This is a genomic window from Kitasatospora sp. NPDC057015, from assembly GCF_042673745.1.
In the GTDB taxonomy this organism is placed as follows: domain Bacteria; phylum Actinomycetota; class Actinomycetes; order Streptomycetales; family Streptomycetaceae; genus Kitasatospora.
Map to the genome: position 1 here is coordinate 1 of NZ_JBHUSG010000038.1, position 53,889 is coordinate 53,889.

Consider the following 53,889-nt stretch of genomic DNA (forward strand, 5'->3'; position numbering starts at 1 on the left):
GGGTGCCCTTGAGCGGTCCCCACTCGTTCGGGTCGGGCACGCCGGCGGGCTGCATCTTGCGACGCGCCGGGCCGTCGCCCTCGGACTCGCCGGGCTCCTTGGCGCCGGGCCAGGCCTTCGCCACCCGGGCCGCGAGCACGAACTCCTTGCGCAGCGGGTGGCCCTCGAAGCCCTCCGGCAGCAGCAGGGTGACCAGGTGCGGGTGACCGGTGAAGTCGACGCCGAACATCTCGTTGGTCTCGCGCTCGTGCCAGCCGGCGCCGGCGTAGACGCCCACGGCGGTCGGCAGGGCGGCCCGCTCGCGCGGCACCCGGGTGCGGACCAGCAGGTGCCGGACGCCGTCGGTGCCGACGGCGGCCAGGTGGGCGGCCACCGAGAAGCCGTCGGCCAGCTCGTCGACGGCGCTCAGCCAGTCGAAGTAGCTCAGGCCCAGGGTGTCCCGGGCGGCCGTCAGCGCCTCGATCCAGTGCTCGGCGGGTACGTCGACGGTGATCAGCTCGTACGCCTCGGTGGCCGTGGCCCAGGTGCCGAGGGACGCCGCGAGCTCCTCGGGGGTCTGCTCGAAACTCACGTCCGCCCGCTCTCCGGCCCGGCGACCAGCGGCCGGCGCAGCGCGGACACGGGGGCCGCGTAGCGCTCCGGCAGCGACTCGGCCGCGATCTTCTCCTGCAGTTTGAGGATGCCCTGGAGCAGTGCCTCGGGCCGCGGCGGGCAGCCCGGCACGTAGACGTCGACCGGGATGATCTGGTCCACGCCCTTGGTGACCGAGTAGGAGTCCCAGTACGGGCCGCCGGAGTTGGAGCAGGCACCGAAGGAGATGACGTACTTCGGCTCGGGCATCTGCTCGTACAGGCGCTTGACGGCGGGTGCCATCTTGTCGGTCACCGTGCCCGAGACGATCATCAGGTCGGCCTGGCGCGGGCCGGGCGCGAACGGGATGACACCCATCCGGATGAAGTCGTGCTTGGCCATCGACGCGGCGATGAACTCGATCGCGCAGCAGGCGAGGCCGAAGTTGAAGCACCAGAGGCTGTAGCGACGCCCCCAGTTGAGCACCACCTTGACCGGGTCCGGCGCCAGCCTGGCGAGCGGGCCCAGCCGCGGCTGCTCGGCCCGGGCGCCGGGGCGGGCGGGGTCGGGCATGCCGAGCGGGACGGCGCCCGGGGCGTCGGCGCCACCGTGGGAGTGGCCGTGCGGGTGGCTGTGGGTCACGTCCATTCCAGAACGCCCTTCTTCCAGGCGTAGAGCAGGCCGACCGCGAGGAAGCCGATGAAGACGAACATCTCGACCAGCGTGCCCGCGCCGTACCCTGCGGCGGCGAAGACCGTCGCCCAGGGGAACAGGTAGACGGCGTCGACCGCGAAGATCACGTACAGGAACGCGTACACGTAGTAGCGGATCTGGGTGTGCGCCCAGTCCTCACCGACCGGATCGACGCCGCACTCGTAGGCGAGCAGCTTCTCCGGCGAGTACACCGCCGGCCGCAGCAGCCGGTTGGCGGAGAACGCCACGGCCACGAAGAGCACGCCGACGACGGCGAGCAGGCCCACCGCCGCGTACGCGTCGAAGTAGCCGCTGCCCACCGCAGGGTCGGCCGCGACGGCAGCTACCGGCTGCCCCTTCATGCGTTCGCCTCCACATCGGCCGTGCTCCCGGCCCCTGAGGGTTCCCGGGAGACCGTACTACCGCGTTCTTTGCACACCCATAACCATCGTTACGGCGTGAGTCTAAGTGCAGGGCCGCCGAGTCCCGTACCCTGCCCGGCACGCAAGACGCCGGGGGTGGGGATAACCCCCGGGCGGGAACACGGATCACCCCCATGGCCCGGCGCGCGGGCCACCCGGGATGCTGGGGTCACGAGCTTGACCGAGAGGGACGGTAGATTCCAGATGAAGCCTCTGCTCCACCGCGCCGTGGACACCGTACGGCTGCGCGACGCCCGGGGTGAGCGCGTGCCCGCGTACGGCGGGCAGATGTGGCGGCAGGTCCTGCAGCTCCTGCTGAACCTGCCGCTGGGGATCGCCGGCTTCGTCTTCACGGTGGTGCTGCTCTGCCTCGGACTGGCCCTGTCGGTCACCGTGGTCGGGCTGCCGCTGCTGGCCCTCGGACTGGCCGGCTGCCGCTGGCTGGGCTCCGTGGCGCGCTCCCGGGGCCGCTCGGCCGGCGCCGAGGTGGGCGAGCCGGACCCGCTGCGGCCCGCCCGGCCGGGCGTCACCGGCTGGGCCATCGCCTCGCTCACCGACGGCCTGGGCTGGCGCTCGGCGCTCTACCACGTGCTGCTGCTGCCCTGGGGGATCCTGAGCTTCACCGCCACGCTGGTCTTCCTCCTGGTCGGCTGGCCGGTGCTGCCGTGGATGGTGGGCCTGCAGACGGCCGTCGACCGGATCCTGCTGGAGAGCCTGCTCGCCCCGAACGCGCTGTCCCGACGGGTGCGCGAGCTGGAGGACGACCGCGGCACGGTGGTCGACACCGCCGCCGCCGACCTGCGCCGGATCGAGCGCGACCTGCACGACGGCGCGCAGGCCCGGCTGGTGGCCCTGTCGATGGACCTCGGCCTGGCCAAGGAGAAGCTGACCGAGGAGCCCACGCCGGCCGCCGTGGAGGCCGCCGCGAAGATGGTCGGCGCCGCCCACGGCGAGGTGAAGCTCGCCCTCCAGGAGCTGCGCGATCTCGCCCGGGGCATCCACCCGGCCGTGCTGACCGACCGCGGCCTGGACGCCGCGCTCTCCGCGGTCGCCGCCCGCTGCACCGTCCCCGGCGGGGTCAAGGTGCACGTGGACCTGCGCGAGGGCGCCGCCGACCCCGAGCGCCCGGACTCCGCGGTCGAGGGCATCGCGTACTTCACCGTCAGCGAGCTGCTCACCAACGTCTCCAAGCACGCCGGGGCGCGCACCGCGACGGTCGACGTCTGGCGGGCCTCGGACCGGCTGATGCTGCTCGTCCAGGACGACGGCAAGGGCGGCGCGGCGCCCTACCCCGGCAGCGGCCTGGCCGGGCTGGCCGAGCGGATCCGGGCGGTGGACGGGGTGTTCCTGGTGGAGAGTCCGGTGGGCGGCCCGAGCACGGTGACGATCGAACTGCCGTGGCGGACCAGGACGGCCCGCCGGGTCTGACGGCCGGTGCCGAGCGCTCGCGGCGCCGGTCCACCGGTGGTGACCCAGGGGCATCGGAACGGCCGGGACTTCGCCGAGGCAGTGGCGAAGTCCCGGCCGACCCCGCGTCCGCACCGGCGTACGGGGCGGGGGCGGTCCCGGCGGGGTCCGCGACCCTTGCGCGGTGCGCGGACGGCCCGCCGGGGCCGGGCTGGTGCTGCCGGCCGGCCCGGGGGTGCCCGGTCCGGCCGGCAGGGTCAGGAGGTGGGGAGGGTGCCGAGGGTGACGTCGGCGGTCTTCGACTGCCCGTCCCGGACGTAGGTGACGGTGACCTTGGTGTCCGGGGTCAGCGAGGCCAGCGCCGTGGTGAGCGAGTTCAGGGTGGTGATGTCGGTGTCGCCGAGCTTCGTGATGACGTCCCCGACCTGGAGCCCGGCCGAGGCGGCGGGCCCGCCGGCGACCACGCTGACGATCACCGCGCCGGCCGGCTTGAAGTCGGCGTCGAAGAAGGTCCGAGCGGTGATGCCGAGGGCGGCCCGCCCGGAGTTGGTGACCTTGCCGTTCTTGATCAGCTGGTCGGCGATGCTGGTGATGGTGGACGACGGGATGGCGAAGCCGATGCCCGGGGCGACGCCGCCGGTGCCCTCGGGTTCGGTGGCGGCGAGGGTGTTGATGCCGATCACCTTGCTGTCCAGGTTGACCAGGGCGCCGCCGCTGTTGCCGGGGTTGATGGCAGCCGAGGTCTGCACCATGTTGCCGATGGTCGCCCCCGCGGAGCCGTCCGTCCCGGGCTCGGAGACGGTGCGGCCGGTCGCCGAGACGATGCCGTCGGTGACGCTGCCGGCGAGGCCGAGCGGGCTGCCCATGGCGAGGGTGATCTGGCCGAGCTCGACCGTCTTGCTGTCCGCGAAGACGGCCGGCCTGAGGCCGCCGGGCGGGCTGCTCAGCTTGATCACGGCGAGGTCGGAGTCCGGGTAGCTGGCGACCAGGGTGGCGTCCAGCGTCTTGGTGCTGTTGGCCAGCGTGACGGTCATCGCGGTGGCCGTGCCCACCACGTGGGCGTTGGTGACGATGTTGCCCTTGTCGTCGTAGACGATGCCCGAGCCCAGGCCGTTGGCGGTGGTGATCTGGACCACCGAGGGCAGGACGTCGCCGATCACCCGCTCGTAGTCCGACTGCAGCTGGTGGCCGCCCGCGGCGGCCGAGGCGGAGCCGCTGGAGGAGGCGCCGGGCGAGGAGGTGTTCGAGGTGGAGGAGGAGCCGCTGCTGCATCCCGCCAGCACCAGGGCGGCCAGGGCGACGGCCGCGACGGCGGCGACCGGCCGGCGCTCGGGGGCGCGCGGACCGGTGGGCCGGGGGCCCGCCGGGTTGGGGCGGGTGGGTTCCTTCTTGGGGTGCACCTGGCTGCCTCCGGTTCCGTACGCACGCGGCCCGGCCCGGGGAGGAACGCTCCTCAGGTCGAGGACGGGGGCCGATTTTTGTCAGCATTTCACCTCTTTGTCCGAATCGGCGCGCCGACTCGCCCGGCGTGTCGGCCCGGTCGCCACCCGCGCGAGCCGATCACCCGCACCGCCCCCCTCGGACGGACCGCCTAGGATTCGGGTATGACCTGGTTGATCACCGGTGGGGCCGGATACATCGGCGGGCACGTCCTGCGACAGCTGATCGACGCCGGCGAGCGGGTGGCCGTCCTCGACGACTTCAGCACCGGCGACCGCACCCGGCTGCCGGCGGGGGTCGCCGCGGTGGAGGGCTCGATCCTCGACCGGGGCGCGCTGGACCGCGCCATCCGCGCGCACGGGGTCGAGGGCATCCTGCACTTCGCCGCGAAGAAGCAGGTCGGCGAGTCCGTCGAGAAGCCGTTCGTCTACTACCGGGAGAACGTCACCGGCCTGCAGACCGTCCTGGAGGCGGCGGCCGAGGGCGGCGTCGAGCGCTTCCTGTTCTCCTCCTCGGCCGCCGTCTACGGCATGCCGGACGTCGACCTCGTCACCGAGCGGACGCCCTGCGAACCGATGAACCCGTACGGCGAGACCAAGCTGGCCGGCGAGTGGCTGGTCGCGGCGGCCGGCCGGGCCTACGGCATGTCGACGGTGTCGCTGCGCTACTTCAACGTGGCCGGCGCGGCCTCGCCGGAGCTCTCCGACGCCGGGGCGTTCAACCTGATCCCGATGGTCTTCGAGCGGCTCACCGCCGGCCGGGCCCCGCGGATCTTCGGCGCCGACTACCCCACCGCGGACGGCACCTGCGTCCGCGACTACATCCACGTCTCGGACACCGCCTCGGCCCACGTCGCCGCGGCCCGCCGGCTGAGCACCGACCCGGCCGGAGCGACCTCGCTGGTCCTGAACATCGGCCGCGGCGAGGGCGTCTCGGTCAGGGAGATGCTCGACGTGATCGGCCGGGTGACCGGGTACGACACCACCGCCGAGATCGCCCCGCGCCGCCCCGGCGACCCGGCCCGGGTGGTCGCCTCCGCCGACCTGATCCACAAGGAGTTCGGCTGGAGCGCCCGGTACGGGGTCGAGGAGATGGTGTCCTCCGCGTGGGACGGCTGGTGCAGCCGCCACCCCGGGGCCCGCAGGTAGCCGACGCGACGCGCAGGGGGCGGGCACCCGGTCACGGACCCGCCCCCTGCGCCGTGGGCCGCCGCGCGGCGGCCTACGGCACCGCGGTGCCGTAGTAGGCGTCCAGGGCGTAGACGCAGCGGTCCTTGCTGCCCACGAAGACCCGGCCGCCGACCGCCACCGGGGAGCCGGTCAGCTCGCCCTTGGTGCCGAGCTCCCAGCGCAGCTGACCGGTCGACAGGTCCAGGGTGTGCAGCGAGTGGTCCCGGCTGCCCAGGTGGACCAGGCCGTCGGCGACCGCCGGCGAGCCGACGATCTCGCCCCGGGCGGTGTAGCGCCAGCGCTCCTGCCCGGTGGTGGTGTCGAAGGCGTGCAGGCGGTCCCCGCTGCCGATCAGCACGGTGCCGTCGGCCACGATCACCGGCTCGGCGCCCTGGCGGCTGCCGGTGCGCCCGCGCCAGCGGTCCCGGCCGGTGGCGGCGTCCAGCGCGTAGACGGTGCCGAGGTAGTCGGCCACGTACACCGCCGTGGCGTCCATCGCGGGCGGGGTGAAGAGCACCACCGGAGCCTCGAAGCGCCACCGCTCGGCGCCGGACGCGGTGTCCAGCGCGTAGACCCGGGTGCCGGCCGTCACGTACAGCACCCCGGCCCGCTCGACCGGCCGCGACGGGACGTCCTCGCCCACCGGGAAGGACCAGCGCAGGCCGGCGCCGCGCGGGTCCACGCAGCGCAGCCGGCCGGCGCCGTAGTAGTACGCGGCGCCGCCGACCAGCGCCGGGCCGGACTGCGGGTTCTCGTAGTCCTGCTGGGCGTCGTCGGCCCGCCAGAGCTCGGCGCCGTTGGCGGCCGAGCGCAGCTGCACGCCGCCGCCCCGGATGCCGCAGCAGAGCACCCCGTCGGCGGCGTCCAGCGAGAAGACCCAGCCGTCGAGGGAGTTGCGCCAGCGCTCGGTCCCGTCGGCGACGTCCACGGTGTACAGGTGCGGGCCGTCGGCGGCGTGCACCCGGCCGGAGTCCACCGCCATCGCCCACGCGACGTCGCGGGTCTTGTAGCGGCGCTCGCCGGTGCCGATGTCGAGGGCGTGCACCTCGAAGCTGGAGACGAACAGGGTGCCGTCGGCGACCACCGGGGTGCCCCAGACGTCGTTGGACATCCGGAACCGCCAGGGGCGCCAGCGGGTGGCCCTGGCCGGCGGCGGGACGGCCGCCCGGCGGACCCAGTCCGTCTCGGCGGGGGCGGCCCCGTCCGCGCCCTGCTCGGCCCGGGGGCCCGGGCCTATCCGCACCGAGGCGCCGGGCAGCCGCACCTCGACCGCGCTCTCGCCGGCCGGGGCCCGGTGGCGGCGGGCGGCGATCTTCTCGGTGGCGGCCTCGGTGCCGGGCAGGGGGGCGGGCGCCGGGGCGCGCACCGGTCCGGTCCGCCCGGGCTGCTGCGCGGGGCGCCCGTGCTGCGCGGTGCGCGGGTCAGCGGGCCCGGGCGGCTGCGGGGCGGCCACCGGCTGGGGCTGCGGCGGCGCGGGGGCCGGCTGGGCGGGCACGACGGGGGCCTGCGCGACGGGCCGGCGGCTGCTGCGCTTGCGCTCGATCAGGTCCAGCGCGTTGGCCGGCAGCCAGTCCCCCGCCTCACCGGAGGCGTCGTCCCGGGAGAAGAGGTGCGGAGCCAGCTCGGCCTGGATCTGGGCGGGGGTCGGCCGGTGCTCGGGCGCGGGCCGCATGCAGGCCCGGACGAGGTCCACCAGCTCCACCGGCAGGCCGGAGAGGTCCGGCTGCTCGCGCAGCAGCTGGAAGACCGTCTCCACCGGGTTGGCGCCCCGGTAGGGGGCGTGCCCGGTGGCGCAGAAGACCAGCAGGGAGCCGAGCGAGAAGATGTCGCTGGCGCCGGTGACGCTGCGGCTGTCCCGGGCCTGCTCGGGCGACATGTAGGCGGGGGTGCCGACCGCGACGTTGGTCATGGTGAGCCTGGTGTGGGAGACCCCGGCGGCGATGCCGAAGTCGATCACCCGCGGGCCGTCCTCCACCACCAGGACGTTGGAGGGCTTGAGGTCGCGGTGGACCAGCCCCGCCGCGTGGATGGACTGCAGCGCCTCGGCGATGCCGGCGATCAGCCAGCGCACCGCGCCCACCGGCAGCGGCCCGCACTCGCCCACCAGGTCCTCCAGGGAGGGCGCGGGGACGTACGCGGTGGCGAGCCAGGGCACCCGGGCGTCGGCGTCCGCGTCGACCACGGCGGCCGTGTAGAAGCCGCCGACCGTCTTGGCGGCCGCGATCTCGCGGGCGAAGCGGACCCGGAACAGCTCGTCCTCGGCCAGTTCCCCCCGCACGGTCTTGATGGCCACCCGCCGGCCGGAGGCGGAGCGTGCCAGGTACACCAGGCCCATTCCGCCCGCGCCGAGCCGCGCCAGCACCTCGAAGGGCCCGATCCGCCTCGGATCGTGCGCCGTCAGCTGGTCCACTCCGCTGCCACCTCCCCGTCTCCCGGCACCCGCAGAGGGGTGCCGGTCCTGATTCTCCAATGCCGCCCGGGTCAGATCCAACCTCCCCCGCCCAGTGCGCCCGGCCGGTGTCCCGTGCGCCCTCGACCGTCCACTGCAAAAGATCTGGCCGGATTCTGACGGGCCCTCCGGCGATCACCGCCGGGGCCGGGACTGCCGCCGGGGTTACGGAGCGCCACCCGACCGTCCCTCAGCGGACCCGTCGTCACGCTGTGAGGTCATCAGCTCACGGGGGGGCTCCGAAACGGCCCCTTCACGGCCCGGTGAATATCCGGGCGGGCCGGTATCGCGCCCGTATACCACCCCCCGGGCGGAGTAATAGTCGCATCACCGAATCGCGCCAAGATCGTGCCACGGTAAGCTGACGGCATGACAGGACAAGTTCGCACCGTCGACGGTCGCGTCGCCGGGCGACGCGGGCAGGAGACGCGGCAGAAGCTGCTCGACTGCCTCCGCGAGATGCTCAGCACGTCGCCGTATCGGGACGTCAAGGTCATCGACGTCGCCCGTATGGCGGGTACCTCCCCCGCGACCTTCTACCAGTACTTCCCGGATGTCGAGGGCGCTGTCCTCGAGATCGCCGAGGAAATGGCCAAGGACAGCGACGGGCTCAAAGAGCTCGTCGCGGGAAAGTCCTGGGCAGGGAAATCCGGTGTCACCACTTCGGAAGAACTGGTGGACGGATTCCTCGCCTTCTGGCGCAAGAACGACGCCATTCTGCGAGTGGTCACTCTCGGTGCAGCCGAGGGGGACAAGCGGTTCTTCAAGATCCGCATGACCGTCCTCAACTCGGTCGCCAAGCCGCTCACGGAAGCCGTCAAGGACCTCCAGGGCAAGGGTCAGGCCGACAAGACGCTGGATCCGGCCGCCGTGGCGGGCTCGCTGGTCTCGCTGCTCGCCTCCGCGGCGGAGCACGGGAAGGCCTTCACGGCCTGGGGCGTCAAGGTCAAGGACCTCAAGCCCAACCTCGCTCCCCTGGTGTACCTGGGCGTCACCGGTAAGAAGCCGCCCAAGTAGCTCCTCCCTCCTATTCCACCCATCCGTTCCGCGCACGTCCCCGGCCTCCTGTCCGGGGAACGACGGACGGCGGCCGTTGCCTCGGGGGAGGTTCGCCGACGTACCGCAGTGCGCCAGACATGCCGGTGGGCGGGACCCGAAAAGCGCCCGCCCCCGGCCGCCTGGCGGGGCACCGCCGGCCGGGGGCGGGGGCCGGGGGGGGGGGGCCCCGCCGCCCCCCCGGGCGCCACCCAGGCGGGGGGGGGGCCCCCCAACGGGGCCCCCCCCACCGGCATTCCGCGCTTTCCAGGGGCAGCACGCGGCCCGGGGCGGCGGACGCCGCCTCCGGGCTCCGCGGGCGCGCCACGCCCGCCGCACGGGGCCGTGCAGCCCCGGGGCCGCGGCGCCGGGCCGCGGGGTCGGGCCGCGGCGCCGGGCCGCCGGGTCGGCGACCCGGGACCAGCGGCCTAGGGGCAGCGCACGACCTGGCCGGCGTACGCCAGGCCGCCGCCGAAGCCGAACAGCAGCACCGGGTCGCCGGAGGACAGCTCGCCGCGCTCCACCAGCTTGGAGAAGGCCAGCGGGATGGACGCCGCCGAGGTGTTGCCGGAGTCCACCACGTCGCGGGCGACCACCGCGTCGGGGGCGCCGAGCTTGTTGGCGATGGCGTCGATGATCCGCAGGTTCGCCTGGTGCGGGACGAAGCCCTTCAGCTCGGACGGGTCGATCCCCGCCTTCTCGCAGGCCTGCCGGGCCAGCGGGGCGATCTTCGTGGTGGCCCAGCGGAACACCGACTGGCCCTGCTGGCTGATCACCGGGTCCCAGCCCGTGATGACGACCGCGTCGCCGCGCTCCGGCTCCGAGCCCCAGACCACCGGGCCGATGCCCGGCTCGGCGCCCTCCTCCTGCGCCTCCACCACGGCGGCGCCGGCGCCGTCGCCGAAGATCACACAGGTGGTGCGGTCGGTCCAGTCGATGGTGTCGGACATCCGCTCGGCCCCGACCACCAGCGCCAGCCGGGCCGCGCCGGCCCGGATCGCGTGGTCGGCGGTCGCCAGCGCGTACGAGAAGCCGGAGCAGACGGTGTTGATGTCGTACGCGGCGGGGGTGGGCACGCCGAGGCGGGCCGCGACGGCCGCCGCCGTGTTGGGGCTGCGCTCGACGGCGGTGCAGGTGGCGACGACCACGAGGTCGACGTCGGCGGCCGACCGGCCGCTGTTGGCCAGCGCCTTCTGCGCCGCCTCGGCGGCGAGGTCCACAAGGGTCTCGGCCTCCGCAATGTGCCGGGTGCGGATTCCCACGCGGCTGCGGATCCACTCGTCGTCGGTGTCCACCAGCGTCGCCAGTTCGGCGTTGGTGAGGACCTTGGGAGGCTGGTAGTGGCCCAGGGCAACAATGCGGGATCCGCTCATACAGCCACTCAACCCCGTTACCCGCTGGTCATCCGGTCGCGACCGGCTACAGGATCCACCCCCGGATGCTGTAGGGGCCGGACAACACCCCTTGCTGCGCCCGGTCCGCCAGGAGGGTCGCCGGGTACCGATATCCGGTGGTCAGGCCGCCAGCGAGGCGGCGTCGCCCATCACGATCACCGGATTGGCCGCCGGGTCCAGCAGGCGCAGCAACTGCGCCATCTTGTCCTCCGGCACGGAGATGCAGCCGTGGGTGGGGCCGCCGTGGTCGACGTGGATCCAGATGCCGCCGCCCTTGCCGCCGCCGTCGGGCCGGCGCGGGTCCAGCGGGGTGACTCCCGGCACGCGGTTGTAGTTGATGGCGACGACGTAGTCGAAGGAGCCGGCCAGCGACTCCCCCGCGAATCCCTTGCCGCTGACGACGAAGTTGGCGTCCTTGTCGTACGGGAGCTTGCTGCCCGGGTCCGCCTTGCGGCCACCGGCGTCGGTGAGCGCGAAGACGCCGATCGGGCTGCGCAGGTCGCCCTCGTTGTGGTCGGTGGTCCAGCCCTTGTAGGCGTTGTGGCCGGCCCAGGCCTCGCCGGCCAGCCAGCGGCCCTCGGGGGTGCGGCTCCAGACCGTGACGGTGGTCTCGTTGGTGTCCTTGCCCTTGCCGCTGGCCAGCACCACCTGGTTGGTGGTGGCGGGTATCCGGGCGGTGAAGGCGGCGCCGAGGCCGGGTATCGCGGCGAGCGAGCCGTCGGCGCGGCTCTCGCTGCGGTCGGCCGCCGGGGCGCCGGTGTGGGCGGCGGCGGGTGCCGCGGCGCTCTGCGGCTGGGCGGCGTCCGGCGCGGGGGCGGCGGCGTCCGGGCCGTCGGGGCCGGGGCCGTCGGCGGAGGTGGCGGCGGGGGCGGCGGTGCCCGGGCCGACGGTGTACCAGCCGGCCGCCGCGGCGGCGAGCAGGAGCGCCGTACCGGCCGTCAGGGCGCCGCCGTGGGACTTCTTCTTGGCCTTGCGCCGGCGGCCCTGGGAGCGCGGCTCACCGGGGGCCGTCGCGCCGGGCACGGCGCGCGCGACGACGGCGGGCCCGGGCTCGTCGGCCGGCTCGTGGACGCCCCGGGACCGGTGCGGCACGTCCGGCGTGACCGGCTCGAACCAGCCACCGGAGCCGTAGGACTCGTCGTCGCCGTCCTCGGCACCGCTCCGCAGGTACACCTCGTCGCCCGGCTCGTACGGCTCGGAGACCTCGTACACACCGGCGTCCCCGTACGTCCCGTACTCCTGGTACGGCTCCTGGTACGGCGCGGGGGCCCCGTACGACGCCGACGCCTCGTAGGACCGGTCGGCCGGGTACCCCGGGTACTGCTGCCCGTACGGCTCGGCGGGGTACTGCTGCCGGTACCCGTCGGCGTAGGGCTGCTGGTACGAGGACGGGTAGGCCTCGTGCGCCGGATACGCCTGCTGCTGATAGGCCTGCTGCTGGTACGACGACTGCTGGTAGGCCTGCTGCTGGTAGCCCTGGTCGTAGGCGCCGTGGGGCTGTCCCTGGGCCGGCTGCTGCGACTGCCCGTACGACGGGTACGCCCCGGCGGGCTGGTACGGGTCCGGCTCCCGGCGGGCCCCGGGGACCGCGGCCGTGACACCGGGGTGGGGCAGCGGTTGGGCGCGGTGGGATCCGGACATGCGGCCGATCCTGCCAAATCCGAGGGCGGTTGGGAAACCCACCGGGAAAGGTCGGACTGTCACAAAATGCGGCCCCCGGCCCCGCGAGGGGGCCGGGGGCCGCGAAGTGCGCTGGTCAGAGGCGCATCGCCTGCGGCGTCTCACGCCGCTGGAAGTCCGGGCCCTCGTACTCGCGGATGATCTCGTACCGCGTGTTGCGCTCCACCGGGCGGAAGCCGGCGTCCCGGATCAGGCCGAGCAGGTCGTCGCGGCCGAGCTTGTTCGGGGTGCCGAAGTTGTCCGCGTCGTGGGTGATCTTGTACTCGACGACCGAGCCGTCCATGTCGTCGGCGCCGTGGCTGAGCGCCAGCTGCGCGGTGGTGACGCCGTGCATCACCCAGAACACCTTCACGTGCGGGACGTTGTCGAACAGCAGCCGGGAGACCGCGAAGGTCTTCAGCGCCTCGGCGCCGGTCGCCATCTCCGTACGGGCCATCAGCTTGTTGCGCACGACGCCGTCCTTGGAGTCGTGGAAGTCGTGCTGGTAGCGCAGCGGGATGAAGACCTGGAAGCCGCCGGTCTCGTCCTGCAGCTCGCGCAGCCGCAGCACGTGGTCGACCCGGTGGCGGGGCTCCTCGATGTGGCCGTAGAGCATGGTCGAGGGGGTCTTGAGGCCCTTGCTGTGCGCCAGGCGGTGGATCCGCGACCAGTCCTCCCAGTGGGTGGCGTGGTCGACGATGTGCTGGCGGACCTCCCAGTCGAAGATCTCCGCGCCGCCGCCGGTCAGCGACTCCAGGCCGGCGTCGATCAGCTCGTCCAGGATCTCGTCGGCGGACAGGCCGCTGATCTTCTCGAACCAGTGGATCTCGGTCGCGGTGAAGGCCTTCAGCGAGACGTTCGGCAGCGCCGCCTTCAGCTCGCGCAGGCTGCGCGGGTAGTAGCGCCACGGCAGCGTCGGGTGCAGGCCGTTGACGATGTGCAGCTCGGTGAGGGAGTCGACCTCCATCGCCTTGGCGAGGCGCACGGCCTCCTCGATGCGCATCGTGTACGCGTCCTTCTCGCCCGGCTTGCGCTGGAACGAGCAGTACGCGCAGGAGGCGGAGCAGACGTTGGTCATGTTGAGGTGGCGGTTGACGTTGAAGTGGACGACGTCGCCGTTCTTCTGCGTCCGGACGTGGTGGGCGAGACCGCCCAGCCAGGCCAGGTCGTCGCTCGCGTAGAGCGCGATCCCGTCCTCGCGGGTCAGCCGCTCGCCCGCGTAGACCTTCGCCTCCAGCTCGCGCTTCAGCCCTGCGTCCATGCGGTGGACCGCCTCCCTGCACATTCGTTTCGATGACCGGAACGAGCCTACGCCCCGGTTGCCAGCAGATCCGCAAGCAGCCCGGGGTCGATGTTGCCGCCGCTGACCACGGCGGCGAACACCCGGCCCCCGAGTTCGGCCGCCCGGTGGAAGTAGGCCGCCGGGGCCACCGCGCCGGACGGCTCCGCGACCAGCCGGCCGCGGCGGGCCAGCAGGGCGACGGTGTCGCGGATCTCCGCCTCGGAGACGGTCACGATGTCGTCCACGTAGGCCTGCAGGTGCAGGAAGGGCAGCTCCCCCACCGAGGGGGTGCGCAGCCCGTCCGCGAGGGTGCGGTAGGTGTCCGCCACCGGCCAGGCGGTGCGCCGGCCGCTGCGCAGGCTCTCCTGCGCGTCCGCGGCGAGCTCCGGCTCCACGCCGATCACCCGCACGCCCGGGCAGCTCAGCTTGAGGGCCGCCGCGGTGCCGGAGATCAGGCCGCCGCCGCTGACCGGCACCAGCACGGTGTCCAGCTCGTCCGGGGCGTCCTCGCCGATCTCCAGGCCGACGGTGCCCTGGCCGGCGATGATCCACGGGTCGTCGTAGGGCGGCACCCAGACGTAGCCGTGCCGCTCGGCGAGCTCCGCGGGCAGCGTGTCGCGGTCCTCCGGCGCGACCAGGATCACCTCGGCGCCGAACGAGCGGGTGCTCTCGACCTTCACGGCCGGCGAGGTGTCCGGCATCACGATGACGGCCTTGAGGCCGAGCAGCCGGGCCGCGTAGGCGACCGCCTGCGCGTGGTTGCCGCTGGACTGGGCGACCACCCCGCGGCTGCGCTCGGCGTCGGTCAGCGCGGCCAGCCGGTTGTACGCGCCGCGGATCTTGAACGCCCCGGTCGGCTGGAGGCTCTCCGGCTTCAGCCAGAGCCTGCGGGCGCCCTCCTCCGCCCACGGGCAGGGGAGCAGCGGTGTGCGGACCGCCACGCCCTCGATCCGCTGCTGCGCCGCGCGCAGTTCCTCCAGGCCGACCAGCGTCATCTGTCCTACTCCGTCTCGTCCAGGGGGAGTTCGCTGACCCGGTTCTCCCACTTGGTGGAGAGCACCACGGTCGTCCGGGTGCGGGCGACGCCCTTCGTCCCGGACAGTCGCTTCACCACCGACTCCAGGCCCTCCACGTTGGAGACCCTGACCTTGAGCATGTACGAGTCGTCGCCGGCGATGAACCAGCAGTCCTCGACCTCGCCCAGCTCCTTGAGCCGGTGGGCGACGTCCTCGTGGTCGGCCGCGTCGGTGAGTTGAAGGCCGATCAGGGCCGTGACGCCGAAGCCGAGCGAGGCCGGGTTGACCGTCGCGCGGTACCCGGTGATGACGCCCGCCTGCTCCAGTCGGTTGATCCGGTCCGTCACGCTCGGGCCGGACAGGCCGACCAGCCGGCCCAGCTCGGCATAGGACGCGCGGCCGTTCTCCCGCAGCGCCTGGATGAGCTGTCTGTCCACCGTGTCCATATACCGTCCGCGTCCTTCCGAACCTCACCAGACCCACAGATCATTATCCGGAATCAAAGGTGCCATGGGCAGACCAACCCGGATATCGCAAAGAACATACTCTCCCGGCCGAGGCCCGCTCACTCCACCGTGTCGGCCGCCCGGCCGGCCCGGGCGGCGGCCGCCCCCAACTCGCCCTCCCAGCGGCGGTACAGCCCGTGCTCCACGCCCGCCGCGTCCAGCACCCGTCCGGCCACGAAGTCGACCAGTTCGCGCACCGTGGAGCCGCCCGCGTAGAAGCCCGGCGAGGCGGGCAGCACCACGGCGCCCTGCGCGTCCAACTCCACCAGGTGCTTCAGCGTCACCCCGTTGAGCGGCGTCTCGCGGACGCAGACCACCAGCGGGCGGCGCTCCTTGAGGGTGACCGAGGCGACCCGCTGGAGCAGGTCCTTGCTCAGCCCGAGGGCGATGCCCGCCACCGCCCCGGTGGTCGCGGGGACGACGAGCATGCCCTTCGCCGGGTAGGAGCCGCTGGAGGGGCCGGCCGCGAAGTCCCCGGCGGCCCAGTACCGGACGTCGTCCAGGCCCTCGTCCGAGCCCAGCCAGCGGGCCAGGTCCTGCCGCCAGTGGGCGTCCCGGAAGGAGATCCCGGTCTCGTCCAGGATGGTCAGCCGGGCGGCCCGGCTGACCACGAGGTCCACCGCCTCCCCGGCGGCCAGCAGCCCCCGGACCACAGACGCCGCGTACGGCGTGCCCGACGCTCCCGAGACCCCGACCACCCACGGCCGCCGGACCGCCGTACCGTCTGCTGACTTCGCTGCGCTCATGACCTCATTTCTATACGCAGCACCGGTTTGGATCCGCCGGGCCCGCCGGGCGCGGGAGGATGGGGCCATGGCGCCGACGCTGATCGACCTCACCCATCCGCTCACCACCGGCATGCCCGTGTACCCGGGCGACCCGGAGGTGGAGCTGCGGGCGGCCCTGACCACCGCCACCGCCGGGGTCAACGTGCTCGGGCTGCACCTGGGCTCGCAGTCCGGCACCCACGTGGACGCGCCGTACCACGTGGACGTCACCTGGCCGACCCTGGACGGGCTGCCGCTCGACCTGTTCACCGGCCCCGCCGTGCTCGCCGACCTGCGCGGTCTGGAGCCGCGCACCGCCGTCACCCCCGGCCTGCTCGCGGACGCGCTGGCGCTGGTCACCCCCGGGGCCGTCCTGCTGCTGGCCACCGGCTGGCCCCGGTACTGGGGCACCGACCACTACCTCGCCCACCCCTACCTGACGCCCGAGGCCGCCGAGGCCGTGGTCGCGGCCGGCGTCCGGACGCTCGGCGTGGACGCCCTCAGCATCGACCGGACGCCCGACGCCGGGCCGGCCGACCCGGCGGTGGCCGCGCTGCTCGCCGACCTCGCCGACGAGCACGACAGCGCCCTCCCCGCCGAGGAGGGCGGCCTGGCCGCGCACCGGGTGCTGCTCGGCGCCGAGGGCGGTGCGGTGATCGCGGAGAACCTCACCGACCTCACCCCGCTGCTGGCGGCCCAGGCCGCGGGGGTGCCGGTGGAGGTCTCGTTCTTCCCGCTGCGGCTGGTCGCCGCCGACGGCGCTCCGGTCCGGGCGGTGGCGCGGGTCGGCTGAGACCGACCGTCCGAGAGCCCCTCGCAGGTCACGGGCCCCGGGGCCGGCCGTCGGCCCGGGCCGGGCCCGGCGCCCGGCCCGAACGATCGGAGCCGGCACGGAACTTGGTCTAGACCATCATGCGGGCGCGCGGATAGGCTGCCCGCCATGGCAGAGATCATCGGAGTTGTCGAGCAACTCTGGCGCTACCCCGTGAAATCCACCGGTGGCGAGCGGCTCGACTCCGTCCAGGTGGACGAGCGCGGACTGGCCGGCGACCGGCTCTACGCCGTACGCGACGGCGCGGGCAAGCTCGGCTCGGGCAAGAACACCCGGCGCTTTCGCCGGATGGACGGCCTGCTGCGGCTCGGCTCCCGGCTCGGCCACCGCATCGACGGCCCCGAACTCCTCGACCCGCTCGGCCGCCCGGTCGCCGACCCGGACGCCTTCCTGCGGGCCTTCCTCCAGCTCGACGACGTCGAACTCGCCCGCGAGGACGCCGTCTCGCACTTCGACCAGCTGCCGGTGAGCGTGCTCACCACCGCCACCCTGGACTGGGTCCGGGAGGCCGCGCCCTGCACCGTCGTCGACGAGCGCCGCTTCCGGCCCAACATCCTGCTGCGCACCCCGCCGGGCACCCCGCCCTTCGTCGAGGACGACTGGCTCGGCCGGGACGCCGCCGTCACCGGCCGCGCCGGCCCCCGGCTGGCCTTCCTGCGCTCCAGCGAACGCTGCGTCATGACCGGCGCCCCGCAACCCGGCCTGCCGCACGCCCCCGAGATCCTCAAGGCGCTCTTCGCCTTCCACGACGGGCACCTGGACGCCCTCGCCGAGGTCCGCCGACCCGGGCGGCTCCGGGTCGGCGACAGCCTGGCCCTGGCCTGAGCCCCGCCGCCGGCCCGTCCCCGGTCAGGCGGCCCGGTCAGGCGCCCCGATTTGGCGGCCCGGTCAGGCGGACGCGCCGGCCGACCCGTCGATCAGGCAGAACGGGTGCCCCGCCGGGTCCGCGTAGACCCGCCAGCCCTGGTACGCCTTCAGCGGCGCCGCGCCGTGGGCGACCACCTCGCGCTCGGCGGCCTCGATGTCCTCGACGTCGATGTCCAGGTGGATCTGCTGCGGGTGCGCCGGGTCCGGCCACTGCGGCGGGTGGAAGTCCTGCACCCGCTGGAAGGCCACCACCAGCCCGCCGTCGGTGTGCAGGGTGGACCAGTCCTCGTCCAGCGACCAGCGCGGATCGGGCCGGTCCACCTCGCCGCCGAGCAGCGCCGCGTAGAAGCGGGCCAGGGCGGCCGGGTAGTGGCAGTCCAGGACGATGCACTGCAGCTTGCCGATCATGCGGGCTGACTCCTCCGGAAGGACGGCGGACAGGTACGACACCTACGCGTACCACCTCGCCGCGCCCCGAAACCGGTGCCTCGCCGTCGCCGCCCGGACCGGCCGGCCCCGGCGCCCGCCCACCCCGGCGCCCATCGAGGACGGCGGCGGGGCCGCGGTTCAGGCCCCTTCCAGCAAGCCCCCTGCTGCGGCCGTCACGAACCCCTGCCACGACTCGGCCGAGAAGGCCAGGCGCGGGCCGTCGGGGTCCTTGGAGTCACGCACGGTGCCGGGGCGGGCGTCGTCCACCTCGATGCAGTTACCGCCGCTGCCGCCGCTGAAGCTGCTCCTGCGCCACTGCTCAGCCCTGCTCATGCGCGTACTCCTCCGCCGCCGATTCGATCAGAGTGAGGGACGCCTCCTGCGACAACGCGTCAGCCCGTACGAGATCGTAGGACAGCATGACGTCGCCCACCATCTGCGGATCATCGAGCAGTTGACCGACATGGGGGCCTTCGAGATAGACGGTCGGCGGAGCGTCCTCGAAGGTCATCAGGCAGACCGAGCCCTCCAGCAGGGCATGAGCGCCGGCGGAGAACGGCAGCACCTGGACGACGGCCTTCCGGGAGCGGATCATGCCGGCGAGATGGGCCAACTGCTCGCGCATCGCGGCGGCGCCGCCGACCGGGCGGCGGAGGACCGCTTCGTCGATCACCGCCCAGTACTTCAGCGCCTGGGGGCGGGCGAAGATCTCCGCCCGGGCCATCCGCGCCACGACCCAGGTCTCGATCTCCTCCGCGGAGCTGAACCGGCGGGCCGCGGCGAAGACCGCCCGGGCGTAACCGGGCGTCTGCAGAAGCCCGGGGACCAGGGTCGGCGAGTACTCGCCGATGGTCCGCGCGAGCGTCTGCAGCTCCTTGGCTGCTGTGAAGAACCCCGCGATGCGCGGGCTGGTCGCGATCGGGAACAGCCGCGCGAAGTGCCCCCCGGTGTTGAGGACTTCGTCGAACCGCCGGGAGAGATCCTTCTGCGGCTTGCGCGTGGCCGCCTCCATCTGGCCGATTTAGCCGCCGGACAGGAACACCAGCTCACCCAGGCGCTGTTGAGAGAGGCCGGCCGCCTCGCGGAGCCGGCGCAGTTCGGTTCCGTAGAACGACCTCGGCGACTCGGCCGGGTCCAGGTCCTTGGGCTTGGGCATGCGCACCGTCCGTGTCCAGCAAGGCGTTTGTCGGGCCTCGACTACTCGCCAGGCTAGTTCCCGAGCGCAACGCTTGGAGCACGGAAAGTGACATCGAGTCGGATCGAGGAGAAGCGCATGGGAGCACGGGCAGGCGGGCGTACGGCGTTCACGCCCCGGGTGGGCGAGTTGGTCCGGGACCACCGGACCGGCGGCGTGGGCGTCCACATGGACACCATCGCTGGTGAGCACTACCTGCGGCCCCAGGGCGGGGGCTGCGAGTGGACGGCACTGCCCGAACACGTCGGCCCGGCCACCGCCGGGGAGCCGGAACCGGAGCCGGAGCGGGAGTCGGCCCGGCAGCAGAGGCAGGCGGGCTGATGCGCTCCGGGCACCGGCGTACGGCCGCGCTGCTGGCGGACCTGGCGATCCTCACCGGCCTCGCCGCCCCGGGCCTGGTCCGGGCCCGGGGGCTGAGCCTGCTGCTGACGGCCGCCACCAGGGCCGACGTCCGGCTCAGCAGGACGGCGACCGGCTACCGGCTGGCCGTCGCTACGCCGGCCGACCGGGGTGCGCAGGCGGCGGCGCTGCCGGTGCTCAACGCGGCGGACCGGTACGGCCATTCGAGCCGTACCGGTCTGTGGTGCGAGATCGACGCCTGAGTCCGGGCGCCGGGGGCGGGGCGGTCAGACGCCCAGCCCCCGGATGACCAGGTCCAGCAGGGCGAAGACGAAGAGCGAGACCCCGACGAAGCCGTTGGTGGTGAAGAAGGCCCGGTTGAGGCGCGAGAGGTCGCCGGGCTTGACGATGGAGTGCTCGTAGACGAACGCGCAGACCACCACCAGCAGGCCCACCCAGAAGGCCGGGCCGGCGTCGGTCAGGACGGCGTACCAGCCGAGCAGCAGCACCGTCAGGACGTGGCAGGCACGGGCGCCGTACAGGGCGCCGGCGATGCCGAACCGGGCCGGCACGGACCGTACGCCCTCGGCGCGGTCGGCGGCGACGTCCTGGCAGCCGAAGATCAGGTCGAAGCCGCCGATCCAGATGCCGACCGCCAGACCGAGCACCACCGCGTCCCAGGACCAGCTGCCGGTGACGGCCAGCCAGGCGCCGATCGGCCCCATCGCCTGGGCCAGGCCCAGGATCGCGTGCGGGAAGTCGGTGAACCGCTTGCCGTACGGGTAGACCACCATCGGCACCACGGCGATCGGGGCGAGCGCCAGGCAGAGCGGGTTGAGCAGGGCGGCCGCGCCGAGGAACACCACCAGGGCGATGGCCGAGCCGGTGTACGCGGTGCGCATCGAGACGGCGCCGGTGACGAGTTCGCGGCCGGCGGTGCGCGGGTTGCGGGCGTCGATCTCGCGGTCGATGATCCGGTTCGCGGCCATCGCGAAGGTCCGCAGGCCGACCATGCAGACGGTGACGATCAGCAGCGTGCCCCAGTGCACCCGCTCGTCGGTGAGGAACATCGCCGTGAGGGCCGCGATGTAGGCGAAGGGCAGCGCGAACACCGAGTGCTCGATCATGACCAGCCGCAGGAAGGCCCGGGCCTTGTTCGGCGGCGGCGCCTCGAAGAGGTCGGCGGTGGCGCTCACAGCCCGTACTCCTTCCAGCGCTTGGTGACCAGGGCGGCCGTCTCCGGGTCGGAGGTGACCATCTCGGGCCAGCCGCCGTCGCGGGTGTAGCCCTCCTCGGGGAGCTTGCGGGTGGCGTCGATGCCGGCCTTGCCGCCCCAGAACTGCTGGTAGGAGGCGTGGTCCAGGTGGTCGACCGGCCCCTCGACGACCGAGAGGTCCCGGCTGTAGTCGGTGTTGCCGAGCGCCCGCCAGGCGACCTCCTGGTAGTCGTGCACGTCGCAGTCGGCGTCCACCACGATGATCAGCTTGGTCAGCGACATCATGTGGGCGCCCCAGATCGCGTGCATCACCTTCTGGGCGTGCTTGGGGTACTTCTTGTCGATCGAGACGATCACGCAGTTGTGGAAGCCGCCGGCCTCGGGGAGGTCGTAGTCCACGATGTCCGGGATGATGATCTTCAGCAGCGGCAGGAAGAACCGCTCGGTGAACTTGCCCAGCGGGCCGTCCTCGGTCGGCGGGCGGCCCACCACGATCGACTGCAGGATCGGCCGCCGGCGCATCGTCACGCAGTCGATGGTCAGCGCCGGGAACGGCTCCTGCGGCGTGTAGAAGCCGGTGTGGTCGCCGAACGGGCCCTCCGGCAGCATCTCGCCGGGCTCCAGCCAGCCCTCCAGCACGACCTCCGCGTCGGCGGGCACCTGGAGCGGCACCGTCTTGCAGTCGACCATCCGCACCCGCTCGCCGGCCACGAAGCCCGCGAACAGGTACTCGTCGATGTCCCCGGGCAGCGGGGCGGTCGCCGCGTACGTGACGGCCGGCGGGCAGCCGAAGGCGATCGCGACCGGCAGGCGCTCACCGCGCTTGGCCGCCACCGCGTAGTGGTTGCGGCTGTCCTTGTGGATCTGCCAGTGCATCCCGATGGTCCGCCGGTCGTGCCGCTGCAGGCGGTACAGGCCGAGGTTGCGGATGCCGGAGTCCGGGTCCTTGGTGTGGGTCAGGCCGAGGTTGAAGAAGGAGCCGCCGTCCAGCGGCCAGGTGAACAGCGCCGGCAGGTCGTCCAGGTTGACGTCGTCGCCGGTGAGCACCACCTCGTGCACCGGGGCGTCGCCGGACTTCACGTTCTTCGGCGGCACGTGCGCCATCGAGGCCAGCTTGCCGAAGGCGTCCCGGAACCCGGTGAAGCCCTGCGGCAGCTCCGGCTTCAGCAGGCCGGCGATCTTCTCGGAGATCTCCTCCGGACCCTTCAGGCCCAGCGACTTGGCCAGCCGGCGCTCGGTGCCGAAGACGTTCATCGCCAGCGGCATCGAGGCGCCCTTGACGTTCTCGAAGAGCAACGCCGGGCCCTTGGCCTTCTGCACCCGGTCGACGATCTCGCCGATCTCCAGATGGGGATCCACCTCGGCCTTGATCCGCCTGAGGTCGCCTTCTCGCTCCAGCGCCCGGAGAAACGAGCGGAGATCGTCGTATGCCATGCCAGTCAGTATCCGCCACCCGATAGCCTGGGCCGGTCAAGGGGCCCACCTGTCTCCGGGGGAGATCACCGCCGTGCTGAGGATGCTTCCGTTCCTGATCGTGCTCGCCCTGTGGATCTGGGCGTTCATCGACTGCCTCACCACGCCGGAGGAGGAGGTCCGCCACCTGCCGAAGGTGGTCTGGGTGATCATCATCCTGCTCTTCGGCGAGGTCCTGCTCGGCCCGATCGCCTGGCTGGTCGCCGGCAAGCAGCGGGCCGGCGCGCAGCGCCGCCAGGCGCCCTGGCCCTCGGGCACCGCGGGCTACCCGGAGCACGAGCGGCCCCGGACCGGCCGCAGCACCGCACCGGACGACGACCCCGAGTTCCTGGCGTCCCTGAAGAAGGACAACAAGCGGCACGAGGACATGCTCAAGCAGTGGGAGGCCGACCTGCGCCGCCGCGAGGAGGACCTGCGGGGCAAGGACGACCCGGACACCGCGGGCCGGGGCTGACCCCCACGACCCGGAACTCCCTCGGACAGCCCACCCGGCGGCAGCCAGGGTGGGCTAACCCTTTTTTGGCGCATCCCTACGACTGCGCGACCCCAACAAAGGCGGCTCCCGACATGCCCGGTTCACCCGGGAGGGAGCGGGGAGTTCACCGAACCGTCTGCGAACCACACCTCGATGGCACACCTGACCTGCATGTTCACATCACCGGACCGACCCCGCCGGAGCGCCGCGGCCGACCCGCCACGATCTTGGCCGGTCAGGGGCCGCCGCGGGCACTTTCTGTTCAGGACTGACATCTATTCGGTCGCGACCTTGTACGGAATCGACGCCGAAACCAAGCTGCCGCCCCTCGTAGAGTCGGTAACTGAAGAAGTGATTCGCAGCCGGGGGCACAGCAGACGTTGGCTGTCGGACAGTTCCCTCACCCTTGGAGTGGTTCGAGATGACGGTTGTGCATGAGGCGCCGGTCGGTGACGAGATCCCCGAGATCCCTTCCGACGCCCGCGGACGGGTCGCCGAGCTGCACGAACTGCGCGAGAAGGTCCGCAGCGGCCCGAGCGAGAAGGCCACCGAGGCCCAGCACGCCAAGGGCAAGCTGACCGCGCGCGAGCGGATCGACCTGCTCCTGGACGAGGGCTCCTTCCACGAGGTGGAGCCGCTGCGCCGGCACCGCGCCACCGGCTTCGGCCTGGAGGCGAAGAAGCCGCACACCGACGGCGTCATCGTCGGCTGGGGCACCGTGCACGGGCGCACCGTGTTCACCTACGCACACGACTTCCGGATCTTCGGCGGCGCGCTGGGCGAGGCCCACGCGCAGAAGATCCACAAGATCATGGACATGGCCATCTCGGCCGGCGCCCCGCTGATCTCGCTGAACGACGGCGCCGGCGCCCGGATCCAGGAGGGCGTCACCGCCCTGGCCGGCTACGGCGGCATCTTCCAGCGCAACACCCGCGCCTCGGGCGTCATCCCGCAGATCAGCGTGATGCTCGGCCCGTGCGCCGGCGGCGCGGCGTACTCCCCCGCGCTGACCGACTTCATCTTCATGGTCCGCGAGACCTCGCAGATGTTCATCACCGGCCCGGACGTGGTCCAGGCCGTCACCGGCGAGAAGATCAGCCAGAACGGCCTCGGCGGCGCCGACGTCCACTCCGGCGTCTCCGGCGTCTCGCACTTCGCCTACGACGACGAGCAGAGCTGCATCGAGGAGGTCCGCTACCTCCTGTCGCTGCTGCCGCAGAACAACCGCGAGATGCCCCCGGCGGCCGTCAACGACGACCCGGTGGACCGCCGCAACGACTCGCTGCTCGAACTGGTGCCGGCCGACGGCAACCGCCCGTACGACATGCGCAAGGTGATCGAGGAGATCGTCGACCACGGCGAGTTCCTGGAGATCCACGAGCGCTGGGCCACCAACGTGCTCTGCGTGCTGGCCCGCATCGACGGCCACGTCACCGGCATCATCGCCAACCAGCCGCAGTCGCTGGCCGGCGTGCTCGACATCAACGCCTCGGAGAAGGCCGCGCGCTTCGTCCAGATGTGCGACGCCTTCAACATCCCGCTGGTCACCATGCTCGACGTGCCCGGCTTCCTGCCCGGCGTCGACCAGGAGCACGACGGCATCATCCGGCACGGCGCCAAGCTGCTCTACGCGTACTGCAACGCCACCGTCCCGCGGATCCAGCTGATCCTGCGCAAGGCCTACGGCGGCGCGTACATCGTGATGGACTCCCGCTCCATCGGCGCCGACCTCTCCTTCGCCTGGCCCACCAACGAGATCGCGGTGATGGGTGCCGAGGGCGCGGCCAACGTGATCTTCCGCCGCGACATCAACGGCGCCGAGGACCCCGAGGCCATGCGGGCGCAGAAGATCAAGGAGTACAAGAGCGAGCTGATGCACCCGTACTACGCGGCCGAGCGCGGCCTCGTGGACGACGTCATCGACCCGGCCGAGACCCGCGCCGTGCTCGCCTCCTCGCTCGCCATGCTCCGCACCAAGCACGCCGACCTGCCGAGCCGCAAGCACGGCAACCCGCCGATGTAGCGGACCTCCGCGGGCTCCCGCGGGAGCCCGAACGGGCCGCCGCCGCGCACCGCGGCGAGCGGCGGCCCGCAGCAGTGAGCGCAGGCACACCCACCATCCGTCCAGATCCACGCCCGGGGGAGAAACCAAGGCCATGAGCGCTTCCGAACCTCTCGTCCGCATCGTCCGCGGCTCGCTCGACGACGAGGAGCTCGCCGCCCTCACCGCCGTGCTGATGGCCCGCGCGGTCGCCGCCCAGCAGGCCGCCGCGGCGATCGCCCCGGTCGAGCCGATGGCCGGCTGGCAGCGCCTGGAGCGGCGCCAGCCGTACTTCTCCCCCGTCAGCTGGCAGCAGGCCGCGTAACCCGCCGGCCGGGCCCACCGGCCCGGCCGCGTACACCGTCGGCACCCGCGACACCGCCGACATCGCTCGAAACGGCCCCCAAGGCCCCGGACTCCGGGTGCCACGGGGGCCGTTCGCGTACTCTTCCAGGACCGGGGGACGACGGAGTCCCGCGGTGGCGGCTGACGGCAGCCGCCCGGCGCGAGCACCGGGGCCAAGCCCCGGCAGCGCACCGGGCAACGCGGCCGAACGCGGCCCAGGAACCGGCAGTTGGGCCGTCTGTACACTTCCACCTGCGCGGTTGGCGGCTATCCTCCCCAGAACCCCCGGGGCCCGCCGCCTCCGACCGGACGCCGGCGAGGACCCACGAAACCCCTAGGAGGCTCCGATGGCTCGGCAGGCCCGTGCCCTGGCGACCCGGCAGGCAGTGCTCCGCGCCGCGGCCGTCGTGTTCGACAAGCGGGGCTACGCGGGCGCCACCATGTCCGAGATCCTGGAGCAGGCCGCCGTCACCAAGGGCGCGCTGTACTTCCACTTCGGCTCCAAGGAGGACCTGGCGCGGGCCGTGATCGAGGAGCAGTCCACCTGGCTCGCCTCCTGGCAGCCGACCTCCGACAGCCCCGTCCAGACCCTGATCGACCTCGGGTACGCGTTCGCCGAGGCCCTGCAGCAGGACCCGCTGGTCCGCGGCAGCATCAGACTCACCATCGAGCACGGCACCTTCACCCAGCCCCAGACCATGGCCTACCGCGGCTGGTCCGACGCCGCCCACCTGCTGCTCCAGAACGCGATGGAGAAGGGCGAGCTGCACCCCGGACTGGACATCGGGGGCGCGGCCGACGTGATCGTCGGCGCGGTCACCGGGATCCAGCTGACCTCGCAGGTGCTGACCGACCGGCGGGACCTGATCAAGCGGATGACCGACCTGTGGACGCTGGTGCTCCCCGGGCTGGTCCAGCCGCACGCGCTGGCCCGGCTGGCCGTCCAGCCGCCTCAGGCCGAGGCGGCCGAGCAGGGCTCGAACTCCGAGCCGAACCCGCAGGCGCACACCACCCCGGAGCACGGCGCCGCCGTCCGGGCGGCGGAACCGCCGGCCGGGAAGACGCCGACCACCGTCCCCACGGCCGTGGGGACGGCTCCGGGCGCCGCCGTCCGGTAGTCCGCCCGCCGCTCCTCCGGGACCAGGGCCGGCAGCGCCGCGGCCAGGGCGCTGCCCACCGCCTCCGGGCGGAGCACCGCGTAGTCCCCCCAGGAGAGCAGCACCAGACCGGCCGCGAGCGCGGTCAGCAGTTCGGCCGCCTCGTCGACTCCGGTCCCCGGGCGCAGTTCGCCCGCGGCCTCGGCCAGCAGTAGCTGCCGGCGCACCACGGCCGTCCAGCCCCGCCAGGCACCGCCCGGGCCCGCGGTGCCCCCCGTGCCGCCCCCGGCGGCGGCGTCCCGGCCTGCGGCGGTGTCCCGGCCCTCAACGGCGTCCCGGTCCGCGGTGTCCTGGTGCGCGACACCCTGGCCGGCGAAGGCCTGGCCGGCGAAACCCTGGGCCGGGATGCCCTGGCCCGCGAAGCCCTGACCCGCGAAGGCCTGGCCCGCGAAACCCTGAGCCGGGACGCCCTGGCCCGCGGTGATCAGCGGTGCGACGGGCAGCGGCTCCTGCTTGGCGCCCTGGATGCCCTGGCCCAGCAGCACGCCGGCCCGGACCACGACGTCCTCGCGCAGCAGCCTGGCGAGTTCGTGGGAGAGGTCGAGCAGCGCCTGGACGGCCGGCCCCTCGCTGCGGCGGGCCCGCAGCACCGCCGTGGCGACCACCCGGCGGGCGGCCGCGCACACACCGTCGGCCAGCGCCTGCTTGGACACGAAGTGGAAGTACAGGGCCCCCTTGCTGACCCCGGCGCGGCGGCTGATGTCGACCAGGCTCGCCGATTCGAAACCCGCGTCCGCGAACATGTTCGCCGCCGCGAGCAGGACGGCCTGCCTGGTACGCCCCGCACGCTCCTGCTTGACCACTGGGATCCCCTCCCTCTCGGCCGGGCGCGGCACAGCCGCCCCCGCCGCCCCGACACACCACCCCCGACCGGTGGTGTCCCCCGGACAAGCAGAAAGACGATCTAAACCGCATGGTTGGTTTCTAATCTAACCCGTCCGCAGTAGTCTTCGTGCAGCGGGCGGTCAAGGCCGGGCCTTGCGCTGCCGGTCGACACCGCACCACAGTTGTCCCATGCCCGGACGGCCCCCGGCCAGCAGGAGAAACCGGGTGGTCTGTATGTTTCTCGGTGGCCGCCCGCTCGCGGCTCCGTCGACCAACTCCCGGGAGTGGGGCAAGGAATGCCGCTGATCGCAGAACTGGGCGAGGACGAGGCGTACCCCCAGCCCAGCGCCGGCTACGACTTCCACGAGCGGACGGTGTCCCGACACCTCGTGCACCGCGCCACGGTCTCCGAGGTGTTCATCACCGGCTGGCAGACCGCCGGCCCCTACGACTTCCTGCTGGGCGCCCAGTGGCCCCGCACGCACGGCTTCTACCGGCTGCCCGGGGACGACCGGCACGACCCGGTGCTGATGGCCGAGACCATCCGCCAGGCCGGCCTGCTGGTCTCCCACGTGGGCTTCGGCGTACCGCAGGGCCACCACTTCGCGATGGACGACCTGTCCTACACGGTGGACCTGGACCGCCTCGCGATAGGCACGCGGCCCGCCTCGCTGATGCTCCGGGTGAGCTGCCAGGACGTCCGGATGCGGCACCGCCGGCTGCTCTCCCTGCGGGTCGAGATCGAGGCCGAGCGCGACGGGCAGCCGGTCGGCCACGGCTCCGGCCAGGTCTCGGTGATCCCGCCGCAGACCTACCGGCGGCTGCGCGGCCGCGACGGCCTCTACCCGGCCGCGCTGCTGCCCGGCACCCCCACCACCCCCGCCCTGGTCGGCCGCGAGAACGCCGCCGACGTGGTGCTCACCCCGGCCCGCCAGCCCGGCAGCTGGCTGCTGCGCACCGACTCCCGCCACCCGGTGCTGTTCGACCACCCGGTCGACCACGTGCCCGGGATGCTCGTCCTGGAGGCCGCCCGCCAGGCGGCCCAGCGGCTGCGCCACCCCGAGCCCGTGGTCCCCGTCGAGGTGGTCACCAGCTTCGACCGCTACATAGAGCTGGACCAGCCCTGCCTGGTGCGGGCCTGGCTGGAGCCGGGCGTGGACAAGCGCCGGGTGCCCGTCCGGGTCACGCTGGAACAGGACGGCCGCACGGCCGCCGACTGCCGGCTGGTGACCGAGCCGCTGGCGCCCGCACCGGCCCGGCTCGACCCGCCCGCGTTCCTGGAGAGCCCCCCGGCCTTCCACGAGACCTGCGAGGGCCTGCAGATCGCCTCCTGAGCCACCGGGCGGCCCCGGTCGCCGCCGGGCCGGTCCGGCCCCGGGGTGCGAGGCGACCCGGTACGGCCCGGCGTCAGCGCGGGCGACCGGCGGGGGCCGGGCCGCCGCCGAGCGCCGAGCGGTACCAGGACGCGTGGTCGGCGAACCGCGCGGCGAAGCCCGGGCCGGGCTCGCAGCCCGCCAGTGCCCAGAGTCTGGAGCTGTCGTACCAGTGGTCGACGCCCAGCAGCGAGATCCTGCGCTCCCAGACCGGGGCCGGGCCGCCCATCAGGGCCACCGCCCCCGCCAGGTCCACGTCCCCTTCGGGCAGCGGGAGTTCCAGCGCCGCGGCCACCCGGGTGACCAGATCGCGCGCGGTGACCGGCACGGGGTGGCTCGCGTGCAGCACCCGGCCCGCGGGCGGCGCCGGCCAGGCCTGCCGGCCGGCCTCCGCGCCCGGCCGACGCCCGCGGCCCACCGAGGCACGCAGGTCCGGCCCCGGGCGCACCGCGAGGGCGGCCACGACGCGGGCCAGGTCGTCGACGGAGACCAGCGAGATCCTCGCCCGGCCGCCCTCCACCCAGTGCGGGAGCCGGCGCATCAGCTGCGCGAGCGCGGGGACGAACCAGAGGTCCCCCTCGCCGTAGACCAGGTGCGGCCGCAGCACCGTCCCGCCCGCCGCGAGCACCAGCTCCTCCCCCGCGAGCCGGCTGCGGCTGGTGACGGAGACCGGCCCGGTCACCAACTCCCCCTCGGCCGCGCCGCTGTGGGCGCCGTCGCGGTAGACGGCCGCGGTGCCCAGCTGGAGGATCCGGTCGACGCCCGCGCGCCGCGCCTCGGCGAGCAGGTTGCGGGTGCCCTCGACGTTGACCGCGCGCGCCTGCTCCTCGTCCTCGCCGACCCGCGCCGCGAGGTGCACCACGGTGTCCACGCCCTCGCAGAGGCCGCGCAGGGAGGCGGGATCGGTCAGGTCGCCGTCGGCGGGTTCCAGCCGCGGCGCGGCGTCCGGGCCCGACGGGGTCGGCACCGGACGCCGGTGGGTCAGCACCCGCAGCACGGGCGCCGGGCCGCCCGCGGCGTACTCCCGGTGCAGGGCCCGGTGGATCTCACCGACCGTCCAGCCGCCGGCGAAGCCGGCCCCTCCGGTCAGCAGGACGGTCCGCGCGGTGCTTCCCATCGCCGTACGCCTCTCGCTCTCGACGGCCGGGCCCCGGGCGGGAACGGTCCGTCAGGCCGCGGCCAGGGCGAGCGGACGGCCCGCGTGCATCACACTGAGGTTGGCGGCCAGCCGGTTCGGGTCCTGGGTCAGCCAGAGCCGTACGGCGCCCCCGAGCATCGCACTGGCCGAGCCGATCCGTACACCTGTCACCTGAGCGATCCTGGCCGCACCGGGGACGAGCAGGTCCGCCAGCGGGGCCGGCAGCCAGACCGTCAGGGCGCAGGGCGCGGGCACGGCCAGCGCGGCGAGCAGGCGGTAGGCGTCCGCCGGGCTCTGGAGGGTGGGGATGACGTCCAGCAGGCCGTCCGCCACCACCTCGGACAGATCGCTGTGGTGCCCCTGTGCGAGCCGGCGGAGCAGCGTTCGCTCGGCGGCGGTGATTCGGACGGTCACCATGACCTCGTCGCACTCCATTGCGCGGTCCTCCTCGACGCTTCCGTGCCAGGCCCTGATGCCTGCCACATACCCTGCCACAAACTGTCATAAATCCGGACACCGCCCCCGGGTGCCGGGCCGGTCGCCGACGCCCTCTCAGGCGTTCGGGCCGGGGCCCCGCCCGCCGCATCGGCGGTCGTCGGCGGCGAACCGCCGTACGCCTGCTCGGCCAGGGTGACGACGACCACCGGGAACCTCTCCGGCGGTATCGCCCCCGACGCGGGGAGGTCCGGCCGCAACGCGCCGGCCGGGACGTACACCGCCGGGCGGTAGGCGGCGAGTCGGCCGTCGTTGCGGCGGGTGACCACGGCGTACCGCACACCGAAGGTGCCGAGCAGGGCCGGCGGCAGCAGTGCCGAGCCGATCAACTCGCCGTTCCCGTACGCGGTGCCGCCCCCGGGCGGGCCGTCGACCGCGGCCCCGACCAGCCGCGGAGCGCCGGGCCGTGGGCGGGCGGGCGTCAGACGCCTGCGTACGAGTGCTTGCCCGTGACGAAGATGTTGACGCCGTAGTAGTTGAAGAGCCAGCAGGCGAAGGCCGCCAGCGCCAGGTAGGCCGCCTTGCGTCCCTTCCAGCCGGCGGTGGCCCGGGCGTGCAGGTAGCAGGCGTAGGCGACCCAGGTGATGAAGGACCAGGTCTCCTTCGGGTCCCACTCCCAGTACTTGCCCCAGGCGGCCTCGGCCCAGATCGCCCCCGCGATGATGGTGAAGGTCCAGAGCGGGAAGACCAGGGCGTTGATCCGGTACGACAGCTTGTCCAGGGTGGACGCGGCGGGCAGCCGCTGCCAGACGGACGCCGAGGTGCGCAGCGGGCCGGTGGTCAGACCGGCCGCGATCCGCTTGTCGTAGGAGTCCTTGCCGAGGTACAGCGCGGTGGTGATGAAGGCCGCGTAGAACGCGCCGCCGCAGATGATCGCGGTGGAGACGTGGATGGCGAGCCAGTACGAGTGCAGCGCCGGCACGAGCTGCTCGGAGTCGGTGTAGAGCACCGTGGTGGCGACGCCCAGGGTGAGCAGGGCGGCCAGCATCACCGGCAGGCCCAGCCAGCGGGTCTGCTTCTTGGCGGCCAGCAGGGCGAGGAAGGCGAGCACCATGGTGAGCGCGAAGGCGCACGAGAACTCGTACATGTTGCCCCACGGCCAGCGGGTCACCGACAGGCCGCGGGTGACCACCCCGCCCGCGTGCAGCAGCGCGCCGAGGACGGTGAGGGAGATCGCGATCCGCCCGGCCAGGTCGGCCTTCTCGCTGCCGCCGGCGGCGCCGGGGCCGTCGGCCTCCTCGCCCTCGCCGCGGCCGCTGGTGACGACCGTGGCGCCCTCACCGGCCAGCGCGGTGCGGGTCAGCGTGGTGGTGCCGCCGCCGGCCGCGGCCACCGTGACGGTGACCTTCCTGGCCGCCTTGGCCGCCTTCGGGGCGGCGGCCGCGGCCACCGTCTCGGCCAGGCTGGACTGCTCGGAGGAGCGGACGGCGACCGCGCCCTTGCTGCCGAAGGTCCACTCGACCATGTAGGCGAACATGCCGAAGAGGTACACGGCCATGGCCGAGTAGATGAGCTTGTTGGAGAGGTCGGCCAGGCTGGGGTCGACCGCCGAGGCGAGATGCACCGTCTACTCCTTGGAGTGCGGGTCGGCAGGGACTGCGGGGTCTGGGGTTGTTGCTTCGGGTGCGGATCCGGCCTCGGCCGCGTCCGGCTCGGCAGGGGACGGCTCTGCAGGGGACGGCCCGTCGGAGGCCGGCTCGTCGGGGCCCGGGTCGTCCAGGGCCGGGGCGTCGTCCTGGAGGTCGACCGCGAGTTCGGCCAGCTCCTCGGCGATCTTGGCGGACTCGCTGCGGGCCAGCCCGGCGAGCTCGACCAGGGTGGTGCCGTCCGGAGCGGCGACCGCCCGCACCCAGATCCGGCGGCGCTGCACGAACAGCGAGCCGATCAGGCCGAGGATCGCGCAGACCGCGCCGGCCAGCGCGACCGAGTTGCCCGGGCGGTGCGAGACCGTGAAGCTCGCCCACTGCTTGTAGCCGTCGAAGGTGACCGTTCCGTAGTTGTCCGGGAGGGTCCAGCCCTGGCCGGGCTTGAGCTTCACCTTCGCGATCTGGCCGTCCTGGTTCAGCTGGGTCATCCCCCGGCTGTCCAGCTGGTAGACGTTCTCCGGCAGGCCGGAGTCGCCGGCCGGGCCGACGTACGCGTTCAGCACCAGCAGCGGGTCGGCGGCCGCGGGGAACAGCGAGCGCGGACCGGTGGTCAGGTCGAAGTTGGCCGGCGCGGTCGGCAGGAAGAAGCCCTGGAAGGCCATCTTGACCTTCTTGTCGTCCTTCTCGCTGTAGCCGTAGTCGGACACCTTGATCACACCGGTGGAGGTGAGGTTGCCGTCCTGCGGCAGGAACGCGGTCGGGCCCGAGTACACCGTCTCGCCCTTGGCGTTGCGCACCGTGACCACCGGCGCGTAGCCGTGACCGATCAGGAAGACCTTGCTGCTGCCGATCTCCAGCGGGTGGTTGACCTCGATGTCGCCCTTGGTCTGCCTGGAGTCGTCGCTGCCCTGCCAGTACCGGATGTGCGCGGTGAACTCGCGGGCGCTGCCGACCTGGTCGCCGCTGGTCTGGAACCGGGAGGTGAAGTTGTCCAGCTTGAAGCCGAACGAGTCCAGGTCCTCCGAGCCGTAGAAGGCCGAGCCCTTGAAGTCGTCCAGCTGCGTCATGGTGTTGGAGTAGCCCTGGCCCTCGATCACCAGCTTGCCGCCCTCACCGCTGGCCAGGTTCGCCCAGGCGAAGCCGGCCAGCAGCGCGAACAGCGACAGGTGGAAGAGCAGGTTGCCGACCTCGCGCAGGTAGCCCTTCTCGGAGGACACCGAGCCGTCGGCCAGGTTCGCCCGGAACCGCCGGCGGCGCAGCAGCCGGTGCGCCGCCTCGTTCACCGCCGCGGGGTCGACGTCGGTGCGCCAGGCCGCGTAGACCGGCATCCGGGTCAGGTTGCGCGGCGCGGCCGGCGGGTGCGCGCGCAGCACCCCGACGAACTGCCAGGTGCGCGGGACGATGCAGCCCGCCAGCGAGACGAACAGAAGGATGTAGATCGCCGAGAACCACACCGAGCTGTACACGTCGAACAGCTGGAGCTTCTGGTAGATCGGCGCGACCGTGGTGTGCGCGGCCTTCCAGGCCTCCACCTTGAAGGCGTTGCGGCCGTTCTGCGGGATCAGCGAGCCGGGGACGGCCGCCAGCGAGAGCAGGAACAGCAGGACCAGCGCGACCCGCATCGAGGTCAGCTGCCGCCAGGTCCAGCGGACCCAGCCCAGCACGCCCATGCCGGCCGGGCCGTCCGCCTCGACCGGGGCGCTGGTGAGGCGCTCCGCCGTCCGCTCGTCCTCGTCCGCCCGGCGGGGGCCGGTGTCGGTGTCGGTGTTGCTCACGCTCAGATTCCGATCGAGAAGTCGGCGGTCAGGACCTGCATCTGCTGCACCAGCGCGTCCCAGACCCCGGTGACCAGCAGCAGCCCCACGGCGACCAGCATGCCGCCGCCGATCCGCATCACCAGCGGGTAGTGCCGCTTGACCCAGCCGAAGGCGCCGAGCGCCCGGCGGAAGGCCAGCGCGGCCAGGACGAACGGTACGCCGAGGCCCAGGCAGTAGACGGTCATCAGCAGCGCGGCGCGGCCGGCGTCCGCCTCGCTGGTGGACAGCGACAGGATGGTGCCCAGGGTCGGGCCGATGCACGGCGTCCAGCCGACCCCGAAGACCACGCCCAGCAGCGGCGCCCCCGCCAGCCCGATCGCCGGGCGGCGGTGCGAGCGGACCTCGCGCATGCTCAGCCCGGGCACCAGGCCCATGAAGGCCAGGCCCATCACGATGGTCAGCGCGCCCAGCACGGCGCTGATCGCCCTGCGGTGCTCCTGCAGGGTCTGCCCGAAGTAGCCGAACAGCGCGCCGGTGGAGACGAACACGGCGGTGAAGCCGAGGATGAACAGCACCGAGCCGAGCAGCATCCGGCCGCGGCGGGCGCCGCGCGCGTCGGCGAGGTCGGCCGCCGAGAAGCCGGTGACGTACGAGAGGTAGCCCGGCACCAGCGGCAGCACGCACGGCGAGAAGAACGACACCAGGCCGGCCGCCAGCGCCACCGGCAGGGCCAGCAGGATGGCGCCGCTCTGGACGGTGCCGGCGGCGCCGCCCAGGGCGATCAGGGTGGCACTCAACTCTGCTGCTCCGCCAGGACGGGCTTCAGCATCGCCTCGATGTCCTCGGTCTCCAGCGCCCGCATCGCCCGGGCCGCCAGCTTGCCCTCGCGGTCGATCACCAGCGTGGTCGGGATCGACTGCGGGTTCAGGCTGCCCTTGGGGAACTTGAGGATCTGGGTGCCGTCCGGGTCGTACAGGCTGGGGAAGGTGACCCCCTTCTCCTGCTCGAAGCGGACCGCGTTCGCCGGGTCGACGTCCCGGGTGTTGATGCCGAGGAACTGTACGCCCTGGCCCTTGTAGCTGTCCCAGACCGACTGCAGGTTGGGGGCCTCAGCGCGGCAGGGGTTGCACCAGGAGCCCCAGATGTTCAGCACCACGACCTTGCCCCGGTAGTCCGAGAGCGAGACCTTGGTGCCCTCCAGGGTGGTGCCGGTGATGTCCGGCGCGTCCTTGCGGTGGCCGACGGCCGCGGTGTCCGGGGCGCCGCCCTTGCCCACGATGAAGCCGGTCTGCGCGTCACCGCTGCCGGATGACCCGGACGACGAGCAACCGGTGAGGACGAGCGCGGCAGCGGCGGCTACGGCTGCGGCGAGACGAAGGCGGGGACGCGTCGTGCCAGACATGTGAAAAGTTTCGCATGGAAGTCCGGGCGGGTTTCGTGGGGTCCGACCTAGCGCGCCGAACCCCCTCTGACCTGCGACTGCACCAAGGCGCAGCTGGACGGTCAGGCCCCGAAGGGCTTACCTGCCGGGCGCGCGCCCCGGCCCCCGGACCGGGCCCGGGGAGAGCCGGGACGGCCCCGGGTGAGCGGACTCACACCGGGGCCGCGGCCGGGCCGGCCGACGCCGGACGGGCCGGCTTCCGCGCTCAGGCGCCGAAGCTCTTGCCCACCGGCTTGTCCTTGCCGCCCTTGCCCACCAGGTGGGCCGGCAGCAGGTCGCGGGCCGGCTCCCGGTAGCCCACCGAGACGATCTTGTCGCCCTCGTAGGTGAAGCTGGTCAGCGAGGCCAGCGAGCACTGGCGGCGGCGCGGGTCGTGCCACAGCCGGCGCTTCTCCACGAACGAGCGGACCGTCCAGATCGGCAGCTGGTGGCTGACGCAGACCGCCTCGTGCCCGCGCGCGGCGTCCCGGGCGGCGGCCAGCGCGGCCATCATCCGCACCGCCTGCTCGATGTACGGCTCGCCCCAGGACGGCTGGAACGGGTTGGTCAGGTACTTCCAGTACGAGGGGTTGCGCAGGGAGCCGTCGCCGACCCCGAAGGTCTTGCCCTGGAAGATGTTGTCCGCCTCGATCAGCCGCTCGTCGACCGCGACGTCCAGGCCGTGCGCCTTGCCGATCGGCTCCGCTGTCTCCTGGGCCCGCTCCAGCGGCGAGGCCACCACGTGCGTGATGTCCCGGCCGGCCAGGTCCTCGGCGACCCGGTCGGCCATCTGCCGGCCGAGCTCGGACAGGTGGTAGTCCGGCAGGCGGCCGTAGAGGATGCCCTCCGGGTTGTGCACCTCACCGTGCCGCATGAGGTGCACGACGGTGATCTCTTGGGCGCTCACTTCAAGTTCTCCTGGCGGGCTGCTGAGTGGTCGGGCGGGAACGGAACGGGTCCGGCGGCCCCGGCGGGGCCGATGGGGAACCGGTCCGGTGTGGGACGGGTCCGGTGTGGGACGGGACTGCGTGGGACGGGACGGCGCGGCCGCCCGGCACGGCGGGCCTAGGCGGCCGGCGCGGCCTCGGCGGCGGCGCGGGCGGCGGCCGGCAGGGCGGCGGCGATCCGCTCGACGGCCCGCTCGTCGTGGGCGGCCGAGACGAACCAGGACTCGAAGGCGGACGGCGGCAGGTAGACGCCCTGCGCCAGCATCGAGTGGAAGAAGCCGTTGAAGCGGTACGCCTGCTGCGTCCTCGCCTCGTCGTAGTTGGTCACCGGCTGCTCGGTGAAGAACACCGAGAACATGTTCCCGGCCTTCTGCAGGCGGTGGGCCACGCCCTCCTTCGCCAGCGCCTCCGAGACCAGGCCGGACACCTCGGCCGCGACCCGGTCCACCGTCGCGTACACCTCGTCGGTGCAGCCGCGCAGCTGCGCCAGGCCCGCCGCGGTGGCGACCGGGTTCCCCGAGAGCGTGCCCGCCTGGTAGACCGGCCCGGCCGGGGCCAGGTGGCCCATCACGTCGGCCCGACCGCCGAAGGCCGCCGCGGGGAAGCCGCCGCCCATCACCTTGCCGAAGGTCAGCAGGTCCGGCGCCCAGCCCTCGTGCGCGGCCTCCAGGCCGTACCAGCCGGCCTTGGAGACGCGGAAGCCGGTCATCACCTCGTCCGAGACGAACAGCGCGCCGTTCTCCCGGCAGAGCCGGGCCAGGCCGCCGTTGAAGCCGGGCAGCGGCGGGACGACGCCCATGTTGCCGGGCGAGGCCTCGGTGATCACGCAGGCGATCTCGCCCGGGTTCGCGGCGAAGGCCGCCTCGACCGCGGCCAGGTCGTTGTACGGCAGCACGATGGTGTCGCCGGCCTGGGCGCCGGTGACGCCGGGGGTGTCCGGCAGGCCGAAGGTCGCGACGCCGGAACCGGCGGCGGCCAGCAGCGCGTCGACGTGACCGTGGTAACAGCCGGCGAACTTCACGATCTTGGCGCGGCCGGTGAAGCCGCGGGCCAGCCGGATCGCCGACATGGTCGCCTCGGTGCCGGAGGACACCAGGCGGACCTGCTCGACCGGCGCGATCCGGTCGACGATCTCCTCGGCGAGCTCGACCTCGCCCTGCCCCGGCGTACCGAAGGAGGTGCCGCGGGAGACGGCCTGCTGCACGGCGTCGATCACCGCCGGGTGCGCGTGGCCCAGGATCATCGGTCCCCACGAACACACCAGGTCGACGTACTCGCGGCCGTCGGCGTCGGTGAGGTAGGGGCCGTTTCCGGACACCATGAAGCGCGGCGTGCCCCCCACCGCGCGGAAGGCGCGCACCGGGGAGTTGACACCGCCGGGGGTGACGACCGAGGCGCGGTCGAACAGCGACTGGGACTGAGGTGCTTCGTAGGGGTAGCTCACCGGGACATGGTCTCAAATCGTGTCCTTCACCTCTGCATGTCGGACCCGATCATCTGGAACGATGATCCGTGTGCCGTTGTCTGTACGGTTGTCCGTACCGCAGGGGCGCCGACTGCTGCCTTGACCGAACCGGTCAGACTGTGCGCACATGCATGGCACAGGGCTTACGTGACTGCCGCTGCGGGCAGTGGTGACGTACGACGGTGTGAACGGGTTGGACGGTATTACGGCGGCCGTGCACGACGGCGCATGACGGGTAAGGGGCACGTCCGGGAGGGACACCGGACGTGCGGGGGTCTGTCGATTCCGGCGAATTCCGGTGAGGATGGTCCGAGTGTCCGAGGCGCAGGACGGCCACGACGAGATCACGGGTGGTTCCCGGCGGTCCGCGAGGGCCGCGAGCGGGGGTACGGGAGCGAATACGGGTGCAGGTGGCAGTGGAAGACGGGGTGAGGGACGCGTGGGGGTGACCTACAAGTACTTCGGCGCACCCGATCGCGCCACCGCCGCCAGAGTCCCCACCGCGCTCGGCCCCGGCGGCCTCGGCCTGGACGCCGGCGAGCTCGGCGCCCTCGGCCGCCTCGGCGACCTGATGGAGACCAGCGGCTCCCCCAACGGGCACCTCTCCACCAAGATCAAGCCGGAGACCATGAGCGCCATGGTGCTGACCGGCATCCAGGGCGTCCCGCTGCACCAGGTGCCGCCGCTGGAACTGGTCGTCCTGCACCCCGACTACGCGGTCGTCCAGCTGCCCCAGATCGTCGTGGAGCCGCTCCGCAAGGCCGACGAGACCGAGCTGGGCGCGGCGGCCTTCATCTGGTCCACCGTCCCCGACCGCCGGGGCCCGCGCGACGCCTTCGTGATCTACAGCATGCTGCACGAGTGGCAGGACTTCGCGAACCGGCTGCACGACGCCGGGCACCAGCTGTACTGCCTGGTCTGGCCCTGACCCGCGCCGGTTCGTCCTCCTGAGGGGCCGGGCGTCCGCTCCCGGGCGCACGGGCCCGTCCGAGCCGTGCGCCCGACGGGCCGCGGCGCACGGCCCGGCGTCCGGCGCGGCGGTCCCCGCGGGGTCGGCGGCGGAGCCGGCTCCCGAACCGGCCGCTACGGCACCCCGAGTTCGAACAGGGCGTAGCCCGCGTACCAGCCCGAGGCGAGGGCGGGCAGGGCGAGCAGGCCGGCCAGGGTGCTCCAGCTGTGCCGGCGCAGCGCGACGGCCAGACCGGCGAAGAGCGGGAAGGCCGGCAGCAGGTAGCGGGAGATGTTGTCGAATATCTGGTTGCTGGCCAGTGCCGCGACGATGGTCAGTCCGGTGTAGAGGACCAGGACCAGCGGGGGACGGATCCGCAGCAGCAGGACGACCAGGCCCGGCAGCGCGATCAGCAGGGCGATCGCGATCAGGTCGGGGACGGGGTTGACCTGCCAGGCGTACCAGCGACCCACCAGCACGTCCAGGAGACTGTGGGCGGTGGCGGCGCCGAAGTCGAAGTAGCGGTTCCAGGCGCCGCGTTGGAGGTGGAAGTAGCCGGCCGGGTCGCCGAGCTTCCAGCCGACCCAGCCGAGGTATCCCAGCAGGCCCCAGGGGGTGATCAGCATGGCCGTCAGAGGGCGCGCAATGCCGTCCGTGCGCCGGACGAGTGCCACCAGCGCCGTGATGGACACGGCCGCGATGAGCGCGGCGGCGGTCGGTCGGCCGAGTCCGGCGGTGAGGGCGAGCAGGCCGGCGGTGAGCCAGCGCCCGCTCATCACGCAGTAGCAGGACCACGCCGCGAGGGCCACGAAGAGCGAGTCCGAGTAGACCGCCCACTCGACCCCCGAGCCCGGGAACAGGCCCCAGACGGCGGCCGCGACCACACCCGCCCGGGCACCGCCGAGGCGGGCGGTGACGGCGAAGATCCCGGCGGCCGCGACGAAGGACGCCACCACCGCGACCAGCATCCCGGCGCCGTAGGTGCCGAGGCCCGTGCACGCGCAGACGATCCGGATCAGCCACGGGTAGAGCGGGAAGAACACCGCCGAGTTCTCGTACAGGGTGGCGTGCGGGTAGCCGTGCAGCGGGATCAGTTGCGGGTGGTACCCGTTGAGGGCGATCCGCTGGTACCAGACGCCGTCCCAGCTGCCCAGGACGTCCCAGGGCCGGGCGCCGCCGCCGCGTCCGACCGCCTTGGTCCCGTACTCGTCGGCGTAGGCGAGCAGGGCGAGGAAGACCGCGAACCCGGCCGCCTTCACCGCCGCGTACACCCCCAGCGCGGCGGCGTACCGGACGGCGAGGGCGCGCCGCGCCGGGCGGTCGCCGCCGGGCCGGGCCTGCGGCCGGGCCCGGGAGTCGCCGACGGCGGGCGGGCTGCCGGGCGGTGCGCCGGGTCGGTCGGCGGCGGGCGCGGGCACCGCGGCCCGGCCCGGGGCCGCGGGCGCCGTGCTGGATGGTGTGCTCATGAACCTGACTCCGCCCCCGCCGAGGACCGCGCTCCGTGCGCGACATGCCGGGCGAGCCTACGGCACGGCCCCGCCGGCCCCGCCCGGGGGCGGGTGCGACCGAACGCCGGGCGAGGCGGCGCGGGGGCCACGGGGTGGAGCCGCCGTGCCCGGTGCCGTGCCCGCCGTCGGCGCCCGTCGCCGCCGTGGTCGGGGCGGCGACGGGCTGAGCCGGGCGGGGCACGGGGCCGGATGGGAGTGGGCCGGCCGTGCCGGTGCCTGCCGTGCGGCAGGTGTCAGCCGTGCAGGTAGACGATGCCGAGCTTGGTGAGCTGCCACAGCTGGCCGGGCGCCCCGGTGTCGGCGGCGAGTTCGACCAGCTGGTTGCCCTGGGCGTCCAGGTCGCCGGTCGCGGTGGCGACCTTGCCGGTGTCCTGCGAGTCGGCCAGCGTGTACCGCCCGTCGCCGGCGGGCTTGAGGACCCAGTGCTGGTTGCCGCCGCCGTTGCAGCGCCACTGCACCAGCCGGGTGCCGGGGGCGGTGGAGGCGCCGGTGGCGTCGAGGCACATGTCGCGGTTGCCGCTGAAGTCGAGCTCGAAGCTGCCGCCGGACTTCGCCTCCAGGACGAAGGACTGGTTCAGCCCGCCGGTCGCCCGGTAGGTGATGGCGGCCCGTCCGTCGGTGCTGTCCCCGTAGGTGCCGCCGCCCGCGAGGTCGAGCACCTTGCCGGTGGCGGTGTCGGTGAGCTGGTACCAGGCGCCGTCCTCCGGCCGGTCGCCGAACGGCCGGCCGGGGGTGAGGGGCTCGATCGAGGTGGTGTTCTGCTGGTTGAGCGTGCAGTACGCCTGCTGCTGGGCGGGCCGGGCGTAGAACTGCCCCAGGCAGACGCCTTCGGCGCGGTAGCCGGCCACCCGCAGGTGGTACGACTGGCGCACCATGTTCATGCACAGGCCGGGGATGCCGATCTGCTGGTCGCAGCCGTTGCGGACCCACTCGGACAGGTTGATCACGTCGCCGTTGGTGTACTCGTACGGCGAGCTGGTCCACTCGGCGCAGACCTCGTGGCCGAAGGCGACCCGGCGCTGGTCGAGGTAGCGCACGCCGGGGACCTGCTCGGCGGCGGCGCGCAGGGTGTCGCTGAGGAGCGGCACCACCCAGTTGTGCCCCCAGGCGAGGTCCTCGGGGAAGGCCGGGCAGCCGTCCGCGACCTTGCCGAGGTAGCTGTTGGTGCGGATGTCCGGCGAGATCGGGTTGAAGTAGGACTGGTAGACCAGCTGGTACGAGGAGTCCGGGTAGCCGGCGGCGCGCATGGTCTGCCGGATGTTCCGCAGCGCGGCCACCACCTTGGGCCGGACCCGCTCGGCCCGCGCGGTGATCTCGGCGCTTCCGATGGTGTCCCGGCAGCCCCGGCTCTGCGGGATCGGGAAGTACTGGCTCAGGCAGTGCATCATGATGCCGCTGAAGTCGAAGTCGTCGTTGGCGCCGATCGTGACGACGACCATCTTCACGTCGTACCTGGCGGCGGTGGCGGCGAGTTGGACGTCCTGTTTGGGCTCGCCGAAGTCGCCGCTGCCCGGGCCGGTGATCTTCGCGAGTTCGGGGTCGCTGACCAGGTCACCGGTCTGGGCGCCGGAACAGGCGAGGTCGACCGGGGTGACGCCGGGGATGTCGGTGACGAAGATCTCCGACTTCGGGTGGCGGTGGCAGTAGTTGGTGGGGCTGTCGCTGTCGGGGAAGTAGGCGTCGCCGGTGTCGGTGCCGGCCCCCTCCCCGGAGATGGCGCTGTCGCCGAGGGCGACGACGGCGGCCGGCCTGGCAGCGCCGGCCGGGGCGGTGTCGGCGAGGGCGCCCGGGGCGCCGGCCAGGACGAGGGCGGCGAGCAGCCCGGTGGTGGCGAGCAGGGCCCCGGCGGGCGAGCGGCGGGCGGCCGTGCGACATCGTGGCGCGCCGGGGATCCGTGACCTGATCACGCGTTACTCCTTGCGAGGGTGGGGACGCCGCCGGGCGGGGGCCTGGACGGCGCGGTGCGTGGAGCGTGCGACTCCCCGGGCCGGACCACTGCGGGCGACCGGGGGGAATATGAGCAGGCCTCATATTCTAACTACTGACAAGTAAGCCAACAAGGGTCATGACAGGCGCCCCGCAGGCGAGTTGGCGCCCCGGACCGATCACGGGGGCGACCCCGGAACGGCACCGAGCCGCCGCCCGCACCCCAGGAGGGAGGTGAGGACGGCGGCTCGGTGATGCGCGGAACGAACCGACCGGTCGAGGTCAGCCGACGTTGGCGCAGCTGTTGCCGAAGGCCGGGTTCAGCAGGCCGACAACGTCGATGGAGTTGCCGCAGAGGTTGACCGGGATGTGCACCGGGACGGCGATGTTGTTGCCGGAGGCGACACCCGGGGAGCCGGCGGCGACGCCCTCCGCGGTGGAGCTGGCCATCGCGCTGCCGGCACCGGCCGCAATGATGCCTACCACGGCGGCGCCAACGGCGGCGGTCTTCTTGATGCTCATATCGAGCCTCCTGTAACGATCGAAGGATTCACAGCTGCACGGAACGTGCGTGATCTCCAACGAGGTCCGGGGTGGCGGGTTGCGTGCGACCGGCGGCTATCACCCGTACGGCTTACCCGGCGCATTCGGGTGATCGCCGAACCCGACCGTTTCCCGGCGGACGTCCGGTCGTTCTTCCTGGCGAACACGCTTCATCCGGCCCTCTCACGAAACGGGACCCGACACCATGCGCAAGCTCGCCCACGGCGTGCTCGGCACTGCGGCCGCCGCAGCCCTGCTGCTCGGCGGCGCCGCCACCGCCTCCGCCCACCACGCCCACGGCGCGACGGCCGAGGGCGTCGCGGCCGGTTCGCCCGGCGTGCTCTCCGGCAACCTGGTCCAGGTCCCGGTGAACGTTCCGGTGAACCTGTGCGGCAACACCGTCGACGTGATCGGCGCCCTGAACCCGGCGTTCGGCAACAGCTGCGCGAACGCCTGATCCCGGGCCACCGGGCCGGACGGAAGACGATTCCCCGGACTCCCGGGAGGTCGATCCCGCGTCGAACTCGTGTTCTTCGTGGACGATCTCCTGGTCGCGCCACCGTGCGAACTTTCCCGGCCGTGCGGGAATTGTTCGAGGGGCGCATGAACGAGGCGGCCGAGCACCGCCCAAGCCACGGGCGACACGCACGACTTGGGCCGCCAGAGTGACAATCACGGCGCACCCCGAAACCCACGGGCGATGATTCTGCTTCGCCCGGATCCCGACAATCAATCCCGTCGGGAAGACAATGGAGGAAGACCCCATGCGTAACCTCAAGAAGGCTGCCGTCCTGTCCATCGTCGCGGCCGGCCTCGTGGTCGGTGCGGCCGGTGGCGCTGCCGCCAGCTCCACCGCCGAGGGCGTCGCCGCCGGCTCCCCCGGCGTGCTCTCCGGCAACCTGATCCAGGTCCCGGTGCACGTCCCGGTGAACCTCTGCGGCAACACCGTCAACGTGATCGGCCTGCTCAACCCGGCGTTCGGCAACAGCTGCGCCAACGTCGGCTGAACCGGCGGTCGTCCGCTGGGCGACTGCCGCTGCACCGAGTCCGTGCCGCACCCCGCCACCGCGGGGTGCGGCACGTCCCCCGTTTGTGATCTAGGAGATCAACCCTCATGCAGAACGTGAAGAAGGCCGTCGTCCTCACCGCCGCCGCCGCGGGCATGGTGCTGGCCGGCGCGGGCGCCGCGGCCGCGAGCTCCACCGCCGAGGGCGTCGCCGCCGGCTCCCCCGGCGTGCTCTCCGGCAACCTGCTCCAGGTGCCGGTGCACGTTCCGGTGAACCTCTGCGGCAACTCCGTCAACGTGATCGGCGCCCTGAACCCGGCGTTCGGCAACAGCTGCGCCAACGTCGAGATCCCCCAGGACCACACGGACGAGGAAGACTGCTGATCACCGATCGGCACGAACCCTGACCGTACTGCCCCTCGGCCCCCGGCCCTGGGGCAGTGCGGCGTCGGCGGTTCACCCCCGCGAGTCCGCACCACCGAAACACCCGAAGGGTAGGTCCTGATGGCCTTCAAGAAGACCGGGGCCGGCCTCGCCGTCCTGGGTGCCGCGATGCTGCTCGGCACCGGCACGGCGCACGCCGACGCCGACCCCGTCACCAACCTCCAGCGGACCGATGTCGCCCCCGCCGTCGGCGGGCTGACCGGCGCCCTCGGGTACGGGGTGGCGCCGGTGAAGGACCTCCGGCTGGACCCGTTCGCGCAGTCCTCCGCCGACGTGCTGAACAACGGGGTGGCCGTGCAGCCGGAGAACTCCGGCCTGGCGCCGGTGGCCACCACCGCCGTGACCGGGCCGCTCAGCGACGGCGGCGGACCCAGGGACCTGCCGGGCATCGGCACGGTGCTGGGCGTACTGCCGGGCTGACCGTCCGGCACGACGGTGCCGCCCGGTCGCGGACGCGGACCGGGACCGCAGGCCGAGAGCCCGGCACCCCGATCGTCCTGCGTGGACGGCGGGGTGCCGGGCTCTCGGCCTGCGGCGCGCGCGGCGCGCGGTCGCGGGCTCAGCCCCGGGTCTGCTCCAGCACCCCGGTGGCCGTGGCGGTGGTGGTGGCGGCGAGGTTCTCCACCGACTCGGCCACCGAGATCCGCTTGTCGGAGCCGCCCAGCGAGGCCTTGGCGCCGGGCACGGCCTGGACCGGGGCGGTGATCAGCTGCGGGTCGATCTCACCGAACTTCAGCGGGTTCTCGGTCAGCGGCCCGCTGGTGCCCTCGACGTAGCTGACCGGGCGGCCGAGGGTGAGGGCGGGGCCGGCCAGGTTCAGCGGCGCGGCCGGGGCGTCCACCAGCAGGTCGCCGAGCTCGGTGGAGCGGTCCGCGATGGGCAGCGGGACGGCCGCCTGGAGCTCGGGGCCGACCTTGCCGCCGGACAGCGCGGGGATGATCCGCTCGGGGACGAGCTGGTTGCCCTGCTCCTTCTCCGGCACGGCCGGCATCACCAGCGAGGTCGGGATTCCGCCGTGCAGGCGACCGCCCTGCGGGAGCAGGCCGAGGTGGTCGGTGGCGGCGCCGAGCGGGACGTCGAAGGGCACCTGGCCGGTGGCGAGCCGCCCTTCCAGGGCGCCGACCTGATCCGGCGTGATCCCGGCGGCGGCGGCCGCGCCCTGGGAGGCGAGGACGCCGGCGCCGACCGCCAGCAGCATCGCACCGGCCCGCTTGGAGAGCTTCATGGTATTCACCGTTCTAGCTGGAGATCTTCTGGGGTCGGCTGCGTCGCGCAGCCGAAAGCAACTGCTTTAACGAGGCACCTGCGGCCCGGATTGCGCCCGTTGACCGGTTCGGCCTAATAATCCGACTGCACGGCCGTTCGACGACGAACCTAGGGCCCGATCAGCGGATGGTTTTCCAGATTCCGCGTAACCTTCCGGCCCGTCATTCTTTGATCTCAATGTCGCAGCCACGACGATGGCAGGACCGGATGCCGCAGCGCATTACAGAGTCCACCGCAATCTGGCCAGTGACCGCAGACCGGGTCTCATCGTTGAACGCCACGGAATCCGAAAAAGCATTTCAGAGAGGGATCTCCCCCATGCTCCAGAAGACTTTCGCCACCGCCGGCCTGGTCACGGCCGCACTGGCCATGGCTGCCGGCCCCGCCTCCGCCATCGCCGACTCCGACGGTTCGGCCGCCTCCCTCCAGGGCAACGGCGGAACCAACAACACCGGCACCTGGGGCGACCACAGCCCGAACTTCCACTTCCTGGACAACCCGAACATCTGCCTCCCCGAGATCCACAACATCGCCGTGGGCGTGCTCGGTGTGGCAGTGCCGGTCGAGGTCCCGATCGCCAACAGCGGTGGCAAGCAGTACTGCACCCAGGGCCAGGGCACCCAGTCCAAGGGTGACTCCGGGGTCTCGCACCTCGTCGGCTGACCTCCCGGCCACCGTCGGGACCAACTGAACCACTCCGCTCCACCCCTCCTGATCCACCCCGAATCGCCCCCGATTCACCCCCGAGAGGAACACCAGAAATGATCAAGAAGACCCTCGCCGCCGCCGGCCTCGCCGTCGCCGCGATCGCCATGTCGGCCGGTTCCGCCTCCGCCATCGCCGACTCCGACGGCTCGGCCGTCTCCGTCCAGGGCGACGGCGGCACCAACGCGACCGGCACCCACGGCGACCACAGCCCGAACTTCCACACCCTCGACAACCCGAACATCTGCCTGCCGGAGGTTCACAACATCGCCGTCGCCGTCGTCGGTGTCGCGGTGCCGGTCGAGGTCCCGATCCTCAACAGCACCCCGAAGCAGATCTGCAACGTCGGCCAGAACACCCAGTCCTCGGGCGACGCGGGCGTCTCGCACCTGATCGGCTGATCCACGCCGATGCCGGGCAGGCACGGCTGAACAGCCGGAGCCGAACACAGGTCCGTGGGGCTCGGGGGAACCACCTCCGAGCCCCACGGGCTTCTGTACGACGGCCGACCGGACGGTCCGGCAGGACGCGGCCCCCTTCGGGTGACAGACCCTCGGCGGGACGCGCGCCGGGACCGGCCCGCCGGCCTCGTGTGATCACGTGTCATGACAGGCCCCCCACCCGATCCCACCCACTCCCCGGCCCACCGGGCCCGGGAGGCGGATCGCAGGAGAGAGGACAGATCTCGATGAAGAGCATGCTCGGCAAGGCCGTTCTGACCGCCGTCGGCGCGCTGGCGATCGCCGGCGTCTCGGCCCCGGCGTACGCGCACGTCGGCGTGGCCGGAGGCGGCGCGTTCGCCGCCTCCGCCGACCCGGTGTTCGCGGCCGGCGACCAGTGGGGCGTGGCGCACACCAGCCACATCCTGACCGGCGCCCACCAGTGGGGCGCGGCCACCTCCACCGACCTGATCGGTGGCCAGGAGGGCTTCGCCCACATCGGCTGACCCCCGGACGGAAGCCACTGACACAGGCTCGGCTCCCGTCGCGCGTACCGGGCATGCCGGCGCAGCGCCGGTACGCACGAAGGCCGGACCCCGATCGGGGTCCGGCCTTCGCCGTCCGCGCGGCCGCGCCCGTGGGCCCGGCCGCGGCGGGTCAGCGCAGCATGGCGGCGGCCTCGACGGCCCAGTAGGTGAGGATCTGCTCGGCGCCGGCCCGGCGGATCGAGGTGAGCGTCTCCAGGATGGTCCGCTCCCGGTCGATCCAGCCGTTCGCGGCGGCCGCCTCGACCATCGCGTACTCGCCGGACACCTGGTAGGCGGAGACCGGGACCGGCGAGGCGTCGGCGATCTCGCGCAGGACGTCCAGGTACGCCATCGCGGGCTTGACCATCACCATGTCGGCGCCCTCGGCGAGGTCCTGCTCCAGCTCGCGCAGCGACTCGCGGGCGTTCGCCGGGTCCTGCTGGTAGCTCTTGCGGTCACCCTTGAGCGAGGAGCCGACGGCCTCGCGGAACGGCCCGAAGAAGGCGGAGGCGTACTTGGCGGTGTAGGCGAGGATGCCGGTGTCCTGGTGCCCGGCCTCGTCCAGGGCGCGGCGGACCACCCCGACCTGGCCGTCCATCATGCCGGACGGGCCGACCAGGTGGACGCCCGCGTCGGCCTGGACCACGGCCATCTCCGCGTACCGGAGCAGCGTCGCGTCGTTGTCCACACTGCCGTCGGCCGCCAGCACGCCGCAGTGCCCGTGGTCGGTGTACTCGTCCAGGCAGAGGTCGGACATGACCACCAGCGAGTCGCCCACCTCGGCGACCACGTCGCGGATGGCCTGCTGCAGGATGCCGTCCGGGTTGGTGCCCTCGCTGCCGACCGCGTCCTGAACCTCGGGGACGCCGAACAGCATGACGCCGCCCAGGCCCGCCTCGGCCGCCTGCACGACGGCCTTGCGCAGGGTGTCACGGGTGTGCTGGACCACGCCCGGCATCGAGGAGATCGGCACCGGCCGGCTCACGCCCTCCCGGACGAACAGCGGCAGGATCAGCTCGGCCGGGTGCAGCCGGGTCTGGGCGACCAGCCGGCGCATCGCCGGGGTGGAGCGCAGCCGGCGCGGGCGCACGTGCGGGAATTCGGCGGACACTGCTTCTCTCCGTACGGTCGGGCGTCGGGGGAGGCCGCCCGGCCTCCCCCGACGGGAATCTCTCAGCGGGCCTTGCGGCGCGAGCCCGGGCGGCGCTCGCTGGGCCGGTAGACCGGCTCGCCGGCCGCCGTGGCGGTGTCCCGGCGACGGGCGCCGAAGTCCGCGAGGGCCTGGGCGAGCGCGGCGGCGGACGGCGCGGGGGCCATCACGTCGACCCGCAGGCCGTGCTCCTCGGCGGTCTTCGCGGTGGCCGGGCCGATGCAGGCGATCACGGTCACGTTGTGCGGCTTGCCGGCGATGCCGACCAGGTTGCGCACGGTCGAGGACGAGGTGAAGAGCACCGCGTCGAAGCCGCCGCCCTTGATCGCCTCGCGGGTCTCGGCCGGCGGCGGCGAGGCGCGCACCGTCCGGTACGCCGTCACGTCGTCCACCTCCCAGCCCAGCTCCACCAGGCCGGCCACCAGGGTCTCGGTGGCGATGTCGGCACGCGGCAGCAGCACCCGGTCGATCGGGTCGAAGACCGGGTCGTACGGCGGCCAGTCCTCCAGCAGCCCGGCGGCGGACTGCTCGCCGGAGGGCACCAGGTCCGGCTTCACGCCGAAGTCGACCAGCGCCTGCGCGGTGGTCTCGCCGACCGCCGCGACCTTGATGCCGGCGAAGGCCCGGGCGTCCAGCCCGTACTCCTCGAACTTCTCCCGGACCGCGCGCACCGCGTTCACCGAGGTGAAGGCGATCCACTCGTAGCGGCCGGTCACCAGGCCCTTGATCGCCCGCTCCATCTGCTGCGGGGTGCGCGGCGGCTCCACCGCGATGGTGGGCACCTCCTGCGGCACCGCGCCGTACGAGCGCAGCTGCTCGGAGAGGCCGGTGGCCTGCTCCTTGGTGCGCGGCACCAGGACGTTCCAGCCGAACAGCGGCTTGGTCTCGAACCAGGAGTGCGAGGAGCGGTGCGCGACCTGCTCCCCGACCACGGCTATCACCGAGGTGGCGGTGTCGACCGGCGCCGAGACCGGCGAGGGCAGCACCCGGGCGGCCTTCAGGTCGGCGGCGATGGTGGCCAGCGTGGCGGTGAAGCTGCGCTGGCGGGTGGTGGTGCCCGACAGCGTCGCGCAGAACGCGGAGTCCGGCTTGCGGCCGTTGGCGACCAGCGCGTTCGCGGTGGCGGGCAGCTGGCCGAGCGTGGTGCGCACCACCAGGGTGGTCTCCGGCGCACCGAGGTCGACCGGACCGCCGGCCAGCAGCGCCGCGCCGTCCACGAAGCGGACGTCGGTGCCGTTGCTGCCGCGCAGCGGCACACCGGCGTAGGCGGGCACGCCGACCGACTGGGCGACGCCCGGGATCACCTCGAACGGGATCGCGGACTGGGCGCAGGAGAGCATCTCCTCGGCGGCGCAGCCGTCCAGGCCCGGGTCGCCGTCGACCGTACGGACCACGTGCTTGCCGGCCCGGACGGCCTCGGCCACCAGCCGGGCCAGGTCGAACGCACCGTCCTGGTCACCGGCGCCGGGGGTGTGCACCTGCACACCGGCCGGACAGTGGCTGCGCACCGCGGCGGCGGTGAGCGGGTCGGCCACCAGGATGTCGGCCGAGGCCAGCACCTCGACGGCGCGCAGGGTCAGCAGTCCCGGGTCCCCGGGGCCCGCGCCCAGGAAGGTGCAGCGCCCGGAGGGCGCGGGCCCGGCCTGGAACGGGCTCTCGCCCGGGAGGGGGGTGTCGGTGGCAGCGGTGGGGCTCATCGGGCTCGCTCCCCCATCAGAGTGGACGCGCCCGCGTCGAGCAGCCGGGCGGCGAGCGCGTGGCCGAGGGCTCGCGCGTGCTGCTCGGCCGACTCGTCGAGGACGATCGGACCACTGGCGGACATCTTCAGCAGGGTGGCGCCGTCGACGGTACCGACCACGCCCTCCAGCAACAATTCGGATCCGCTGCGCCAGGTCGCGAGAGCCGCGACGGGAGCGGAGCAGCCGGCTTCGAGGGCGGCCAGCAGGGCGCGCTCGGCGGCCACCGCGACCCGGGTGGGGGCGTGGTCGAGGGCGGCCAGCAGCCCGGCCAGCCCGCTGTCGGCGGCGGTGCACTCGATGGCGAGCGCGCCCTGGCCGGGGGCCGGGAGCATCAGCTCGGGGTCGAAGTGCCAGCTGACCTCGCCGGCCCGGCCGAGCCGGTTGAGGCCGGCCGCGGCGAGGACCACCGCGTCGAGCTCGCCGGAGGCCACGAAGCCGATCCGGGTGTCGACGTTGCCGCGGATCGGCGTGGTCTCGACCGCGTGACCGCGGGCGGCGGCCCAGGCGTTCAGCTGCGCCGTCCGGCGCGGGGAGCCGGTGCCTATCCGGGCGGCGCGCCCGGCACCGGCCAGCTTCTCCACCAGTGCGGCGAGGTCGAGGCCCTCGTGGGCGACCAGCGCGTCGCGGGGGTCCTCGCGCTCGGGGACGGCGGCCAGCACCAGCCCGTCGGGGGCGGCGGTGGGGAGGTCCTTGAGGGAGTGCACGGCGAAGTCGATCCGGCCCTCCAACAGCGCGTCGCGCAGGGCGGACACGAAGACGCCGGTGCCGCCGATCTGCGCGAGGGCCTCGCGGGACACGTCGCCGTACGTGGTGATCTCCACCAGTTCGACGGGGCGCCCGGTGACCCGGGTCACCTCGCGGGCGACCATGCCCGACTGCGCCACGGCCAGCGCGCTGCGGCGGGTGCCGAGCCGCAGCGGCGCGGCCTGGTCGGTGAGCGGTTGACCATTCATGAGGCGATCGTCCCGGTGGTACTCGTGGGATGGCTGACGGTTCATCTGGCGGCCTCGCCCGTGAGGCTGCCGTTGGCGGGCCGGTTGAGGCCCTGGGTCTGCGGGCCGAGGGCCTGCTGGCCCACCTGCGGGGAGCCCTTGGCTCCGACCGGCGGCCCGGAGACCGCGTGGACGGCCGCCGGGTCGAGGTCGAAGAGCTCGCGCAGGGCGTCCGCGTAGGAGGCACCGCCGGGTTCGGCGGCGAGCTGCTTCACCCGCACGGTGGGTGCGTGCAGCAGCTTGTCCACCACGCGGCGGACGGTCTGGGTGATCTCGGCGCGCGAGCGCTCGTCCAGGTCGGGCAGGCGGGAGTCCAGCCGGCCGAGCTCGGCGAGCACCACCTCGGAGGCCATCGCGCGCAGCGCGACCACCGTGGGGGCGATCCGGGCGGCGCGCTGGGCGGCGCCGAAGGCGGCCACCTCGTCGGCGACGATGCCGCTGACGGCGTCCACGTCGCCGGCGCCGGGGGTGGCGGCGTGGGCGTGCGAGAGGCTCTCCAGGTCGACCAGCAGGGCGCCGGCCAGCTCGTGCACGGCGTGGTCGACGTCCCGCGGCATGGCGAGGTCGAGGAAGGCCAGGGGCGTGTCGCCGGTCCGGGCGGCGACGGCGGACGCGACGTCCTCGACCCTGATCACCACGCCGGCGGCGCCGGTACAGGAGATGACCAGGTCCACGTCGGCCAGCGCCTCGGGCACCTTGGCCAGGTCGAGCGTGCGGACGTTGCCGCCGCCGAGGTTGGCCACCAGCCGCTCGGCCCGCTCGGGCGTGCGGTTGGCGATCAACAGTTCGGACACCCCGGCGCGGACCAGCGTGGCGGCGGCCAGCGAGCTCATCGAGCCGGCGCCGACCACCAGGGCCCGCTTGCCGGCGATCTCCCCGGCGCCGGCGGCGATCTGGTCCAGGCCGAAGGTGACCAGCGACTGGCCGGCCTTGTCGATGCCGGTCTCGCTGTGCGCCCGCTTGCCGACCCGCAGGGCCTGCTGGAACAGCTCGTTGAGGTCGCGTCCTGCGGTGTGCTCCTCCTGCGCGCGCGCGAGCGCGTCGCGCAGCTGGCCCAGGATCTGGCCCTCGCCGACGACCATCGAGTCCAGGCCGCAGGCCACCGAGAACAGGTGGTGGACGGCGCGGTCCTCGTAGTGGACGTAGAGGTGCGAGGTGAGCTCCTCCAGGTCGACACCGCTGTGGTGGGCGAGCAGGAGGGACAGCTCGGCGACGCCGGCGTGGAACTTGTCCACGTCCGCGTACAGCTCGATCCGGTTGCAGGTGTTGACCAGGGCGGCCTCGGCGACGGTCGCCGTCGCGGCGGCGTCGTGCAGCAGCCGGGTCGGGACGTCACCGGTCAGCGCGGCGCGCTCCAGCACCCCGACGGGGGCGGTGCGGTGGCTGAGTCCTACGACCAGCAGACTCATGACAGCCCCCTGCCCGGACGGATTCGCTCGGTCATGCCGGCATCACCGCCGAGACGTCCCCGCCGCCCGACTGGGCGGGGCCGCCCTTGGCCGGCTCCGCCTCGGTCTTGGCGTCGGCCCGCTTGGCGGTCGCGCCGGCGGCGCGGCGCAGCTTCGCGGCGGCCGCCCGGACCGGGCCAGGGGCGCGGTCCAGCACGGACTCGCCGCGGTCGGGCTCCTCGCCGGCCTTGCGCTGCTCGTGGAAGGCCAGGATCTGGAGCTCTATGGACAGATCGACCTTGCGCACGTCCACGCCGTCCGGGACGGTCAGGACGGTGGGCGCGAAGTTCAGGATGCTGGTGACGCCCGCCTCGACCAGCCGGTCGCAGACCTGCTGGGCGGCGCCGGGCGGGGTGGTGATGACGCCGATGGAGACCGCCTGCGTCTCCACGATCTCCTCCAGCTCGTCCATGTGCCGCACCGGCAGTCCGGCCGCGCTGCTGCCGACCACGGCGGGGTCGGCGTCGAGCAGCGCCGCCACCCGGAAACCGCGGGAGGCGAAGCCGCCGTAGTTGGCGAGCGCGTGGCCGAGGTTTCCGATGCCCACGATCACGACCGGCCAGTCCTGGGTCAGGCCGAGCTCGCGGGAGATCTGGTAGACGAGGTACTCGACGTCGTAGCCGACACCGCGGGTGCCGTACGAGCCGAGGTACGAGAAGTCCTTGCGCAGCTTCGCGGAGTTGACGCCCGCGGCGGCCGCCAGCTCCTCGGAGGAGACGGTGGGCACCGAGCGCTCGGAGAGCGCGGTCAGTGCCCGCAGGTACAACGGGAGGCGGGCGACTGTCGCCTCCGGGATTCCCCGGGCACGCGAGGGTCGGCGCGCGGCGCCCTGGTCGGGCGTCTGCGAACTGCTCTGTGGTGATCGGCCGATTGCCACGGTGCTCCTGTGGGTGAAGCTGGGCTTAGGCAGCCAGGCTATGCGTTTGTGAACGTGTGCACAAAGATGGTGTCCGATTTGTCCGTGAACAGTGACGCGCATCACGCCGGGAATCCCATAGCACCGGTGTCCTTCAGCGTCGCGGCCGGGGGCTGCACACCGAGTGGCCGAGGCCCGTACGGGACCTCCCGCCGCAACACCGGCGCCGGCTCCCCGGCGGCCCGGGACCTCGCCCGCGCCAGCCTCGGCCACGGCACCCGGGCGGCCTCCCGCAGCGGCTCCGCCCAGGCGGCCGGAGGGCAGGAGCGGGCCCGTATGCAGTGGCGGAGCAGATCGGCGGTGGCCCGGGCGTCGCCCAGGGCGGTGTGCGCCGGGTACCAGCCGAGACCCGCCGCCCGGACGCAGGCCGCCAGGCCGAAACCGTCCGCCTGCGGCAGGTGGGCCCGGGCGAGGTGCATGGTGCAGAGCAGCGGGACGTCCGGCCAGGGCACCCCGATCCGGGCGAACTCGCGGTCGAGGAAGGCCCGGTCGCAGGTCACGTGGTGGCCGACCAGGACCCGCCCGGCCAGCAGCTCCAGCAGGTGCGGGGCGACCTCGCGAAAGCGCGGGGCGCCGGTCACGTCCGCCTGGGCGATCCGGTGCACGTGGGTCGGGCCGACCGGGCCCAGCGGGTCGAGCAGGGTGGCGAACTCGGCCTCGGTCCGCAGCTGCTCGTCGAGCAGCACCACCGCGACCTCCACCACACGATGGCGCCAGGGGCTGCGGCCGGTGGTCTCCACGTCGACCACGGCGAAGCCCGCGGCAGCGGAGGCCGGCGCCGGGATTCGGCCGGGAAGCATGACTGCTCTCCTCTGCGGTCGGCCCCCTCTGGCGCGAAAACGAGGTTAGATCGTAAGCCGACCAAGAGGTCCATTCACAGCCGTCTCCCACGTTTTCTTCGCCACACCGGCCGCCGCGCCGGCCGCCACGCCGACCGGCGCTCGGCCGCCCGCGGGCCCGGAGCGGACCGCGCGGCCGGCCGGCCCTCCCCCGCCCGGACCGCGAAGCCCCCGGTCAGGCCCCCAGGGCCGCCCGCAGCCGGCGCTCGTCGACCCGCCAGAAGTCGTGCTGGCGGCCGTCGATCAGGGTCACCGGAATCTGCTCCCAGTACTTGCGGTACAGCTCCTCGTCCTGGGTGATGTCCCT

General features: G+C 73.3%; 56 protein-coding genes and 1 pseudogene (1 of these 57 only partly in view). 20 read left to right on the plus strand and 37 right to left on the minus strand.

All coding sequences use genetic code 11. From position 1 onward, the window contains the following. The 3 genes from ACFTWP_RS28805 to ACFTWP_RS28815 all read right to left on the minus strand — a co-directional run. Positions 1–571: NADH-quinone oxidoreductase subunit C (locus ACFTWP_RS28805; RefSeq protein WP_380267826.1), on the minus strand; the 571-nt coding region annotated here is incomplete at its 3' end. Beyond that, positions 568–1,218, minus strand: coding sequence for an NADH-quinone oxidoreductase subunit B (locus tag ACFTWP_RS28810; RefSeq protein WP_380267827.1), 651 nt, complete (start codon positions 1,216–1,218; stop codon positions 568–570). The genes ACFTWP_RS28805 and ACFTWP_RS28810, both read right to left, overlap by 4 nt. After that, on the minus strand, positions 1,209–1,625 hold the full coding sequence (locus ACFTWP_RS28815) for an NADH-quinone oxidoreductase subunit A (RefSeq protein WP_380267828.1): 417 nt from the start codon (positions 1,623–1,625) through the stop codon (positions 1,209–1,211). Before ACFTWP_RS28815 ends, ACFTWP_RS28810 begins: the two co-directional genes overlap by 10 nt. 348 nt (positions 1,626–1,973) lie before the next feature. On the opposite strand from ACFTWP_RS28815, the gene ACFTWP_RS28820 reads away from it, so the two are divergent. Beyond that, complete coding sequence (locus ACFTWP_RS28820) at positions 1,974–3,113, plus strand: sensor histidine kinase (protein WP_380267922.1); 1,140 nt, start codon at positions 1,974–1,976, stop codon at positions 3,111–3,113. A gap of 236 nt (positions 3,114–3,349) precedes the next feature. Here the strand turns inward: ACFTWP_RS28820 and ACFTWP_RS28825 are convergent, their stop codons facing one another. Continuing rightward, positions 3,350–4,387, minus strand: coding sequence for a S1C family serine protease (locus ACFTWP_RS28825; RefSeq protein WP_380267923.1), 1,038 nt, complete (start codon positions 4,385–4,387; stop codon positions 3,350–3,352). A gap of 309 nt (positions 4,388–4,696) precedes the next feature. On the opposite strand from ACFTWP_RS28825, the gene galE reads away from it, so the two are divergent. Beyond that, entirely contained in the window at positions 4,697–5,680 is a 984-nt protein-coding gene (gene galE / locus ACFTWP_RS28830) for a UDP-glucose 4-epimerase GalE (protein ID WP_380267830.1), read from the plus strand. A gap of 73 nt (positions 5,681–5,753) precedes the next feature. Here the strand turns inward: galE and ACFTWP_RS28835 are convergent, their stop codons facing one another. Then, positions 5,754–8,111 carry a PQQ-binding-like beta-propeller repeat protein gene (locus ACFTWP_RS28835; RefSeq protein WP_380267832.1) on the minus strand — a complete coding sequence of 786 codons (2,358 nt, stop codon included), beginning with the start codon at positions 8,109–8,111 and terminating at the stop codon, positions 5,754–5,756. A gap of 408 nt (positions 8,112–8,519) precedes the next feature. On the opposite strand from ACFTWP_RS28835, the gene ACFTWP_RS28840 reads away from it, so the two are divergent. Then, positions 8,520–9,167 carry a TetR family transcriptional regulator gene (locus ACFTWP_RS28840; protein WP_380267834.1) on the plus strand — a complete coding sequence of 216 codons (648 nt, stop codon included), beginning with the start codon at positions 8,520–8,522 and terminating at the stop codon, positions 9,165–9,167. Positions 9,168–9,613: 446 nt separating this feature from the next. Here the strand turns inward: ACFTWP_RS28840 and ACFTWP_RS28845 are convergent, their stop codons facing one another. The 6 genes from ACFTWP_RS28845 to ACFTWP_RS28870 all read right to left on the minus strand — a co-directional run bounded on the left by ACFTWP_RS28845 (position 9,614) and on the right by ACFTWP_RS28870 (position 15,788). Next, entirely contained in the window at positions 9,614–10,558 is a 945-nt protein-coding gene (locus tag ACFTWP_RS28845; protein ID WP_380267835.1) for a beta-ketoacyl-ACP synthase III, read from the minus strand. 141 nt (positions 10,559–10,699) lie between these two features. After that, positions 10,700–12,220 (minus strand): L,D-transpeptidase family protein, encoded by a 1,521-nt coding sequence (locus ACFTWP_RS28850; protein ID WP_380267836.1) that lies wholly within the window; start codon positions 12,218–12,220, stop codon positions 10,700–10,702. A 115-nt stretch (positions 12,221–12,335) separates the two neighbouring features. After that, complete coding sequence (gene mqnE / locus ACFTWP_RS28855; RefSeq protein WP_380267837.1) at positions 12,336–13,499, minus strand: aminofutalosine synthase MqnE; 1,164 nt, start codon at positions 13,497–13,499, stop codon at positions 12,336–12,338. Between the two features lie 47 nt (positions 13,500–13,546). Then, on the minus strand, positions 13,547–14,515 hold the full coding sequence (locus ACFTWP_RS28860) for a threonine/serine dehydratase (RefSeq protein WP_380267838.1): 969 nt from the start codon (positions 14,513–14,515) through the stop codon (positions 13,547–13,549). A 5-nt stretch (positions 14,516–14,520) separates the two neighbouring features. Then, a complete protein-coding gene (locus tag ACFTWP_RS28865) occupies positions 14,521–14,982 on the minus strand; it encodes an Lrp/AsnC family transcriptional regulator (RefSeq protein WP_073924403.1) in 462 nt (153 codons plus the stop codon). A 119-nt stretch (positions 14,983–15,101) separates the two neighbouring features. After that, on the minus strand, positions 15,102–15,788 hold the full coding sequence (locus ACFTWP_RS28870; RefSeq protein ID WP_380267839.1) for a UbiX family flavin prenyltransferase: 687 nt from the start codon (positions 15,786–15,788) through the stop codon (positions 15,102–15,104). A gap of 67 nt (positions 15,789–15,855) precedes the next feature. On the opposite strand from ACFTWP_RS28870, the gene ACFTWP_RS28875 reads away from it, so the two are divergent. After that, positions 15,856–16,602, plus strand: a complete 747-nt coding sequence (locus ACFTWP_RS28875; RefSeq protein WP_380267840.1) for a cyclase family protein — start codon at positions 15,856–15,858, stop codon at positions 16,600–16,602. A 147-nt stretch (positions 16,603–16,749) separates the two neighbouring features. After that, a complete protein-coding gene (locus ACFTWP_RS28880) occupies positions 16,750–17,466 on the plus strand; it encodes an MOSC domain-containing protein (protein ID WP_380267842.1) in 717 nt (238 codons plus the stop codon). 63 nt (positions 17,467–17,529) lie between these two features. Here ACFTWP_RS28880 and ACFTWP_RS28885 read toward each other — a convergent pair whose 3' ends face one another. The 4 genes from ACFTWP_RS28885 to ACFTWP_RS28900 all read right to left on the minus strand — a co-directional run bounded on the left by ACFTWP_RS28885 (position 17,530) and on the right by ACFTWP_RS28900 (position 19,093). Then, on the minus strand, positions 17,530–17,916 hold the full coding sequence (locus ACFTWP_RS28885) for a VOC family protein (protein WP_380267843.1): 387 nt from the start codon (positions 17,914–17,916) through the stop codon (positions 17,530–17,532). Positions 17,917–18,075: 159 nt separating this feature from the next. After that, on the minus strand, positions 18,076–18,270 hold the full coding sequence (locus tag ACFTWP_RS28890) for a DUF397 domain-containing protein (protein ID WP_380267844.1): 195 nt from the start codon (positions 18,268–18,270) through the stop codon (positions 18,076–18,078). After that, entirely contained in the window at positions 18,257–18,949 is a 693-nt protein-coding gene (locus ACFTWP_RS28895) for a DUF5753 domain-containing protein (RefSeq protein ID WP_380267845.1), read from the minus strand. Before ACFTWP_RS28895 ends, ACFTWP_RS28890 begins: the two co-directional genes overlap by 14 nt. 9 nt (positions 18,950–18,958) lie before the next feature. Beyond that, on the minus strand, positions 18,959–19,093 hold the full coding sequence (locus ACFTWP_RS28900; protein ID WP_380267846.1) for a hypothetical protein: 135 nt from the start codon (positions 19,091–19,093) through the stop codon (positions 18,959–18,961). 117 nt (positions 19,094–19,210) lie between these two features. Here ACFTWP_RS28900 and ACFTWP_RS28905 point away from each other — a divergent pair, with 117 nt between their 5' ends. Continuing rightward, entirely contained in the window at positions 19,211–19,453 is a 243-nt protein-coding gene (locus ACFTWP_RS28905) for a hypothetical protein (protein ID WP_380267847.1), read from the plus strand. Beyond that, the gene (locus ACFTWP_RS28910; RefSeq protein WP_380267848.1) at positions 19,453–19,734 is read left to right on the plus strand and encodes a hypothetical protein; all 282 of its coding nucleotides are present in this window, start codon (positions 19,453–19,455) and stop codon (positions 19,732–19,734) included. The genes ACFTWP_RS28905 and ACFTWP_RS28910 overlap by 1 nt, the downstream gene beginning before the upstream one ends. 24 nt (positions 19,735–19,758) lie before the next feature. Here ACFTWP_RS28910 and mqnP read toward each other — a convergent pair whose 3' ends face one another. Beyond that, entirely contained in the window at positions 19,759–20,667 is a 909-nt protein-coding gene (gene mqnP / locus ACFTWP_RS28915) for a menaquinone biosynthesis prenyltransferase MqnP (RefSeq protein WP_380267849.1), read from the minus strand. Next, positions 20,664–22,121: a menaquinone biosynthesis decarboxylase gene (locus ACFTWP_RS28920; protein ID WP_380267850.1), complete on the minus strand. Its 1,458-nt coding sequence runs from the start codon at positions 22,119–22,121 to the stop codon at positions 20,664–20,666. The genes mqnP and ACFTWP_RS28920 overlap by 4 nt, the downstream gene beginning before the upstream one ends. A gap of 73 nt (positions 22,122–22,194) precedes the next feature. On the opposite strand from ACFTWP_RS28920, the gene ACFTWP_RS28925 reads away from it, so the two are divergent. The 4 genes from ACFTWP_RS28925 to ACFTWP_RS28940 all read left to right on the plus strand — a co-directional run bounded on the left by ACFTWP_RS28925 (position 22,195) and on the right by ACFTWP_RS28940 (position 26,139). Beyond that, positions 22,195–22,614: a PLD nuclease N-terminal domain-containing protein gene (locus ACFTWP_RS28925; RefSeq protein WP_380267924.1), complete on the plus strand. Its 420-nt coding sequence runs from the start codon at positions 22,195–22,197 to the stop codon at positions 22,612–22,614. 442 nt (positions 22,615–23,056) lie between these two features. Continuing rightward, complete coding sequence (locus ACFTWP_RS28930) at positions 23,057–24,658, plus strand: acyl-CoA carboxylase subunit beta (protein WP_380267851.1); 1,602 nt, start codon at positions 23,057–23,059, stop codon at positions 24,656–24,658. A gap of 133 nt (positions 24,659–24,791) precedes the next feature. After that, positions 24,792–25,001, plus strand: coding sequence for an acyl-CoA carboxylase subunit epsilon (locus tag ACFTWP_RS28935; RefSeq protein WP_380267852.1), 210 nt, complete (start codon positions 24,792–24,794; stop codon positions 24,999–25,001). Between the two features lie 367 nt (positions 25,002–25,368). After that, positions 25,369–26,139, plus strand: coding sequence for a ScbR family autoregulator-binding transcription factor (locus tag ACFTWP_RS28940; protein WP_380267853.1), 771 nt, complete (start codon positions 25,369–25,371; stop codon positions 26,137–26,139). Between the two features lie 680 nt (positions 26,140–26,819). Here the strand turns inward: ACFTWP_RS28940 and ACFTWP_RS28945 are convergent. Next, a pseudogene (locus tag ACFTWP_RS28945) lies at positions 26,820–27,014 on the minus strand (TetR family transcriptional regulator); the annotation flags it as partial. 285 nt (positions 27,015–27,299) lie between these two features. Here ACFTWP_RS28945 and ACFTWP_RS28950 point away from each other — a divergent pair. Then, positions 27,300–28,337 carry a ScbA/BarX family gamma-butyrolactone biosynthesis protein gene (locus ACFTWP_RS28950; protein ID WP_380267854.1) on the plus strand — a complete coding sequence of 346 codons (1,038 nt, stop codon included), beginning with the start codon at positions 27,300–27,302 and terminating at the stop codon, positions 28,335–28,337. A 73-nt stretch (positions 28,338–28,410) separates the two neighbouring features. Here ACFTWP_RS28950 and ACFTWP_RS28955 read toward each other — a convergent pair whose 3' ends face one another. The 8 genes from ACFTWP_RS28955 to hemL form a co-directional block, all read right to left on the minus strand. Next, the gene (locus ACFTWP_RS28955; RefSeq protein WP_380267855.1) at positions 28,411–29,493 is read right to left on the minus strand and encodes an NAD-dependent epimerase/dehydratase family protein; all 1,083 of its coding nucleotides are present in this window, start codon (positions 29,491–29,493) and stop codon (positions 28,411–28,413) included. A gap of 51 nt (positions 29,494–29,544) precedes the next feature. Next, positions 29,545–29,949 carry a hypothetical protein gene (locus ACFTWP_RS28960; protein ID WP_380267857.1) on the minus strand — a complete coding sequence of 135 codons (405 nt, stop codon included), beginning with the start codon at positions 29,947–29,949 and terminating at the stop codon, positions 29,545–29,547. Between the two features lie 481 nt (positions 29,950–30,430). Beyond that, complete coding sequence (ccsB, locus tag ACFTWP_RS28965) at positions 30,431–31,573, minus strand: c-type cytochrome biogenesis protein CcsB (RefSeq protein WP_380267858.1); 1,143 nt, start codon at positions 31,571–31,573, stop codon at positions 30,431–30,433. Between the two features lie 3 nt (positions 31,574–31,576). Then, complete coding sequence (locus tag ACFTWP_RS28970) at positions 31,577–33,370, minus strand: cytochrome c biogenesis protein ResB (RefSeq protein ID WP_380267859.1); 1,794 nt, start codon at positions 33,368–33,370, stop codon at positions 31,577–31,579. 2 nt (positions 33,371–33,372) lie between these two features. Continuing rightward, on the minus strand, positions 33,373–34,149 hold the full coding sequence (locus tag ACFTWP_RS28975; RefSeq protein WP_380267861.1) for a cytochrome c biogenesis CcdA family protein: 777 nt from the start codon (positions 34,147–34,149) through the stop codon (positions 33,373–33,375). After that, the gene (locus ACFTWP_RS28980; RefSeq protein ID WP_380267862.1) at positions 34,146–34,754 is read right to left on the minus strand and encodes a TlpA family protein disulfide reductase; all 609 of its coding nucleotides are present in this window, start codon (positions 34,752–34,754) and stop codon (positions 34,146–34,148) included. The genes ACFTWP_RS28975 and ACFTWP_RS28980 overlap by 4 nt, the downstream gene beginning before the upstream one ends. Positions 34,755–34,998: 244 nt before the next feature. After that, the gene (locus ACFTWP_RS28985) at positions 34,999–35,646 is read right to left on the minus strand and encodes a histidine phosphatase family protein (protein ID WP_380267925.1); all 648 of its coding nucleotides are present in this window, start codon (positions 35,644–35,646) and stop codon (positions 34,999–35,001) included. A 191-nt stretch (positions 35,647–35,837) separates the two neighbouring features. After that, positions 35,838–37,163, minus strand: a complete 1,326-nt coding sequence (gene hemL, locus ACFTWP_RS28990) for a glutamate-1-semialdehyde 2,1-aminomutase (protein WP_380267864.1) — start codon at positions 37,161–37,163, stop codon at positions 35,838–35,840. Between the two features lie 325 nt (positions 37,164–37,488). Here hemL and ACFTWP_RS28995 point away from each other — a divergent pair, with 325 nt between their 5' ends. Continuing rightward, a complete protein-coding gene (locus tag ACFTWP_RS28995) occupies positions 37,489–38,112 on the plus strand; it encodes a hypothetical protein (RefSeq protein WP_380267866.1) in 624 nt (207 codons plus the stop codon). 155 nt (positions 38,113–38,267) lie between these two features. On the opposite strand, the gene ACFTWP_RS29000 is transcribed toward ACFTWP_RS28995, so the two are convergent. From ACFTWP_RS29000 to ACFTWP_RS29010, 3 genes are all read right to left on the minus strand, one after another. Further along, the gene (locus ACFTWP_RS29000; protein ID WP_380267868.1) at positions 38,268–39,599 is read right to left on the minus strand and encodes a hypothetical protein; all 1,332 of its coding nucleotides are present in this window, start codon (positions 39,597–39,599) and stop codon (positions 38,268–38,270) included. 275 nt (positions 39,600–39,874) lie between these two features. After that, entirely contained in the window at positions 39,875–41,548 is a 1,674-nt protein-coding gene (locus ACFTWP_RS29005; RefSeq protein WP_380267870.1) for an RICIN domain-containing protein, read from the minus strand. A 301-nt stretch (positions 41,549–41,849) separates the two neighbouring features. After that, positions 41,850–42,089, minus strand: a complete 240-nt coding sequence (locus tag ACFTWP_RS29010; protein WP_073924426.1) for a chaplin — start codon at positions 42,087–42,089, stop codon at positions 41,850–41,852. Positions 42,090–42,315: 226 nt separating this feature from the next. Here ACFTWP_RS29010 and ACFTWP_RS29015 point away from each other — a divergent pair, with 226 nt between their 5' ends. The 4 genes from ACFTWP_RS29015 to ACFTWP_RS29030 all read left to right on the plus strand — a co-directional run bounded on the left by ACFTWP_RS29015 (position 42,316) and on the right by ACFTWP_RS29030 (position 43,980). Further along, on the plus strand, positions 42,316–42,567 hold the full coding sequence (locus ACFTWP_RS29015; protein ID WP_380267872.1) for a chaplin: 252 nt from the start codon (positions 42,316–42,318) through the stop codon (positions 42,565–42,567). Positions 42,568–42,874: 307 nt separating this feature from the next. After that, complete coding sequence (locus tag ACFTWP_RS29020; protein ID WP_380267873.1) at positions 42,875–43,117, plus strand: chaplin; 243 nt, start codon at positions 42,875–42,877, stop codon at positions 43,115–43,117. A 107-nt stretch (positions 43,118–43,224) separates the two neighbouring features. After that, a complete protein-coding gene (locus tag ACFTWP_RS29025; protein WP_380267875.1) occupies positions 43,225–43,500 on the plus strand; it encodes a chaplin in 276 nt (91 codons plus the stop codon). Between the two features lie 120 nt (positions 43,501–43,620). After that, the gene (locus tag ACFTWP_RS29030) at positions 43,621–43,980 is read left to right on the plus strand and encodes a hypothetical protein (RefSeq protein ID WP_380267876.1); all 360 of its coding nucleotides are present in this window, start codon (positions 43,621–43,623) and stop codon (positions 43,978–43,980) included. 139 nt (positions 43,981–44,119) lie between these two features. Here ACFTWP_RS29030 and ACFTWP_RS29035 read toward each other — a convergent pair whose 3' ends face one another. After that, a complete protein-coding gene (locus ACFTWP_RS29035) occupies positions 44,120–44,785 on the minus strand; it encodes a hypothetical protein (RefSeq protein WP_380267877.1) in 666 nt (221 codons plus the stop codon). Positions 44,786–45,144: 359 nt separating this feature from the next. Between ACFTWP_RS29035 and ACFTWP_RS29040 the strand changes: the two genes are divergently transcribed. The 3 genes from ACFTWP_RS29040 to ACFTWP_RS29050 all read left to right on the plus strand — a co-directional run bounded on the left by ACFTWP_RS29040 (position 45,145) and on the right by ACFTWP_RS29050 (position 46,477). Then, entirely contained in the window at positions 45,145–45,489 is a 345-nt protein-coding gene (locus tag ACFTWP_RS29040) for a rodlet layer protein (RefSeq protein WP_380267878.1), read from the plus strand. Between the two features lie 98 nt (positions 45,490–45,587). Next, the gene (locus ACFTWP_RS29045) at positions 45,588–45,932 is read left to right on the plus strand and encodes a rodlet layer protein (RefSeq protein ID WP_190213999.1); all 345 of its coding nucleotides are present in this window, start codon (positions 45,588–45,590) and stop codon (positions 45,930–45,932) included. Positions 45,933–46,219: 287 nt separating this feature from the next. Next, the gene (locus tag ACFTWP_RS29050; protein WP_380267879.1) at positions 46,220–46,477 is read left to right on the plus strand and encodes a hypothetical protein; all 258 of its coding nucleotides are present in this window, start codon (positions 46,220–46,222) and stop codon (positions 46,475–46,477) included. 151 nt (positions 46,478–46,628) lie between these two features. Here ACFTWP_RS29050 and hemB read toward each other — a convergent pair whose 3' ends face one another. The 7 genes from hemB to ACFTWP_RS29085 form a co-directional block, all read right to left on the minus strand. Next, positions 46,629–47,609, minus strand: coding sequence for a porphobilinogen synthase (gene hemB, locus ACFTWP_RS29055; protein WP_380267880.1), 981 nt, complete (start codon positions 47,607–47,609; stop codon positions 46,629–46,631). A gap of 62 nt (positions 47,610–47,671) precedes the next feature. Then, entirely contained in the window at positions 47,672–49,345 is a 1,674-nt protein-coding gene (locus tag ACFTWP_RS29060; protein ID WP_380267881.1) for a uroporphyrinogen-III synthase, read from the minus strand. Continuing rightward, complete coding sequence (hemC, locus tag ACFTWP_RS29065) at positions 49,342–50,340, minus strand: hydroxymethylbilane synthase (protein WP_380267882.1); 999 nt, start codon at positions 50,338–50,340, stop codon at positions 49,342–49,344. The genes ACFTWP_RS29060 and hemC overlap by 4 nt, the downstream gene beginning before the upstream one ends. Before the next feature lie 41 nt (positions 50,341–50,381). Further along, positions 50,382–51,788, minus strand: a complete 1,407-nt coding sequence (locus tag ACFTWP_RS29070) for a glutamyl-tRNA reductase (protein ID WP_380267883.1) — start codon at positions 51,786–51,788, stop codon at positions 50,382–50,384. 31 nt (positions 51,789–51,819) lie between these two features. After that, positions 51,820–52,704: a redox-sensing transcriptional repressor Rex gene (locus tag ACFTWP_RS29075; protein WP_380267884.1), complete on the minus strand. Its 885-nt coding sequence runs from the start codon at positions 52,702–52,704 to the stop codon at positions 51,820–51,822. 101 nt (positions 52,705–52,805) lie between these two features. Continuing rightward, complete coding sequence (locus ACFTWP_RS29080) at positions 52,806–53,543, minus strand: exonuclease domain-containing protein (RefSeq protein ID WP_380267885.1); 738 nt, start codon at positions 53,541–53,543, stop codon at positions 52,806–52,808. A gap of 214 nt (positions 53,544–53,757) precedes the next feature. Continuing rightward, positions 53,758–53,889, minus strand: partial view of a glutaredoxin family protein gene (locus ACFTWP_RS29085; protein WP_380267886.1) — the 3' portion only. It continues 147 nt past the right edge of the window; only the last 132 of its 279 coding nucleotides appear in the window; its start codon lies beyond the right edge, outside the window — the gene reads right to left on this strand; its stop codon occupies positions 53,758–53,760.

Excerpts from the sequence above, each read along its gene's own strand:
- ACFTWP_RS28940 (WP_380267853.1), top strand. The coding sequence starts at position 25,369 with ATGGCTCGGCAGGCCCGTGCCCTGGCGACCCGGCAGGCAGTGCTCCGC.
- ACFTWP_RS28985 (WP_380267925.1), bottom strand. The coding sequence starts at position 35,646 with ATGCGGCACGGTGAGGTGCACAACCCGGAGGGCATCCTCTACGGCCGC.
- mqnE (WP_380267837.1), bottom strand. The coding sequence starts at position 13,499 with ATGGACGCAGGGCTGAAGCGCGAGCTGGAGGCGAAGGTCTACGCGGGC.
- ACFTWP_RS28840 (WP_380267834.1), top strand. The coding sequence starts at position 8,520 with ATGACAGGACAAGTTCGCACCGTCGACGGTCGCGTCGCCGGGCGACGC.
- ACFTWP_RS28950 (WP_380267854.1), top strand. The coding sequence starts at position 27,300 with ATGCCGCTGATCGCAGAACTGGGCGAGGACGAGGCGTACCCCCAGCCC.
- ACFTWP_RS29025 (WP_380267875.1), top strand. The coding sequence starts at position 43,225 with ATGCAGAACGTGAAGAAGGCCGTCGTCCTCACCGCCGCCGCCGCGGGC.
- ACFTWP_RS28865 (WP_073924403.1), bottom strand. The coding sequence starts at position 14,982 with ATGGACACGGTGGACAGACAGCTCATCCAGGCGCTGCGGGAGAACGGC.
- ACFTWP_RS28890 (WP_380267844.1), bottom strand. The coding sequence starts at position 18,270 with ATGAGCAGGGCTGAGCAGTGGCGCAGGAGCAGCTTCAGCGGCGGCAGC.
- ACFTWP_RS28910 (WP_380267848.1), top strand. The coding sequence starts at position 19,453 with ATGCGCTCCGGGCACCGGCGTACGGCCGCGCTGCTGGCGGACCTGGCG.
- ACFTWP_RS28995 (WP_380267866.1), top strand. The coding sequence starts at position 37,489 with ATGGTCCGAGTGTCCGAGGCGCAGGACGGCCACGACGAGATCACGGGT.
- ACFTWP_RS29070 (WP_380267883.1), bottom strand. The coding sequence starts at position 51,788 with ATGAGTCTGCTGGTCGTAGGACTCAGCCACCGCACCGCCCCCGTCGGG.
- ACFTWP_RS29040 (WP_380267878.1), top strand. The coding sequence starts at position 45,145 with ATGCTCCAGAAGACTTTCGCCACCGCCGGCCTGGTCACGGCCGCACTG.
- ACFTWP_RS28955 (WP_380267855.1), bottom strand. The coding sequence starts at position 29,493 with ATGGGAAGCACCGCGCGGACCGTCCTGCTGACCGGAGGGGCCGGCTTC.
- ACFTWP_RS28875 (WP_380267840.1), top strand. The coding sequence starts at position 15,856 with ATGGCGCCGACGCTGATCGACCTCACCCATCCGCTCACCACCGGCATG.
- ACFTWP_RS29060 (WP_380267881.1), bottom strand. The coding sequence starts at position 49,345 with ATGAGCCCCACCGCTGCCACCGACACCCCCCTCCCGGGCGAGAGCCCG.
- ACFTWP_RS29050 (WP_380267879.1), top strand. The coding sequence starts at position 46,220 with ATGAAGAGCATGCTCGGCAAGGCCGTTCTGACCGCCGTCGGCGCGCTG.
- ACFTWP_RS28820 (WP_380267922.1), top strand. The coding sequence starts at position 1,974 with ATGTGGCGGCAGGTCCTGCAGCTCCTGCTGAACCTGCCGCTGGGGATC.
- ACFTWP_RS28900 (WP_380267846.1), bottom strand. The coding sequence starts at position 19,093 with ATGCCCAAGCCCAAGGACCTGGACCCGGCCGAGTCGCCGAGGTCGTTC.
- ACFTWP_RS28845 (WP_380267835.1), bottom strand. The coding sequence starts at position 10,558 with ATGAGCGGATCCCGCATTGTTGCCCTGGGCCACTACCAGCCTCCCAAG.
- galE (WP_380267830.1), top strand. The coding sequence starts at position 4,697 with ATGACCTGGTTGATCACCGGTGGGGCCGGATACATCGGCGGGCACGTC.
- ACFTWP_RS29015 (WP_380267872.1), top strand. The coding sequence starts at position 42,316 with ATGCGCAAGCTCGCCCACGGCGTGCTCGGCACTGCGGCCGCCGCAGCC.
- ACFTWP_RS28960 (WP_380267857.1), bottom strand. The coding sequence starts at position 29,949 with ATGGAGTGCGACGAGGTCATGGTGACCGTCCGAATCACCGCCGCCGAG.
- ACFTWP_RS28880 (WP_380267842.1), top strand. The coding sequence starts at position 16,750 with ATGGCAGAGATCATCGGAGTTGTCGAGCAACTCTGGCGCTACCCCGTG.
- ACFTWP_RS28920 (WP_380267850.1), bottom strand. The coding sequence starts at position 22,121 with ATGGCATACGACGATCTCCGCTCGTTTCTCCGGGCGCTGGAGCGAGAA.
- ACFTWP_RS29030 (WP_380267876.1), top strand. The coding sequence starts at position 43,621 with ATGGCCTTCAAGAAGACCGGGGCCGGCCTCGCCGTCCTGGGTGCCGCG.
- ACFTWP_RS28935 (WP_380267852.1), top strand. The coding sequence starts at position 24,792 with ATGAGCGCTTCCGAACCTCTCGTCCGCATCGTCCGCGGCTCGCTCGAC.
- ACFTWP_RS28860 (WP_380267838.1), bottom strand. The coding sequence starts at position 14,515 with ATGACGCTGGTCGGCCTGGAGGAACTGCGCGCGGCGCAGCAGCGGATC.
- ACFTWP_RS28870 (WP_380267839.1), bottom strand. The coding sequence starts at position 15,788 with ATGAGCGCAGCGAAGTCAGCAGACGGTACGGCGGTCCGGCGGCCGTGG.
- ACFTWP_RS28905 (WP_380267847.1), top strand. The coding sequence starts at position 19,211 with ATGGGAGCACGGGCAGGCGGGCGTACGGCGTTCACGCCCCGGGTGGGC.
- ACFTWP_RS29045 (WP_190213999.1), top strand. The coding sequence starts at position 45,588 with ATGATCAAGAAGACCCTCGCCGCCGCCGGCCTCGCCGTCGCCGCGATC.
- ACFTWP_RS29000 (WP_380267868.1), bottom strand. The coding sequence starts at position 39,599 with ATGAGCACACCATCCAGCACGGCGCCCGCGGCCCCGGGCCGGGCCGCG.
- hemC (WP_380267882.1), bottom strand. The coding sequence starts at position 50,340 with ATGAATGGTCAACCGCTCACCGACCAGGCCGCGCCGCTGCGGCTCGGC.
- ACFTWP_RS28885 (WP_380267843.1), bottom strand. The coding sequence starts at position 17,916 with ATGATCGGCAAGCTGCAGTGCATCGTCCTGGACTGCCACTACCCGGCC.
- ACFTWP_RS29020 (WP_380267873.1), top strand. The coding sequence starts at position 42,875 with ATGCGTAACCTCAAGAAGGCTGCCGTCCTGTCCATCGTCGCGGCCGGC.
- ACFTWP_RS28815 (WP_380267828.1), bottom strand. The coding sequence starts at position 1,625 with ATGAAGGGGCAGCCGGTAGCTGCCGTCGCGGCCGACCCTGCGGTGGGC.
- ACFTWP_RS29035 (WP_380267877.1), bottom strand. The coding sequence starts at position 44,785 with ATGAAGCTCTCCAAGCGGGCCGGTGCGATGCTGCTGGCGGTCGGCGCC.
- ACFTWP_RS28850 (WP_380267836.1), bottom strand. The coding sequence starts at position 12,220 with ATGTCCGGATCCCACCGCGCCCAACCGCTGCCCCACCCCGGTGTCACG.
- ACFTWP_RS28980 (WP_380267862.1), bottom strand. The coding sequence starts at position 34,754 with ATGTCTGGCACGACGCGTCCCCGCCTTCGTCTCGCCGCAGCCGTAGCC.
- ACFTWP_RS29010 (WP_073924426.1), bottom strand. The coding sequence starts at position 42,089 with ATGAGCATCAAGAAGACCGCCGCCGTTGGCGCCGCCGTGGTAGGCATC.
- ACFTWP_RS28810 (WP_380267827.1), bottom strand. The coding sequence starts at position 1,218 with ATGGACGTGACCCACAGCCACCCGCACGGCCACTCCCACGGTGGCGCC.
- ACFTWP_RS28930 (WP_380267851.1), top strand. The coding sequence starts at position 23,057 with ATGACGGTTGTGCATGAGGCGCCGGTCGGTGACGAGATCCCCGAGATC.
- ACFTWP_RS28895 (WP_380267845.1), bottom strand. The coding sequence starts at position 18,949 with ATGGAGGCGGCCACGCGCAAGCCGCAGAAGGATCTCTCCCGGCGGTTC.
- ACFTWP_RS29080 (WP_380267885.1), bottom strand. The coding sequence starts at position 53,543 with ATGCTTCCCGGCCGAATCCCGGCGCCGGCCTCCGCTGCCGCGGGCTTC.